A 40776-nucleotide genomic window follows, 5' to 3' on the forward strand; every position below is an offset into this window, starting at 1 on the left:
ACATCGTCCCTTACATCCACAAGCGAAAGGTGCCGCCGCGACAGCGCTTACGGCGCATTTAAATGTGTCAGCGTTTTTAAGACCGGGGCTTGGGGCAAGGAAGCGACGGATGTGGTATCGAGCACGGCGCTTCAACGAAGGTGCTGCTAGAGATGCAATCGCCGTCGCGCAGACGGGTCGGGGCGTAAACGGTCAGCCCCTTTCCTCTCGCGATCGTTGCCGGCTAAAATCGCTGCGACCGGCAACAATCATTAAGAATAGTCCTCACTTCATACGCGTTTGCGCAAGAGCCGTGATCTCCGAAGCGCGAGGTGCAAAGGCATTGAGAAGCGGGGTTACCGTCACGGTCGTCTCTCGCTGCAACCCCAACGCCTGCGCTGAGGGAAGCATACGTTCTTGGATAAAGGACTCGAAGCCGTCCTTGCTGCTCCACAGTTCGATGACGCGAAGGCCTGCTCCGCCGTCGAGAGGGGCTGCAATGTGCAAGTAGATGTCCGGTGCCGGCGTGTGTTCCACACCCATCTTGCGAAGGATGGCGTCGTATTCTTCCGGGGTCAAGGCGGTTATGTCAAGGACGGCGACCCAGGTCTGCGTGTTGATACTCATACGTGTCTCCTTGGCTGAGTGCGGATTGCTGAGTTTAATTTACAGATGATTTAGCGCTTGAGTTGGAGTTGAGTGCAGCACACCGACCATGCCTGCAGGGACCGTTTTGGCCAGTTGATGTCGCTCCGATTAATTCGGCGACCAATCCTCGGGCGCGATGCTGCTACCCAAGAACGCTTCAATAATGTGGTACAGGGCTTCGGGCCGTTCGTCGGGGATGAAGTGACCCGCATTCTCCATCAAAACCGGCGCTACCGAGCGCGCCACTTGTCGCATGCTTTCCGCCACCATAGATCCCAGTCCATACTTGGCTCCAATGGCTAAAACTGGAATAGTTAGCGGCGTTCGCGACAATTCGGTGTTGTCAGCGATATCGCGATCAATCGTCCGATAGAGTTGAAGACTTGTCGCCAGCCGGCCGGGCCGTGCGTAGCTGTTTTCATAATAGGTGATGACTGCTTCTGAGAAGCTGCCAGGAACGATGTGGAATCCTCTATTGCGGTAGAACCATTCTAAGAATTCTTTCTCGTGTCCCACGAGAACCTTTTCAGCAAAGTCGGGGATCTCAAAGAAACCAAAGAACCACAATGGGTTGTGAAGAAGGGGAGCGAACTGTTTCGTGGTCCAGGGGCCGTCGGGCGCACCCTCCACGATTATAAGTTTGTCAACAGCATCGCGGTGGATAGCGGCGTAGGCATAGGCTACGGGACCACCCCAATCATGGCCGACTACAGTTGCTCGTAAATAGTCAAGCCTCGTCATCAACTGGAAAAGATCTTCGGCAAGCGTCTTGCGGTCATATCCCGATGATGCGATTTGTGATTCTCCGAATCCGCGTAAGTCGACGGCAATAACGGTGTGCTTCGTTGCAAGGAGAGGCATCATTTTACGCCACTCGTGCCAATCCTCCGGCCACCCATGGATGAGCAGAATCGGCGATCCTTTCCCGCCGATCACGTAGTGAATGCGCACACCATTAACGTCAGCGAATTGGGATTGAAAGCCGACGGGGATACCGGTCATACTGTCAGCTTGAATTGAGCCTTGGTCCTTGCCTTGGACGCCAGCGTTCGTTGGTCCCGCAAGAAATAGCATCGCGGCTGCAGTTGCCGAGAGAATGAGAGTTTGCATCGCGCGCATCACGTCGCCCTTCCGGAAGTTTTTCGGGGCAACATTCAGTACCGCCCCGCTTGCAAACGGATATGCAGCTCCTACTCATCAGCAAAATCGATTGTCGCTATACGACCTATAGCGGGAATGGATAGACACCCGTACCGGTGAGCGGCTAGTTCAAGAGCGACTGTTCCTCCATAGGACCGTCGACGATATGTGCGCTTTCAATGCGAGCGCCTCAAGCAGGCAGAGCGCCCGTTCAATATCGCGGATGAGAGCGTTTAGCCTCGAGCAATGCCGAGCACCGGAGCCCGACGTCCGCCATCAACGGATTTGACATCGGGGCGCTCGTCAACTCGGGAGCGCGGAGGCGCTGCGCTCGCCACCATGAGCTGCCGTCGCTGGTCGTAGGTTCGAGCCCTGCCGCCGTGCCATCCTTAAGTGGCGGACCGAGGATCAGGGCGTCCCGTCGTTGAAAACCGGCGGGTGGCTTGCCATATTGGGAAAACTGGGGCATAAGGCCCCGCATAGCCGGGACGGAACGACTGGATGGTTCCGAGGCGGCGCTCGAACATAAAGCGGAACACTTGCCACTTGCGTGGACCAAGAATCGGTTTTATGTAGACTGAACAGACACGCGACGCGTGGAGCTGGGAAGCCGGCTTTACGCGTCCGATTTGCATGGGCGAAATGGTGGCGCTGATTCGGCGCCGGCACGGAACCCAGGCGGCACGTCCCGGCCAGCGGGATCATCCAGGAGACCCGGCCAACGGGTCTTGAAGACAGGCGGCACATGGCTTCGAAAACCACAAACCCTTTCACCTTTCTCCAGCAGGTTCGCGCGGAGACGGCCAAGGTGACATGGCCCTCGCGCCGCGAGACCATGATCTCGACGGTGATGGTCCTGGTGTTCGCGGTCATCGCCATGATCTTCTTCTTCGCCGCCGACATAGCCATGGGCTATGCGATCGAGTTCATACTGGGCCTCGGACATTAAGTTCGGCGATTACGGAGAGGTCGTGAAATGACTGCGCGGTGGTACATCGTCCACGCTTATTCGAACTTCGAGAAGAAGGTCGCCGAGGACATCGAGAACAAGGCCAAGCAGAAGGGCCTGTCCGGCGAGATCGAGCAGATCGTGGTGCCGACCGAGAAGGTCGTCGAGATCCGCCGTGGCCGCAAGGTCGATGCCGAGCGCAAGTTCTTCCCGGGCTATGTGCTTCTGAAGGCCAACCTGACGGACGCCGTGTTCTCGCTGGTCAAGAACACGCCGAAGGTCACCGGCTTCCTCGGTGACTCCAAGCCGGTGCCGATCACCGAAACCGAGGCACAGCGCATCCTGAACCAGGTGCAGGAAGGCGTCGAGCGGCCGAAGCCCTCGGTCACCTTCGAGATCGGCGAGGCGATCCGCGTCTCGGACGGCCCGTTCGCGTCGTTCAACGGCTTCGTCCAGGAAGTGGACGAGGAGCGGGCGCGCCTCAAGGTGGAAGTTTCGATCTTCGGGCGCGCGGTGCCCGTCGATCTGGAATTCGGACAGGTCGAAAAGGGCTGATCCGAAGATCCCTTGGCCGACAGGCGAAAGGGGTCGGCGGCGCGAAGAAGTGCGCTGCCATCAACGGGTGGGAGGTGAAAGCGGTTTAGCCGGCCGCTGGGACCGCACCACCAGACTGCAACCGCCGGCGTTTCCCGGCATGAGAAAAGGCAGGAATAGAGATGGCTAAGAAAGTTGCAGGCCAGCTCAAGCTCCAGGTTGCCGCGGGCTCGGCCACGCCGTCGCCCCCGATCGGCCCGGCGCTTGGTCAGCGCGGCATCAACATCATGGAGTTCTGCAAGGCGTTCAACGCGCAGACCCAGGAGCTGGAGAAGGGCTCGCCCATCCCGGTCGTCATCACCTACTACCAGGACAAGTCGTTCACCTTCGTCATGAAGACGCCGCCGGTGAGCTACTTCCTGAAGAAGGCCGCCAACCTGAAGTCGGGCTCGAAGGAGCCGGGCAAGGTCAAGGCCGGCACGATCTCGCGCGACAAGGTGCGCCAGATCGCCGAGCAGAAGATGAAGGACCTGAACGCAAACGACGTCGAGGCGGCCATGCGCATGGTCGAGGGCTCCGCCCGCTCGATGGGCCTGGAAGTGGTGGGCTAAGATCATGGCAAAGATTGCAAAGCGTGTTGCCAAGAGCCGCGAAGGCATCGATCCGAACAAGGCCTATGCGCTCTCCGAGGCGCTGCAGCTGCTCAAGGACCGGTCCACGGTGAAGTTCGACGAGACCGTCGAGGTCGCGATGAATCTCGGCGTCGATCCGCGTCATGCCGACCAGATGGTCCGCGGCGTGGTCAACCTGCCGAACGGCACCGGCCGCTCGGTGCGCGTCGCCGTGTTCGCGCGCGGCGACAAGGCCGAGGAGGCCAAGGCCGCCGGCGCCGATATCGTTGGCGCCGAGGATCTGGTCGAGATCGTCCAGAAGGGCACGATCGACTTCGATCGCTGCATCGCCACCCCGGACATGATGCCGCTGGTCGGCCGTCTGGGTAAGGTGCTCGGCCCGCGCGGCATGATGCCGAACCCGAAGGTCGGCACCGTGACCACCGATGTCGCGGCCGCCGTCAAGGCTTCGAAGGGCGGCGCCGTCGAGTTCCGCGTCGAGAAGGCCGGCATCGTCCAGGCCGGCGTCGGCAAGGTCTCGTTCGACGTCAAGGCGCTGGAAGAGAATGTGCGGGCCTTCGCCGATGCGGTGAACAAGGCAAAGCCCGCCGGCGCCAAGGGCAACTACGTCAAGAAGGTGTCGGTCACCTCGACGATGGGCCCCGGCCTTAAGCTCGACATCGCGACGCTCGCCGCGTCGTAAGTGTCGCCTGACCGGCTTCAGGCCGGTCGCATAAGAATTCCGGACCGCCGATCCGTTGGCGGTCCGGTAACCCGGAGGCCGAAAGGTTTCCGGATATCCTGTCCGAGATTGCAGGCGGCCCAAAGCCTTAATTCGTCTGGGCCTGCATGAGACGGGTGAAGACCCGACAAAGGAGCAAGATGCTCCAATGAAAGGTTCGAACCGTGTTTGCCTTTTGTCAGCGCATCGCCGGCTTGGCCGTAGGTGTGGCGAAAGGGGGCAGGATCCTCGAGCGCCGTTCGGGAGATCCGTTTTTGGATGGCCCGGCCGGCAAAAGGCAACCCGACTTCTGACCTCGTGAATGGGGCAGGGGTCAACTGGAGATAGGCAGTGGACAGAGCGGAAAAACGCGAACTCGTCACGGGCCTGAATGATGCGTTCTCGAACGCGGGTTCAGTCGTCGTGGCCCACTACGCCGGTATCACCGTCGCGCAAATGAACGACCTTCGGTCGAAAATGCGCGCCGCCGGTGGCACCGTCAAAGTCGCGAAGAACCGTCTCGCCAAGATCGCTCTTCAGGGCACGGACTCCGCATCGATCATCGATCTGTTCAAGGGACAGACGCTGGTCGCTTATTCGGAGGATCCGATTGCGGCGCCGAAGGTCGCGTCCGATTTCGCCAAGGGAAATGACAAGCTCGTCATTCTCGGCGGCGCGATGGGCACCACCTCGCTCGACGCCGACGGTGTGAAGGCACTCGCCACACTTCCGTCGCTCGACGAGCTGCGCGCCAAGCTGGTTGGCATGATCGCCACGCCGGCAACCCGGATCGCCCAGATCGTCAATGCGCCCGCGGCTTCGGTCGCGCGCGTCATCGGCGCTTACGCCCGGAAGGACGAGGCGGCATGAGGCCGTTCCTCGCTGTCAACAACACACGTTCGAACCTAGTAAAGGAATACAAAAATGGCTGATCTGGCAAAGATCGTAGACGACCTTTCGAAGCTGACCGTCCTCGAGGCGGCCGAGCTGTCGAAGCTCCTGGAAGAGAAGTGGGGCGTTTCGGCCGCCGCTCCGGTGGCGGTTGCCGCTGCTGGCGGTGGTGCTGGCGCTGCTGCAGCCCCGGCTGAAGAGAAGACGGAATTCGACGTCGTTCTCGCCGACGCCGGCGCCCAGAAGATCAACGTCATCAAGGAAGTCCGCGCCATCACCGGTCTTGGCCTCAAGGAAGCCAAGGACCTGGTCGAAGCGGCTCCGAAGCCGGTCAAGGAAGGCGTTTCCAAGGCAGACGCCGACAAGTTCAAGGCTCAGTTGGAAGCAGCTGGCGCCAAGGTCGAGCTGAAGTAAGCCCTATGGCCGAGGGCGGGCGGCCTCGCGCTGTCCGCCCCCTCCCTTGACGAAGGGAGGCTTCACGACGCGAGACGTTTGAAAACCTCTTTCCTGAGGGCCGGAAGCGGCCTTCAGGAAACGGGTTTTCTCCCGTTTTTGGCCGGCAGCCGCCAAGCAATTGGAAAGGCAGCCGGAAAACAGACAGGGGCAGCCGGCGAGGCGGCCCGTTGGTGCAAGGCGAACCGCGGCGAGGTTCGCCCCGAGTTTTGAGCTAAGGAGCGACGATGGCCCAGACCCAGACTTTCAATGGCCGCAGACGCGTACGCAAGTTCTTCGGAAAGATCCCGGAAGTTGCGGAGATGCCGAACCTGATCGAGGTTCAGAAGGCATCCTATGACCAGTTCCTGATGGTGGACGAGCCCAAGGGCGGGCGTCCGGACGAGGGACTGCAGGCCGTTTTCAAGTCGGTCTTCCCGATCTCCGATTTTTCCGGCTCCTCGATGCTGGAATTCGTGAAGTATGAGTTCGAAGGACCGAAATTCGACGTTGACGAGTGCCGTCAGCGCGACCTGACCTATGCCGCGCCGCTCAAGGTGACGCTGCGCCTCATCGTGTTCGATATCGATGAGGATACCGGCGCGAAGTCGATCAAGGACATCAAGGAACAGGACGTCTACATGGGCGACATGCCGCTCATGACGTCGAACGGCACCTTTATCGTCAACGGCACCGAGCGCGTCATCGTCTCGCAGATGCACCGCTCGCCGGGCGTCTTCTTCGACCATGACAAGGGCAAGTCGCACTCGTCGGGCAAGCTTCTGTTTGCCGCGCGCGTCATCCCCTACCGCGGCTCGTGGCTCGACATTGAGTTCGACTCCAAGGACGTCGTGCACGCCCGTATCGATCGCCGCCGCAAGATTCCGGTGACGTCGCTCCTGATGGCGCTCGGCATGGACGGCGAGGAGATCCTGTCGACCTTCTACAACAAGATCACCTACAAGCGCGCCGGCGACCATTGGCGCATCCCGTTCAACGTCGATCGTTTCCGCGGCCTCAAGGCCGTCGGCGACCTGGTCGACGCGGATACGGGTGAGATCGTCGTCGAGGCCGGCAAGAAGATCACCGCCCGCCAGGCCCGCCAGCTCGGCGAGAAAGGCCTCAAGGCGATCAAGGCGACCGACGAGGATCTGCTCGGCAACTACCTGGCCGAGGACATCGTCAACTACGCCACCGGCGAGATCTTCCTCGAGGCCGGCGACGAGATCGACGACAAGACGCTGAAGGTGCTGCTCGGCACCGGCGAGGACGAGATCCAGATCCTCGACATCGATCACGTCAATGTCGGCGCCTACATCCGCAACACGCTCGCCGTCGACAAGAACGAGAGCCGCCAGGACGCTCTGTTCGACATCTACCGCGTCATGCGTCCGGGCGAGCCGCCGACGCTCGAGACCGCCGAGGCCATGTTCAACTCGCTGTTCTTCGACAGCGAGCGCTATGACCTGTCGGCCGTCGGCCGCGTCAAGATGAACATGCGCCTCGAACTCAAGGCCGAGGACACCGTGCGCGTGCTGCGCAAGGAAGACATCCTGGCCGTGGTCAAGACGCTGGTGGAACTGCGCGACGGCAAGGGCGAGATCGACGACATCGACAATCTCGGCAACCGCCGCGTGCGCTCGGTCGGCGAGCTGATGGAGAACCAGTACCGCGTCGGCCTGCTGCGCATGGAGCGCGCGATCAAGGAGCGCATGTCCTCGATCGAGATCGACACGGTCATGCCGCAGGACCTGATCAACGCCAAGCCGGCGGCTGCCGCCGTGCGCGAGTTCTTCGGCTCCTCGCAGCTGTCGCAGTTCATGGACCAGACCAACCCGCTGTCGGAGATCACCCACAAGCGCCGCCTGTCGGCGCTTGGACCGGGCGGTCTGACCCGCGAGCGCGCCGGCTTCGAGGTGCGCGACGTGCACCCGACGCATTACGGCCGCATCTGCCCGATCGAGACGCCGGAAGGCCCGAATATCGGTCTGATCAACTCGCTCGCCACCTTTGCGCGCGTCAACAAGTACGGCTTCATCGAGAGCCCGTACCGCAAGATCGTCAACGGCAAGCTGACCAATGAAGTCGTCTATCTGTCGGCGATGGAAGAGGCCAAGCACCATGTCGCGCAGGCCAACGCCGAACTCGACAAGAACGGCGGCTTCGTCGACGAGTTCGTCATCTGCCGCAATGCCGGCGAGGTGATGATGGCGCCGCGCGAGAACGTCGACCTGATGGACGTGTCGCCGAAGCAGATGGTGTCGGTGGCGGCGGCGCTCATCCCGTTCCTCGAGAACGACGACGCCAACCGCGCGCTGATGGGCTCGAACATGCAGCGTCAGGCCGTGCCGCTGGTGCGCGCCGAGGCGCCGTTCGTCGGCACCGGCATGGAGCCGGTCGTTGCCCGCGACTCGGGCGCCGCTATCGGCGCCCGCCGTGGCGGCGTGGTCGACCAGGTGGACGCCACCCGTATCGTCATCCGCGCGACGGAAGATCTCGACCCGGGCAAGTCCGGCGTCGACATCTACCGGCTGATGAAGTTCCAGCGTTCGAACCAGAACACCTGCATCAACCAGCGTCCGCTGGTGCGTGTCGGCGATCGGGTCAACAAGGGCGACATCATCGCCGACGGTCCCTCGACCGAGCTCGGCGATCTGGCGCTCGGCCGCAACGTGCTGGTCGCGTTCATGCCGTGGAACGGCTACAACTACGAGGACTCGATCCTGCTCTCCGAGCGCATCGTGGCCGACGACGTCTTCACCTCGATCCACATCGAGGAGTTCGAGGTCATGGCCCGCGACACCAAACTCGGACCGGAGGAAATCACGCGCGACATTCCGAACGTCTCGGAAGAGGCGCTGAAGAACCTCGACGAGGCCGGCATCGTCTATATCGGCGCCGAAGTACAACCGGGCGACATCCTGGTCGGCAAGATCACGCCGAAGGGCGAAAGCCCGATGACGCCGGAAGAAAAGTTGCTGCGCGCCATCTTCGGCGAAAAGGCCTCGGACGTTCGCGACACCTCCATGCGCATGCCTCCGGGCACCTTCGGCACGGTCGTCGAAGTGCGCGTCTTCAACCGCCACGGCGTGGAGAAGGACGAGCGCGCCATGGCGATCGAGCGCGAGGAGATCGAGCGCCTGGCCAAGGACCGCGACGACGAGCAGGCGATCCTCGACCGCAACGTCTACTCGCGCCTGTCCGACATGCTGGTCGGCAAGGATGCGATCGCTGGACCGAAGGGCTTCAAGAAGGGCTCGAAGCTGTCGAAGGACACGCTCGACGAGTATCCGCGCTCGCAGTGGTGGCAGTTCGCCGTGGAGAACGAAAAGCTCCAGAGCGAGCTGGAAGCCCTGCGCGGCCAGTACGACGATTCCAAGAAGGCGCTCGAGCAGCGCTTCATGGACAAGGTCGAGAAGGTGCAGCGCGGCGACGAGATGCCTCCGGGCGTCATGAAGATGGTCAAGGTCTTCGTGGCGGTGAAGCGCAAGATGCAGCCGGGCGACAAGATGGCCGGCCGTCATGGCAACAAGGGTGTCGTGTCGCGCATCGTTCCGGTCGAGGACATGCCTTTCCTCGAGGACGGCACGCATGCCGATATCGTGCTCAACCCGCTGGGTGTGCCGAGCCGCATGAATGTCGGCCAGATCCTGGAAACGCATCTGGGCTGGGCCTGCGCCGGTATGGGCAGGAAGATCGGCGAGCTGATCGACGCGTACAAGGCGGGCGGCGACATCAAGCCGTTGCGCAAGACGCTCGAAAGCTTCATGCCGGCCAACGACCGCAACGAACCGGTCCGCAGCTATGACGACGAGAGCATCATCCGCCTCAGCGAGCAGATGCGTCGCGGCGTCTCCATCGCGACCCCGGTGTTCGACGGCGCGCACGAGGCCGATATCAACACCATGCTGGAGCAGGCTGGCCTGCACACCAGCGGGCAGTCGCAGCTTTATGACGGCCGCACCGGCGAGCCGTTCGATCGCAAGGTGACGATGGGCTACATCTATATGCTCAAGCTTCACCACCTGGTGGACGACAAGATCCACGCGCGCTCGATCGGTCCGTACTCGCTCGTCACCCAGCAGCCGCTGGGCGGCAAGGCGCAGTTCGGCGGCCAGCGCTTCGGCGAAATGGAGGTTTGGGCGCTGGAAGCCTACGGCGCCGCCTACACGCTGCAGGAGATGCTCACGGTGAAGTCGGACGATGTCGCCGGCCGTACCAAGGTCTACGAGGCGATCGTCAGAGGCGACGACACCTTCGAGGCCGGCATTCCCGAGAGCTTCAACGTTCTCGTCAAGGAAATGCGGTCTCTCGGCCTCAATGTCGAACTGGAGAACACCAAGCTCGACGAAGCCCCTGTGCGGCTGCCCGACGCGGCCGAGTAAGGCAACGGCGCGTCGCGATTACACGCGACGCGCCTCTCAAATTCTCGGCCGGTCAGGCCGGCCAGTCTGCGGGCATTCGGCCCGCGCTCGATGCAAGGGGTTTTCGAGGACCCCGAAAAGGAGAACGGCATGAACCAAGAGGTCATGAATCTCTTCAACCCCCAGGCGCCTGCGCAGGTGTTCGATTCCATCCGGATCTCGCTCGCCAGCCCTGAGAAGATTCTGTCCTGGTCGTTCGGCGAGATCAAAAAGCCGGAGACCATCAACTACCGCACCTTCAAGCCGGAGCGTGACGGTCTGTTCTGCGCGCGCATTTTTGGCCCGATCAAGGACTACGAGTGCCTGTGCGGCAAATACAAGCGCATGAAGTACAAGGGCGTCATCTGCGAGAAGTGCGGCGTCGAAGTCACGCTGTCGCGCGTCCGCCGCGAGCGCATGGGCCATATCGAGCTCGCCGCGCCCGTCGCCCACATCTGGTTCCTGAAGTCGCTGCCCTCGCGCATCGGCACGCTGCTCGACATGACGCTGAAGGATATCGAGCGCGTCCTCTACTTCGAGAACTACATCGTCACCGAGCCCGGCCTCACCGCGCTGAAGGAGCACCAGCTGCTCAGCGAGGAAGAGTACATGCTGGCCGTCGACGAGTATGGCGAGGACTCGTTCACCGCCATGATCGGCGCCGAGGCCATCCATGACCTTCTGGCCGGCATGGACCTGGAGAAGATCGCCGGCGATCTGCGCTCGGAGCTGGCTTCGACCACGTCCGAGCTCAAGCAGAAGAAGTTGCTTAAGCGGCTCAAGGTCGTCGAGAACTTCATGGAATCCGGCAACCGTCCGGAATGGATGATCATGAAGGTGGTTCCGGTGATTCCGCCGGATCTGCGTCCGCTGGTTCCGCTTGACGGCGGACGCTTCGCTACGTCCGACCTCAACGATCTCTATCGTCGCGTCATCAACCGCAACAACCGCTTGAAGCGGCTGATCGAGCTGCGCGCGCCGGGCATTATCGTGCGCAACGAAAAGCGCATGCTGCAGGAGGCCGTCGACGCGCTGTTCGACAACGGCCGCCGCGGCCGCGTCATCACCGGCGCCAACAAGCGCCCGCTGAAGTCGCTGTCCGACATGCTGAAGGGCAAGCAGGGCCGGTTCCGCCAGAACCTGCTCGGCAAACGCGTCGACTATTCCGGCCGCTCGGTCATCGTGACCGGTCCGGAGCTCAAGCTGCATCAGTGCGGCCTGCCGAAGAAGATGGCGCTCGAACTGTTCAAGCCCTTCATCTACGCCCGCCTCGACGCCAAGGGCTTCTCCTCGACCGTCAAGCAGGCGAAGAAGCTGGTCGAGAAGGAGCGTCCGGAGGTTTGGGATATCCTCGACGAGGTCATCCGCGAGCATCCCGTGCTCTTGAACCGCGCGCCGACGCTGCACCGCCTCGGCATCCAGGCGTTCGAGCCGATCCTGATCGAAGGCAAGGCGATCCAGCTGCATCCGCTGGTCTGCACGGCCTTCAACGCCGACTTCGACGGCGACCAGATGGCGGTCCACGTGCCGCTGTCCTTGGAAGCGCAGCTCGAAGCCCGCGTGCTGATGATGTCGACCAACAACATCCTGCACCCGGCTTCCGGCGCGCCGATCATCGTGCCGTCGCAGGACATGGTTCTCGGTCTCTACTATCTGTCGATCGTCAACCAGAACGAGCCGGGCGAGGGCATGGTGTTCGCCGACATGGGCGAGCTTCAGCACGCGCTGGAGACCAAGGCAGTGACCCTGCACGCCAAGATCAAGGGCCGCTTCCGCACCGTCGATGCCGAAGGCAAGGTGGTGTCGAAGATCTACGACACCACGCCTGGCCGCATGATCATCGGCGAGCTGCTGCCGAAGAACGTCAACGTGCCGTATGAGACCGCCAACCAGGAGATGACCAAGAAGAACATCTCCAAGATGATCGACACCGTCTACCGCCACTGCGGTCAGAAGGAGACGGTCATCTTCTGCGATCGAATCATGGCGCTCGGCTTCGCGCATGCCTGCCGCGCCGGCATTTCGTTCGGCAAGGACGACATGCTGATCCCGGATACGAAGGTGAAGCTGGTGTCCGAGACCGAGGCTTTGGCCAAGGAATACGAGCAACAGTACAATGACGGCCTGATCACCCAGGGCGAGAAGTACAACAAGGTCGTCGACGCCTGGGCCAAGTGCTCGGAAAAGGTCGCCGACGAGATGATGGCCCGCATCAAGGCCGTCGAGTTCGAGGACAACGGCCGTCAGAAGCCGATGAACTCGATCTACATGATGTCGCATTCGGGTGCGCGCGGTTCGCCCACCCAGATGCGCCAGCTCGCCGGCATGCGCGGCCTGATGGCCAAGCCTTCGGGCGAAATCATCGAGACGCCTATCATCTCGAACTTCAAGGAAGGCCTCACCGTGCTCGAGTACTTCAACTCGACCCACGGCGCCCGCAAGGGTCTGGCCGACACCGCGCTGAAGACGGCGAACTCGGGTTACCTGACCCGCCGTCTGGTCGACGTGGCGCAGGACTGCATCGTCAACTCGCTGGATTGCGGCACCGACAAGGGCCTCACCATGCAGCCGATCGTCGATGCTGGTCAGATCGTCGCCTCGGTCGGTCAGCGCGTGCTTGGCCGCACGGCGCTCGACGACATCAACCACCCGGTCACCGGCGAATTGCTGGTCAAGGCCGGCAAGCTGATGGACGAGCGCGACGTGGAGCAGATCGAGAAGGCCGGCGTGCAGTCGGTCCGCATCCGCTCGGCGCTGACCTGCGAAATCAGGACCGGCGTCTGCGCGGTCTGCTACGGTCGCGATCTTGCCCGCGGCACGCCCGTCAACCAGGGCGAGGCCGTCGGCGTCATCGCGGCGCAGTCGATCGGCGAGCCGGGCACCCAGCTCACCATGCGCACCTTCCACATGGGTGGCACCGCGCAGGTGGTGGATTCTTCGTTCCTCGAAGCCTCCTATGAGGGCAAGGTCGAGATCCGCAACCGCAACGTGGTGCGCAACTCCGAAGGCCAGCAGATGGTCATGGGCCGCAACATGGCGGTGCTGATCCTCGACGAGGCCGGCAAGGAGCGGGCCACGCACCGTGTCGCCTACGGTTCGCGCATCTTCGTGGACGACGGCGACAAGGTGAAGCGCGGCCAGCGCATCGCCGAGTGGGATCCTTATACCCGCCCGATCCTCACCGAAATCGAGGGCAAGGTGGCGTTCGAGGATCTCGTCGACGGCATCTCCGTTCAGGAGACCGCCGACGAGTCGACCGGCATCACCAAGCGCGAGGTCATCGACTGGCGTTCGACGCCGCGCGGCAGCGACCTGAAGCCGGCGATTGTCGTGCAGGACGCCAAGGGCAAGGTGGGCAAGCTGTCGAAGGGCGGCGATGCACGCTTCCTGCTCTCGGTCGAGGCCATCCTCTCGGTCGAGCCGGGCGCGCATGTCCGTCCGGGCGACGTGCTGGCGCGTATCCCGATGGAAAGCGCCAAGACCAAGGACATCACCGGTGGTCTGCCACGCGTTGCCGAACTGTTCGAGGCTCGCCGTCCGAAGGATCACGCCATCATCGCCGAGATCGACGGCACGGTCCGCTTCGGCCGCGACTACAAGAACAAGCGCCGCATCATCATCGAGCCGCATGACTCGACGCTGGAGCCGGTCGAGTACCTGATCCCGAAGGGCAAGCCGTTCCATCTGCAGGACGGCGACGTCATCGAGAAGGGCGACTACATCCTCGACGGCAACCCGGCGCCGCACGACATCCTGGCGATCAAGGGCGTGGAGGCGCTTGCGTCCTACCTCGTCAACGAGATCCAGGAGGTCTACCGCCTGCAGGGCGTGTCGATCAACGACAAGCACATCGAGGTGATCGTTCGCCAGATGCTGCAGAAGGTCGAGATCACCACGCAGGGCGACTCGACCTACATTCCGGGCGACCACGTCGACGTGATCGAGCTGGAAGAGGTCAACGAGCGGCTGATCGAGGATGGCAAGAAGCCGGCCGAAGGCCAGCCGGTGCTGCTCGGCATCACCAAGGCCTCGCTGCAGACGCCGTCCTTCATCTCCGCCGCCTCCTTCCAGGAGACGACCAGGGTGCTGACGGAAGCCGCGGTTGCCGGCAAGACCGACATGCTGCAGGGCCTGAAGGAGAACGTCATCGTCGGCCGTCTGATCCCGGCGGGCACCGGCGGCACGATGAGCCAGATCCGGCGCATCGCCACCTCGCGCGACGAGCTGATCATCGACGAGCGCCGCAAGGCCTCCGGTGTCGAGGTCGCCGAGCCGATGCTGACCAACATGGTCAACGCCGCGCAGTAAGCGCGGGACGAGAAGAAAAGAAGGAAAGGGGCCCGCGTGGCCCCTTTTCGCATTTTGGCTCAGCGAGGAAGAGAACCATGAGCGCCAGGACCTGGGCGGCCGTCGACGACTATATCGTTTCCTCTCTTTTCGATGCGGATCCTGCACTTGACGCCGTGCTTGCGGCCAACCGCGAGCAGGGCCTGCCGGCGATCGATGTCTCCGCGGCGCAGGGCAAATTGCTTTCGCTGCTGGTGCGGATTGGCAGTGCGAAAAAAGTGCTCGAGATCGGCACGCTCGGCGGCTACTCGACCATCTGGATGGCAAGGGGCCTGCCTGCCGACGGCAAGGTCGTGACCCTGGAGCTCGACCCGCACCACGCCAAGGTCGCGCGCTCGAACTTCGAGCGGGCAGGGGTTTCGGATAAGGTCGATTTGCGGGTCGGTCCGGCGCTTCATTCGCTGGCTGGGTTGGAGAGCGAAAATGCCGGTCCGTTCGACCTGATCTTCATCGACGCCGATAAGCCGAACAACCCGAATTATCTCACCTGGGCGATGCGGCTGTCGCGCTCGGGAACCGTGATCGTCTGCGACAACGTCATCCGCGATGGTGCCGTCGTGAAAAGGGACAGCGGCGATACCAATGTCGAAGGCGCACGCGCGGCGTTTTCCTTCATCGGCGCCGAGAAGCGGCTGGATGGCACCGCCATCCAGACCGTCGGCGCCAAGGGCTATGACGGCTTCGCGATTGCGGTTGTCGATTGACGCGAGCGCCGCGCCAGTCCCGCCATTCAGTCGAAGAACGCTTCGACCACGTTACGCTTGCCGAGCATAAAGGCGTCGGCGACGTGCTGGAGCGGCGCCAGGTCGACATCGGAGACGCCGGCGCGAACGATCTCGGCGAAGCGCTTGTAGAGCATCGGATATTCGGCTTCCGGCTCGTCATGGATGATCTTGCCGTCGACGGCGAGTTTTGCGCCGCCGCCTGAAAGCACCATCTTGCCCTTGTCGGTCTCGGCCAGGATGTCCCAGCTCTGCGGGCCGGTCTGCAGCCAGTCGAGTTCCATCGTCACCGGCAGCCCGTTCGAGGTGCGGAAGATGACATGAGCCGCGACCGGCGAAGCGCGGTTCTCGGGGAAGTCGAGCACGGCCGAGGTGATGAACATCGGCGGCAGGATGTGGGTGGCGATAGACAGCGCGTTGATCCCGGGGTCGAACACGCCGAAACCGCCCGGCGCCCAGATCCATTCCTGGTTCGGGTGCCAGCGGCGCACGTCCTCTTTCCAGTTGATGGCGGCCGAGCCGATTTTCGCCGACGCCAGGAAGGCCCGCGCGGCCTCGACCGCCGGCGCATAGCGCGAATGCCAGCTGGCGAAGAGCGAGACGCTGTTCTTCGCGGCAAGCGCCTTCAGGTTTTCGACCTCGCTGACGGTGGCGCCCGGCGGCTTCTCCAGGAAGACGTGCTTCCCGGCTTCGAGCGCCGTGCGCGCCGCGTCGTAGCGGAACTGCGGCGGCATGCAGAGCGAGACGGCTTCCAGGCCGGGCTCGGCGTCGAGCATCGCCTCGATCGTCGGATAGTTCGGGATGCCGTCCACCTTGCCGTGTCGGCTGGCCGCGGCCGCAAGTTGATAGTTGGCGTCCTTGGCGAGCGCCGGGAGGTGCTGATCGCGGACGATCTTACCCACGCCGACTATACCGAGTTTGATGGGGCCGAGCCTGGTGGGATTGCTGGTCATGGGAACTCCGGGGGATAGGAAGAGATAGGTGTTTCTAGGCAGGACAAAGCTGCCCGGCAAGCCGGGAGGACATCATGCCGCCGGGTCGGCGTCTTGAATCAGACCGGTTCGTCGAAGGTGACGATCGAGACCTCGCCTTCGAGCGCGCCCTGATAGGCCGACAGATGCGGCTCCTCGTCGGGTACGCCGTCCATGTCGCCGATCTGGTCGAGCTCCGCCTCGGCGTAGCCCTCGGCGGCGAGCGATTCGAGCGCGCGGCGCACGGCCGAATCGTCATCCGGCGCCACCAGCATCACATGGACGCCCTCCGGCTTGCCGCCTTTCTTCTTCCAGACCCGTCCGGTGATGATGGTGACCGGGCGTTCCTCATTGTCGTTCACGGGCTGATTCCTCCGCGCGTGGCCGTTTGCGCTATTCATGCCGCCTTTTGACATGAAGCCGGCGCATAGGACAGGCGAAAGCCGGTCACTTTCTTCCTCGCGCTTGAAAAAAGACGCAAGAAAATTACATGCGATTTCCGCATGGCTGCCAAGCCTCGGAATGGGCGCAATATTTGCCGCTTCGGGGTTGACGGACATCAGGCTTGCGAGTAGAAGCCGCCACGTCAGAACCGATGTGAGACTTGCCTGTCCGAAGCGACACGCTTTGGAGTTTGCCTCAAACAGGGTTCGTTTTACGAGCGAAAAGACATCTCCGGCGCGCATGAAGCGGCTTCCGCTTCCTCTGCAATTTGTTCGGGCAGGACCGCGAGGCGCGGTGTGTTGCCCGAATTTGCGTATGGAAATGACGCTTTGAGCGGCCCTGACAGGGCAAGACACGGAATTGAGAGACAAGAGGGTTTAATGCCTACCGTCAACCAGCTGATCCGCAAGCCGCGCCTGGCGCCGGTGAAGCGCAACAAGGTCCCGGCCATGCAGCAGAACCCGCAGAAGCGGGGCGTCTGCACGCGCGTCTATACCACGACGCCGAAGAAGCCGAACTCGGCGCTGCGCAAGGTGGCCAAGATCCGCCTGACCAATGGTTTCGAAGTGATCGGCTACATCCCGGGCGAAGGCCATAACCTTCAGGAGCACTCGGTGGTCATGATCCGCGGCGGCCGCGTCAAGGATCTGCCGGGCGTCCGCTATCACATCATCCGCGGCGTGCTCGACACGCAGGGTGTGAAGAACCGCAAGCAGCGCCGTTCGAAATACGGTGCCAAGCGTCCGAAGTAAGGGTTTCCGGCTTCGGCGCTTTTTTTGACTGCGCCGTGCCACGAGATTGAGAGACAAAAGCCATGTCCCGTCGTCACAGTGCAGAAAAGCGTGAGATCAATCCGGACCCCAAGTTCGGCGACCTGATCGTCACCAAGTTCATGAACGCCGTCATGTATGACGGCAAGAAGTCGGTAGCCGAGACGATCGTCTACGGCGCGCTGGACCAGGTCCAGGCCAAGACCAAGCAGGAGCCGGTCACCGTCTTCCATCAGGCGCTCGACAATGTCGCGCCGCATGTGGAAGTGCGTTCGCGTCGCGTTGGCGGCGCCACCTACCAGGTTCCGGTCGACGTGCGCCCCGAGCGCCGTCAGGCGTTGGCCATCCGCTGGCTGATCGCCGCCGCGCGCAACCGCAATGAGACCACTATGGTCGACCGCCTCTCGGGCGAACTGATGGACGCGGCCAACAACCGCGGTACGGCCGTCAAGAAGCGTGAAGACACCCACAAGATGGCAGAAGCCAACCGCGCCTTCGCGCACTACCGCTGGTAAAGCGCGAACGAGACTGAGAGGCACCTCCCATGGCCCGCGAATATAAAATCGAAGACTACCGCAATTTCGGTATCATGGCGCATATCGACGCCGGCAAGACGACGACGACCGAGCGCGTCCTGTACTACACGGGCAAGTCGCACAAGATCGGCGAAGTCCATGACGGTGCTGCCACCATGGACTGGATGGAGCAGGAGCAGGAGCGCGGCATCACCATCACGTCCGCTGCCACCACGACCTTCTGGAAGGGTCGTGACGGTAAGATGCGCCGCTTCAACATCATCGACACCCCCGGACACGTCGACTTCACCATCGAGGTCGAGCGTTCGCTGCGCGTGCTCGACGGCGCGATCGCGCTGCTCGATGCCAACGCCGGCGTCGAGCCGCAGACCGAGACCGTGTGGCGCCAGGCCGACAAGTACCACGTGCCGCGCATGATCTTCTGCAACAAGATGGACAAGATCGGCGCCGACTTCTACCGCTCGGTGGAGATGATTGGCTCGCGCCTCGGCGCGCAGGCCGTCGTCATGCAGCTTCCGATCGGCGCCGAGACCGAGTTCAAGGGCATCGTCGATCTCGTCGAGATGAACGCGCTTGTCTGGCGCGACGAGACGCTGGGCGCAGCCTGGGACGTCGTCGAAATTCCGGCCGACCTCAAGGACAAGGCCGTGCAGTATCGCGAGAAGATGATCGAAGCCGCCGTCGAAATGGACGAGACCGCGCTCGAAAACTACCTCGAAGGCAACATGCCCTCGAACGACGAGATCCGCGCGCTGATCCGCAAGGGCACCATCGCGGTCAAGTTCTTCCCGATGTTCTGCGGCTCGGCCTTCAAGAACAAGGGCGTGCAGCCGCTGCTCGACGCCGTCGTCGAATACCTGCCGTCGCCGATCGACGTGCCGGCCATCAAGGGCGTCGACGCCAAGACCGACGCCGAGATCGAGCGTCATGCCGATGACAATGAACCGTTGTCGATGCTGGCGTTCAAGATCATGAACGACCCGTTCGTCGGCTCGCTGACCTTCGCCCGCATCTATTCGGGCAAGCTCACCAAGGGCACCTCGCTCGACAACACCGTCAAGGGCAAGAAGGAGCGCATCGGCCGCATGCTGCAGATGCATGCGAACTCGCGCGCCGACATCGAGGAAGCTTATGCCGGCGACATCGTGGCGCTGGCCGGCCTCAAGGACACGACCACCGGCGACACGCTCTGTGATCCGCTGCACCCGGTCATCCTCGAGCGCATGGAATTCCCCGATCCGGTCATCCAGATCGCCATCGAGCCGAAGACCAAGAACGACCAGGAAAAGATGGGCCTCGCGTTGCATCGCCTGGCGGCCGAGGATCCGTCCTTCCGCGTCAAGACCGACGAGGAAAGCGGCCAGACCATCATCGCCGGCATGGGCGAACTGCATCTCGACATCATCGTCGACCGCATGCGCCGCGAGTTCAAGGTGGAGGCCAATGTCGGCGCTCCGCAGGTGGCCTATCGCGAGACGATCACCCGCACCCACGAGCAGGACTACACGCACAAGAAGCAGACCGGCGGTACCGGCCAGTTCGCCCGCGTCAAGATCCTGTTCGAGCCGAACACCGAGAGCGAAGAGTTCGTGTTCGAGTCCAAGATCGTCGGCGGCGCGGTGCCGAAGGAATACATCCCCGGCGTCGAGAAGGGCATTCAGAGCGTCATGGGCTCCGGCCCGTTCGCGGGGTTCCCGATGATCGGCGTCAAGGCCACCCTGATCGACGGTGCCTTCCACGACGTCGACTCCTCGGTCCTGGCGTTCGAAATCGCCTCCCGCGCCTGCAGTCAATAGCCGACATTCGCTCAAGCGGATCTAAATCGCTGCGGCGTCCTGTGTTCGAGTCCAAGATCGTCGGCGGCGCGGTGCCGAAGGAATACATCCCCGGCGTCGAGAAGGGCATTCAGAGCGTCACGGGCTCCGGCCCGTTCGCGGGGTTCCCGATGATCGGCGTCAAGGCCACCCTGATCGACGGTGCCTCCACGACGTCGACTCCTCGGTCCTGGCGTTCGAAATCGCCTCCCGCGCCTGCTTCAAGGAAGCAGCGCCCCGGCTTGGCGTGCAACTCTTGGAGCCGATCATGAAGGTCGAGGTCGTTACGCCGGAAGACTATGTCGGCGGCGTCATCGGCGACCTCAACGGCCGCCGTGGCCAGATCCAGGGCCAGGAGGCGCGTGGCGTGGCGGTTGTCATCAACGCCATGGTGCCGCTCGCCAACATGTTCAAGTACGTCGACAATCTGCGTTCGATGTCGCAGGGCCGCGCCCAGTACACGATGCAGTTTGATCACTACGAACCGGTCCCTACGGCGGTGGCCCAGGAAGTCCAGAAGAAATACGCGTGAGAATGCCTGTGCCACCGGAACCGCGTTTCTTGCGCGCTTCCGGTTCGGCTGGAGCGAATATCAATTTCCCCGAGCGGGATGAGTAAAGACGGAGAAATACAGTGGCAAAAGGTAAATTCGAGCGCACCAAGCCGCATGTGAACATTGGCACGATCGGGCACGTCGATCATGGCAAGACGTCGCTGACGGCGGCGATCACGAAGTATTTTGGCGAATACAAGCGCTATGACCAGATCGACGCGGCGCCTGAAGAGAAGGCGCGCGGCATCACGATCTCGACGGCGCATGTCGAGTATGAGACGGCCAACCGTCACTATGCCCACGTCGACTGCCCCGGCCACGCCGACTATGTGAAGAACATGATCACCGGTGCCGCGCAGATGGACGGCGCGATCCTGGTGGTTTCGGCCGCCGACGGCCCGATGCCGCAGACCCGCGAGCACATCCTTTTGGCCCGCCAGGTCGGCGTGCCCTCGATCGTGGTGTTTTTGAACAAGGTCGACCAGGTCGACGACGCCGAGCTTCTGGAGCTGGTCGAGCTCGAGGTTCGCGAGCTGTTGACCAAGAACGAGTTCCCCGGCGACGACATTCCGATCGTCAAGGGCTCGGCGCTGGCAGCGCTTGCGGCACGCTGGTCCTTTCGAAGGCCGCCGTCGAGGCTCTCGAGGAGCGATTCAAATGACCGACCTTCGTCACTACGACGTGATCGTCTCGCCGGCGAGCCAAGAGTGATAGGTGCTCTCGCCAAACCGGCTGTGAGCATGCGCCGCGAATATGGACATGCCCTTTCCATAGGACTAGAACCTACCTTTTGGTAAGTGTCAGGAATTTAATGATGGAGAATGGTTTTTCCTGCGGCCTTGATGTCGCGCTGGCGGTTGTTGGGGGAAAATGGAAGCCCCTTATCCTATTCCACCTTGGCGGCCGAGCCCGCCGTTTTGGTGAATTGCGGCGGCTTGTTGTGGGCATTAGCGAAAAAATGCTTATCCAGCACCTGAAAGAGCTGGAGGCCGATGGGGTTGTTAGCCGAACAGACCATCGGGAACTGCCGCCGCGGGTGGACTACGCCCTGACGCTCTTCGGCCGAACACTGGCTGCAGCACTTGTGCCGCTATGTGCGTGGGGTGATGCTCATCGTGTCCAAGTGGCCCAGATAAAGCGAATGCAAGCCAAGCAAGAGACAGAGGTCGTCTAGACGCCCTTGGCAGGGCGCCCCCAAAGTCGTGCCGATATTTCCGGCGCCGATGATTCCGATCTTCACGGGATGTCCTTTGTGTAGGAAGCCTGCTCGTCAAAGGCGGGTTCACATCGAAGTGGTCAGCTTTCGGGAAACCGCAAAGCTGATCTCTATCGCCGACATGAAGGCGCGCACCGGCCGAAATCCCCTGCATTGACAGCCGGCGGGAGCGACGCGCTCTAACGAATGACCAGCCACTTGACGCGACTGCAAACGGGGGCATGCTCGGCGGGCGCGGCCTGCTTCCCGACCCGGACGGAGTCACATCATGCAGTGGTCCTACCCGATCCTCCGTGTCGGCGACACCGAGATCCGCATCCACCTGACCTTCCTGCTGCTGCTCGCCTGGATCGGCATCGCCTATTTCCAGGAGGGTGGAACGTCGGCTGCAATCGAGGGCGTCGGCTTCATCGGCGCGGTGTTCGCCTGCGTGGTATTGCATGAGCTCGGCCATGCCGCTGCCGCTAGTCGCTACGGCATCCGAACGCCAAAGATCACGCTCTTGCCGATCGGCGGCGTCGCGCAGCTGGAGCGCTTGCCCGAGAAGCCGTCGCAAGAGATCGCCGTGGCGCTCGCCGGCCCGCTGGTCAATGTCGTCATCGCCTCTTTCCTCGTCGTCGCGCTCGGGACCACCGTCGGCATCGACGCGCTGACGTCGATGGATAACCCGCGTGTCGCGTTCGTGGCTCGCCTGGCCGCCGTCAACATCTGGCTGGTCCTGTTCAACCTCATTCCGGCCTTTCCGATGGATGGCGGGCGTGTGCTGCGGGCCTTGCTCGCCACGCGCTACAACCGCGTGCGCGCGACGGAGATTGCGGGGACCGTTGGTCAGTTCGCCGCCTTCGCTTTCGGCTTCATCGGTCTCGTCGTTGGCAACGTGCTGCTCATATTCGTCGCGATCTTCGTCTACCTCGCTGCCACTGCCGAAACCCAGGCGATGGGGCTCGAGGCAGCGGCGCGCGCCGTTAACGTCCGCGACGTCATGATCAGCCGGTTCGAAAGCCTGGCGGCGACCGCGGCCCTCGACGAGGCGGCACAGGCGCTGTTGCGCACGACGCAGCACGAGTTCCCGATCGTCGACGGTGGCGGCAGGCTGCGCGGCGTGCTGACGCGTGAAGGGCTCGTCGCCGGCCTGCAGCAGCGCGGCGGTCAGGCTCCTGTGATCGAGGCAATGGTCGCAAATATCCCGGTGGTGCGCGACCATGAGAAGCTCATCAAGGCGCTCGAGCCACTGAAGAATGGAGCTGCACCTGCCGTCGCCGTGGTGGATGCCAGGGGCCGGTTGATCGGCTACGTCACCATCGAAAACATCGGCGAGTTCATGCTGCTGCGCAGTGCCGTCGCAAGCTGACGGATCTGGGTCATGCTCGGACGCCCAGCTACGCTACGCCTCCAGCGCGTCGGCAGGCGGGACTTGCGGCAAGTCGCTTGGCATGAGGCGCCCGAGCATGAGCGTTTGAGGCGGAGCGCTAAAAAAAGCCGCCGACCTGCCTGCAAGAGACGGCACAAGGAAGTTAGGACCGGATTGCGATTTCCAACGGTAGTGGTGAGCGCTGATTTTGGAGCGAAGCTGACGCCCGATCTGCAGCGTGCCGGAAAGCGCGACGATAGCGGCCGCCTTGATCCTGCATCGCCGCGGATGCGCGACTTTGGTTCCGTTGACGTCCAGCAAGCGTTGTCAGGTTAGGCGTGTGCGGTCGCGTCTTGGGTGTCATCGTACTAGCTCAACACCAGTCCTGCCACTAACACGGCGATCGCCAGTGAGAACGGGACCGCCAGAAGCCAGCCTGCTTCCAGAACGCTGTCTTCATAACGATTCATGATGAGCCTCCTTCCAGGTCCCCACAGGATGGAAAGGTTCAAGGTCCGGGTCGGTTCCCTTTTTAAGTGGAGCGAATTTTTTCGTTTGAAGCGGCGGGTATGAACATTTGGCGATCGCCAAGCGAAAAGTAATGGCTCGCCACCCTGCTATATGGGCTTTCCAATCCGGTATGACGGGCGAGGCAGACTTGCTTGCCAAGGTGCTGGGGATGCGAAGGTATAGGCTCGAACATATAGGTGGGATCGATCTTCGCCAGACGAGTTCTGCCCTCGATAACGGCTTCAGCGCGTCTGAGATGCCGGGAGCCCGAGTCGTGCCTTCTCGCTTATGGCGAAGGAGGTTGCATCCGTCTCCGATTCGAATGCCTTAACAGACACAACACCGTCTTCGATGACGCGCACGTAATGCCGATTCTCGAGGTTTTCGATCTCGAAGTTTTCGATTTCGACGGAATTCCTCACGATTGACTTACTCATAGCCAGTTCATTCCTAAGAAGCCAGCCGGCTCGCGGCCTAACGTTTCCGTATTTTCGAATAGTATGATAACAAGAGCGGTGATTGCAAGGACCGCCTCGACAACAATTCAACCACTTCCTAAGTTACGAACGTAGGCCCGTCAGCCACGACTTCGTCTCCTTCTCGGAGTTCCATGACCAGTTCTACAAGCTGGCCACGGTCCCAAAATTCATCGGACTGAAGTCTAGTAGGAAGAGACTTTTAACACGGCCTAGTTTGCCCCCGCATCTGATCTGCAATCGCCTGGACGGCGGCGGTGAGCGTGGCCACAGCATTAGGCAATGCCTGTCGCTGCGAGACGTACCAGCGCATTCGCGTCGCCATCAAGCGTGCAAGCGCACCAAGATCGTCCGATCTGCCACTATGCAAGAAAGTGCCACCGCTGGCGATCGGACGTTCGCCCTGCGCATGCGCGTCGCCATGCCGCCAGCCTCTTCGGGCGCCTCCCAGGCGTCCTGCCGAACAGGTGGGAACTGTGAGCCTCGTTCCAAGTTCTATATTGCCGGGAGGCGAAACAGAAATGACATCGGAAATGCGGTGGCCCACAATCAAACCATACGGTGGACCAGTGGGAGGTTGGGGCTCTGCGAAGTCGGTAGCCGAAATCACGGTTAGGGAACGTGTCCCAATCAAACAGCCCAAACTGCTTGCGACCCAGAACAAGCCCGAAGGCTACATGTGTGTCAGTTGCGCATGGGCGAAGCCAGCTAAGCCGCACCCTCTCGAATTCTGCGAAAACGGGGCGAAGGCAACTGCCTGGGAGACTACATCGCGACGTGCCGACGCCGCGTTTTTCGCCAGGCATACCCTGAGGGAGCTAGAACACTGGCCAGATCACGACCTGGAGGAACAAGGCCGTTTAACCCAACCTATGCGCTGGGATGCGGCCGCAGACAAATATCGACCTGTGGAGTGGGCGCAAGCATTCGCCGAGATCGGCAAGGAATTGCGCTTGCTCGATCCTCACCAGGTCGATCTCTACACATCAGGTCGCGCGTCGCTTGAGAGCAGCTACATGTATCAGTTGTTCGCGCGTATGTATGGCAGCAACAACCTGCCTGACAGCTCGAATATGTGCCACGAGAGTTCCTCGGTGGCGCTACCAGAATGTATCGGGACCTCAGTCGGCACGGCTATCCTTTCAGATTTCGAAAACACTGATTGTATCTTCTATATCGGTCAGAATGTGGGGACGTCCTCACCCCGCTTGCTCCACGACCTCCAGGACGCTGTCGACCGTGGGGTGAAGATCGTCACCTTCAACTTGCTGCGCGAACGCGGCCTTGAGCGCTTTGTCAATCCGCAGTCGCCGGTGCAAATGCTGACCGGCAAGCAGACGAAGATCTCGTCGGAATATTATCAGGTCAACAATGGCGGCGACATTGCCGCCCTCTTCGGTGTCTGCAAGGCACTGATCGAGGCTGACGATGTTCTCAAAGCGTCCGGTCACAGTCGCGTCGTGGGCGAGGATGGCAAGCCGAAAGATCCTGACAATGCGGCAATGGTCGCGTTCGCAGCCTCAATGGCTTCAGCCGATAAGAAGCACGTGCTCGATCATGATTTCATCAACGAGCATACCACCGGATTTGAGGAATTTGCCCAGGCCGCCCGCAATCATCAATGGCCCGAACTGGAGCGCGTATCCGGACTAAGCCGTGAACAGATGGTGCAGGCCGCGACCATCTATGCCAAATCCGATGCGGTGATGATGGTCTATGGCATGGGCCTCACCCAACACCTCATGGGCGTCCAGAACGTCCACATGATCTGCAATCTTGCGCTGCTGCGGGGCAATATCGGCAAGCCCGGGGCAAATATCTGTGCCGTTCGCGGCCACTCCAACGTCCAGGGGCAACGGACGGTCGGGATCACCGAAAAGCCGGGGTTGGTGCCGCTAGACAAGCTATCTGAACTCTATGGTTTTATTCCCCCGCGATGGACAGGCCGGTCGACCGTCGAGACGTGCGAAGCCATAATGAACGGTCAATCCCGCGCATTTCTCGGCCTCGGCGGCAACTTCTTGAAGGCGGTGCCCGACACCGCGGTCATGGAAGATGGATGGCGCAAATTGCGTCTGAGCGTGCAGATCGCGACCAAGCTCAACCGCAGCCATGTCTTGCATGGCGAGATCGCTTACCTCCTGCCCTGTCTGGGCCGGATCGAAGTCGACCAGCAGGCGACGGGTCCGCAGGCCGTGTCCATAGAAAGTTCCATTGCCCATTTTCACGGATCGCGCGGCAAGGCCAAACCCGCCAGCACCGAATTACTGTCTGAGCCCGCCATTGTCGCCGGCATCGCCAAGGCCACGCTCGGCGAAACCAAGGTTCCATGGGACGCCTGGGTCGGCAACTACGCGGAGATACGAAACGCCATTGAGCGGACATACCCGGAGACCTTTAAGGACTTCAACGAGCGGATGTTCAAGCCGGGTGGCATTGCGAGACCGCTGCCGGCACGCGAACGCAAGTGGGTGACCAAAAGCGGAAAGGCCAATTTTATCACGCCGGGCAAACTCTTCCCTGAGTTTGCGACCGCTGGCAGGACCGACGTTCTGCACCTTGCGACGCTGCGATCGAACGATCAATTCAACACCACGATCTACGGCTACAGCGACCGCTTTCGTGGCGTTGAAGGCACGCGGCGTATTGTGTTTATGAACGAGGAAGACGTGGGCCGGTTGGGCTTCGTCGACGGCGACACCGTCGATGTAACCACCGCCATCGACGACCATATCCTCCGCATGGTTTCCGGTCTGAAGATCGTTTCCTACAGCATCCCGAAGAGCTGCTGCGCGGCGTATTTTCCCGAAACCAACCCGCTCTTCCCATTGGGCCATCACGACCCGAAGTCGAAGACGCCGTCATACAAACTTTTGCCAGTCCGTCTTAGCCGATCACACTTAACTCCAGCTGGTTGACCTCAGGGGCGGAGGATAGCTTGGCAGAGAAGGCTGTGATTAATCCGAAGTCAGCCTTGGCGATTGCAGGTTTTCTGTTCCTCGCCAGCGTAGGCGGTCTGTTTGGTTATCTGCGGCAGCCGCGAGAGCTGCGGCTCGACCCGCCCGCTGCGGCTGATCTTGATCGGTTCAGCCTCATGTCCAACGGTATCAGCGGAACACCACCCGAGAGCTATTTTGCCCTCGGCAAGCCTTATGAGACGGACGCTTACAATCTAAGCCAGGGCAAGCGCCTCTATGCCTGGTTCGGCTGCGGAACATGCCATGGCGATGGCCAGGGCGGGATCGGGCCGTCCTTCCTCGATGGCTGGTGGCTCTATGGGCCGCAGATGGTTTCGATCGTCGCGTCGATCCGTGACGGCCGCCCGCACGGTATGCCGGCCTTTCGCGACCGCATGACGATTGAGCAAATCTGGCAGCTTGCGGGATATGTCCAAACCATCGGTTCCTATGCGCCGAAGGTGGCGGCGCCCAGTCGCAACGACGACAAACAAACCCGCCCTGCCGAGAATCGGGGTCCGGCAATAATCCTCTTTGATGCGGGACCTGTAGGCATGCACCCAGACCAGGGGCCGTCGCCTTGATATACCGACGCCCTCTCCTGCTGTCGATCATCGCGGTCCTTTCGGGCTGCAGCGGCAACCAGTCCGCGCTTGATCCAAATGGCGCTTCAGCCATTCATCTGGAGCACCTGATCATCGGCACAATCGTCCTTTGCACGCTAATCTGGATCCTGGTGATGGTGGTGCTTTGCGCGGCGCTGCTGCCGGGCCGCCGCGCCGGGGCCGAAACCGTGACATCCGAGGCAAGGTTGACGACGACGGTGGCTGCCGCGGTCGCAGCGACCGTGATCATCATCGCCGGCCTCACGATCGCAAGCTTCTACACCACCCGAAGCATCGGCTTTCCCAAGAGCGATGCCCTTACAATCACAGTACGGGGACAGCAATGGTGGTGGCAGGTCTTCTACGCCAGTTCCGGCGCAACGCCCGGCTTTCAGACTGCCAACGAAATCCATATACCCATCGGGACGGATGTTCAGCTCCGGCTTGAAAGCGCCGATGTGATCCATTCGTTCTGGGTGCCAAGCCTGGCCGGAAAGCAGGACCTCGTTCCGGGTCGGTCCAACAGTTTGCTTTTGAGGGCCGAAAAGCCGGGCATCTACCGCGGCCAATGCGCCGAGTTCTGCGGCCTGCAGCACAGCCACATGGCCGTGATGGTCATCGCCGAGCCACCGGGTGACTACCAACGCTGGGCGGCGGCGCAATTTGGCAACGCGATCATGCCGACCGATCCTGAGGCGCTCGCAGGACAGGAGGCTTTTCAGGCAAAGGCTTGCGCTGCCTGCCATACGGTCCGAGGCACACAAGCGAATGGCACGACCGGCCCCGATCTGACGCACATAGGAGGACGACAGACCATCGCGGCCGGCCTGCTGGAAACCACGCGCGGCTCGCTGGCGGCATGGATTGCCGATCCGCAGACGCTCAAGCCCGGAAACAACATGCCGATGGTCCCGCTGACCAGCGTCGAGCTCCAGAATATCTCCGCCTACATGGAGAGCCTGAAATGACGCGCACCGATGGCAACCATCCGAGAGATACGGCATTGGGCGCCACGGAGCTGGAGCGCCGTCTTGGATCGGTCTGGGCAACACAGCCGGGCTGGTGGGGTGCCCTCTCGACGGTCGATCACAAGATCATCGGCCGGCGCTACATCACCACGGCCTTTGTCTTTCTGGTGCTTGGCGGGGTGCTATCCATTCTGATGCGTCTGCAACTGGCACAACCCGAAGCCCGCTTCATCGGCCCCGATCGTTATAACCAGATTTTCAGCGTGCACGGCACGAACATGATGTTCCTGTTTGCCGTTCCCGTCATGCAAGCGATGGCGATCTACCTTGTCCCTTTGATGGTGGGGACCCGCAACATCGCCTTCCCTCGCCTCAACGCTTTCTCCTACTGGATGTATCTCGCCGGCGGGCTGCTGCTGTGGATCGCCTTTGTCGTCGATACTGGACCGGACATCGGGTGGTTCGCCTATGTGCCGCTCTCCGGACCCCAATATGCGGCTGGGAAGCGGGCCGATATCTGGGCGCAGATGATCACATTCACTGAAGTCTCCGCGCTCGCCGTCGCCGTCGAGATCGTCGTGACCGTTTTCAAGCAACGCGCGCCGGGGATGTCGCTCGACCGGATTCCATTGTTCGTCTGGTCAATGCTGGTCACGTCGTTCCTTGTCATCCTGGCGATGCCGGCGATCATGATCGCGAGCACGGCGCTTATCCTCGATCGGCTGGTCGGCACCCACTTCTTCAACCCTGCCGCGGGCGGCGATGTGCTGCTATGGCAGCATCTGTTCTGGTTTTTCGGCCATCCGGAAGTCTACATCATCTTCCTGCCGGCAGTGGGCATGGTATCGACCATCGTCGCGACATTCACGCGGCGGCCCGTGTTCGGCTATCTGGGCATGGTAATGGCGTTGATCGCCACGGGCGTTCTGGCGTTCGGCCTGTGGGTCCATCATATGTTTGTCGCCGGCCTGCCGCGGCTTGGCGAAAGCTTCTTCACCGCCTCGAGCATGGCGATCGCGGTGCCGGCGGGCCTGCAAATCTTCTGCTGGCTGGCGACGATGTGGGCCGGGCGGCCAATCTTCAAGACGCCGTTTCTGTTTGTCATCGGATTCATGGTCATCTTCGTCATCGGCGGCCTGACGGGGGTGATGGTCGCGTCAGTGCCGTTCGATACACAGGTCCACGACACCTATTTCGTCGTCGCGCACTTTCACTATGTGCTGGTCGGCGGCGCGGTTTTTCCACTGTTGGGCGCGATCTACTACTGGTTTCCCAAGCTGACGGGCCGCATGATGAGCGAGCCGCTCGGTCGCTGGGTATTCGGCCTGATCTTCGCAGGGTTCAATCTGACCTTTTTCCCGATGCATGTTCTGGGCCTCCGGGGCATGCCACGCCGTGTCTACACCTACCAGCCCGAGATGCCCTGGTCGGGCCTGAACATGTTCATCAGCCTAAGCGCGATTATCCTCGCTGCCGGTTTCCTGCTCTTCTTCATCGATGCTTTGCGCAGCGCCAGGTCAGGGCCCATCGCATCCGGCAATCCATGGGGAGCCACGACGCTCGAATGGGCAACCACCTCGCCGCCGCCATCCTACAATTTCGCCCGGCTGCCCGCGGTTAGCAGCCTCGAACCCGTGTCCGACCAGTCAGACGCGCTTGCTGTTGCTTCGGGCCTGCGCGTCGACCGTCGTGAACTGTTGGTCAGCAGCGTGGTCGAAGCGCTTCCACAAGCGCGTGAATCATCCTCCGGGGATTCGATCTGGCCGTTATGGGCAGCACTTGCCACCACCGTGACGCTGATATGGTCGATATTCACGCCCTGGGCGGTGGTCTGGGGCTCGATACCGATCGCGATCGCACTCGTCGGCTGGTTCTGGCCAAAGGGCGTGCCGGAGGATGAGTCGTGAAGAAAAGCGCTGCACCCGATCTGACGGGACTTCCGTCGCATGGCCTCGGCACCGCGAGCTTGTCCTGGTGGGGCACGCTCGCCTTCATGCTCATTGAAGGCACAGGTTTTGCGCTTTCGATCTTTGTCTATCTCTATCTGATGGTTATGGCACCGCGCTGGCCCCTGGATGCAGCGCTGCCTGACCTGCTTGCCGGGACGATCCTGACAGTCTTCCTCCTGGCAAGCCTTGTTCCCAACATCTTGCTCGCCCGATGGGCGCGAAACCAGGACTTGCTGAAAGTCCGTGTCGGGCTGATCGCAATGTCCCTGCTCGGCATCGTGCCGCTGATCTTGCGCGCCTTCGAGTTCCCGGCAATGCATATCAAGTGGGATCAGAACGCCTACGGCTCGATTGTGTGGGTCATGCTCGGCCTGCACACGACGCACATTCTGACCGATCTGGTTGAGACGCTGGTGTTGACCTGGCTCATGTTTTCACAACATGGCGACAATCGGCGGCGCTATGGAGATGTCAGCGATAACGCGATGTACTGGAACTTCGTGGTCGCGACATGGTTGCCGATGTATGCCTGCCTCTATTGGGTCCCGCGGCTTTGACCAAAGATTGGCTCCGACACACTGGACTGCTTGCGCCGCCTGTGGCCTGGGCGCTCAGCACCCAGCTTGGACAGATCATGCCTTACATCGATTGCCGACAGACGATCCCTTGGACCGCTGCCTCGTGCGGCATCCTTCTCGTCGTGTCGATCGCCAGCATCGCGGCCTCACGGGCCACGTCACCGCGATTGGTCAAATCAGGGCGCTTTATCATCGATACGGGCTTCCTGATCGCACTGGCATTTGTTTTTGCATTGTTATTGCAGGAGGCGGCTACGGTACTGCTCGACCCATGCCAGCGCTGATCTGCACACTGATCTTCTGCATGAGCGCCACCGCAGCTACCGCGCATGGCCACGAAGGCCATGGCTCTGACCTTCCTTGGACGTTTGACCCCTGGATCGACACGCCGCTTGCAATGCTTGCTGTTCTCTATGGCGCGGGCATCCTAAGGCTCGCGTTGCGGACCAGGCGGCCCGGCGTCTTGTTCGTGCATGCCTTGCTGTATTGTTGCGGTATGCTCACCCTGGCCGGAGCTCTGCTTTCACCGCTTCACTGGCTGGGCGAGCACCTTTTTACTTTCCACATGATCGAGCACGAGATCGTCATGGCTATCTCGGCACCCTTGATCGTGTTGGCGCGTCCGGTTGGTATCTTGTTGTGGGGGTTGCCAGAAAATGCACGCCGCGTGGCCGGGTCAGTTTTGTGTTCGCCCCTAATTCGAAAACCGTGGGACTGGTGTGCGGGCGCCACGAACTCGACCATCTTGCACGGCGCAACCATCTGGGCCTGGCACGCGCCGATATTCTTCGACGCGGCCCTGACCAACCCCGCCCTACATCGCCTCCAGCATCTCAGCTTCTTAGCGACAGCGATATTGTTCTGGTGGGCGATTGTCTGGCGGAGCGATTACGGCGCCTCGGCCTGGCATTTGTTCGCCACCATGATCCACACCAGCGTCTTGGGTGCCTTGATGGCGCTCGCTCCACGCGTGCTTTACGTCGCCCAGACCCAAACGGCGATGGTCTGGGGGTTCACGCCCCTGGAGGACCAACAATTGGCGGGGATGATCATGTGGATACCCGCCGGCACGATCTATGCGGCGGCGGCCATGTCGATGCTGGCGCTTTGGATCCGCGGCTCGAGCGAAAGAGGGCCGCAAAATGCCTGACCTGCTCGCGTCTCCATATTACCGGGCCGCATTCATGGGCGTTGCTCTGGTCGCAGCATCGGCAGCTTTTGTCGCAGTCAACTTTGTGCGCGACACCCGCACCCGGACGGCGGTAGCCAAAACGATCACGAGCGGCGATCCCGGACGCGCGCCGCAAGTCTTTCGCCGCTACGGGTGCTCCGGTTGCCACACCATTCCGGGCATACCGGGAGCGGACGGCCAGACCGGTGCGCCGCTCACCGGGTTGTCAAAGCGCGTGTACATAGCGGGCGTGCTGGAAAACAATTCCGACAACTTGGTCGCATGGATCGTCTCACCGCAGAACTTCTCGCCGCAGACGGCGATGCCGGCGACTGGCATTTCGCAAAAGGAAGCCAGAGACCTTGCAGCGTATCTCTACGCGCAATGAGGCTTGGATGTTTTTGGCGCAGTCCCGGACTCAAGGGTGCGGCGTGGCTGTCGCTGGGAGACCTCTTATGTAACGTGCAATTGCCTGGCGGTCGCTGTCAGGCAGCATTGCCGTATTCGTCACGACGTCGGCCATTGAGGATCCGACCCGACCGTGGCTGGGCGTCTCGCCCGTTTTGAGCATCGTCGCAATGTCACCCTCAGTCCATCCGAGCAACCTCTCTCCGGTGATGTTTGGCACGAAGCCTATGCCTTCAGGGTCGATCCCCCCGGCAAAGCGAGTGTCCGGCTCGATTGCGCCGAACGCATTGCGACTCGAGTGGCACTCGGCGCAATGCGAGACGGACTCAACGAGATAAGCGCCGCGATCATGGACCGCGTCGCCATTGAGCTTAGCAGACATCGAACCTTCGCGAAAAAACATCATTTTCCAAATCCCGACGGCTCGCCGGACGCTAAACAAGATCGCGGGATCGTGCGGCGGCGCATGCCCGGATACTTTGGGAAGCGTTCTTAGATAGGCATAGAGATCCCTGATGTCCTTCCCCTTCATGCCCGTGAAACTCGTGAAGGGAAAGGCGGGATAGTAGTGTTCACCCCTCGGAGACACGCCTCCGACGAGAGCATTTGCGAGGTCGATCACGGTCCATGCTCCAATGCCATCGACGGGATCGGGGGAAATGTTGGGAGGCCGGAAGGTCCCGAACGGTGAAGCAAGCGCCATGCCGCCGCCAAGCCTCAGGCGGTCGGGCTGTCCGGGCGTTGCGTGACAGGAAGAGCAATCGCCTGCGGCGAAGACGAGCTGACCTTGTGCAACGTCGCCTCGGCCTTGAAATTGCGGATCCTGGTCCGAAAAGGGGGGTTGGGCCGCGGTCATGTACCATAAGGCCGCGCCGGCTCCACACAGGAAAGCGATGAGAGCAGGTATCCACACCGATCTCACCATGACGCTCCACCGGAAAGCGATGAGAGCAGGTATCCACACCGATCTCACCATGACGCTCCACAAGCTCTTGGACGCGCTCCTGCCTTCAGTTCCGGTTTTCATGCGGGAGAGTTGTTCAAGCGTGCATCGCAGCCGAGGCCGGATTGGGTCGGAGATATCGACCTTGTCCCAGGGAATTCGGTAGAGGCAATCGCGGTGGCGAAGGCGAAAGAAATCCAAAATCGCGATGCCGATTGCCGAGGCAGAGAGTCGCTCGAAAGCAGCGAAAATGCCGACGTGGAATTCGGTGACGACGATATCATCACCGTCACGCTCTGCGCGTATCTCCTCGATGTGACCGACGCTTTTGCCGCGCAGCGATAGCACCCGTCGACCGGCAAGACGTTCGAGGTTGACGGTGGCCATCGTCAAGCTCCCGGAATGCGGCCGATAACGCGGTCGCGCAGCCAGTCCTGCCAATCGAAGATCGCCGTCTTATCCACGTCAATGTCGACTTCGATGTCGATGCCGATATCGCGCACCTTGTTCCAGGCTATGCGGTGGGGTTCGGCGTGGCGCTTGCCGCCAAGCCGAACCGCCAGCCAGGCGATCCAGCGCCCCGGCCGCGTACCAAGGCGGCGCGCCAGCGTGATCGACCCGAGTTCGATCGCAGTGATCCTAGGCGGCATGCCCGGCCTCAACTCGGCCACCAATCCGTCCACTTTGCCGATCTTGATTTGCTTGCGGTCAACGACCTGTTTGTCCAGTAGATCGCGCAGCAGATCCATCACGAGCCTCCGAATATCTGCAACGGAATGGCCACCAAGGCCAAGACGAAACCGAGCGCGATGATGAAGATCACCGCCGCATTTGAGATCAAACCATTGCGGTGTTCGCCGATATAGCGCTCATCGTTGAGCAGGATGAGAAACGGGACAACAGTCAGCGGCAGGCTGGCAGCCGTCACGGCCATGGAAAAGATGGTGAGCTTCAGCGGGTCGAGGCCAAGTGTGATCGGAATGGCGGCAAGCAACAACGCTAGCGTATAGACACCGCAGAAGGCAGGATCTTCGTGGGGTTTTCGATCCTCCCCCCACGTCCAGCCGAAGCCCTGCGCGACGAGATATGCTTGCTGCAGCGCGATTTCGAGGGTCGCGCCAATGCATGCTACGCCAAGCGAGGCAACGAACAGAACAAATCCCCAGAAACCGAATATCGAGGTCAGCATCAGCGGCAATTGGAGGTAATCATTGACCTGGTTTATGCCGTGCGCGCCGAAGACGAGCGCGGCCACAATCAGCACGCCTGCCGAAATCGTACCACCAAAACTCATACCAAGCCCTGCGATGGCGCGATTGGTGCCGAGATAGGTTTTATCCCATTGATCTTCGACGGCGCCGGAGGAATAGAACATGAAAAGATAGGGCGATATCGACGCGCCCAAAATGCTCACCGCCATGAACCAGTAGTTCGCCGCGTCATGCCCGGGCAGACTGGGTATCGCGCCGCCAGCAACCTGTCTCCAGTCCGGTTTCAACATCACAGCCGCGACCACGAAGCAAAGCGTGACAAGACCAAGAACCGACACTCCCTTCTCGATAAGCCCGAAGGTACCTTTCCATAGGAGCAGCCACGCAATAAACGCCACTGGCAGCGCCCACCATTGTAAGGGGATACCTGTCGCAAGATTCGCCGCAACGGCTACGCCCCCGATCTCTGCCGACATCACCATGAAGTTGACCAGCAAGGTGGCCAACAACGGCCAGAGAAAGGCGTTGAAGCCGAACCTCTCGCGGATCCCGTCGGCGATTGTGTGGCCGCTGACGGCAGCGAACCGACCTGCCATCTCGACCAGAAAAATAATGCAGATGGTGCCAAGCAGGATTGCCCAAATCAGTTGGAATCCGAAGGTCGCGCCGGCTTGCGCGGCTGTCGCCATCGATCCGACCTCGAGGAAGCCGCCAACGCTGGTGACGATGCCGAGAGATATCTCAAGCAGCTTCTTCATGATTTGGGCGCGGAATATCTGTCGTAGGCGGCGGCGAATTCTGTTGCGGCGGTGCGAAGTTCCTGCACCGCCTGACTCACTTGTGGTGGGCTGCCAGCCTTAATGCGCGCTTGGGCGCGCCTAGCCGCAGCCGAGAGCCGGCCGATCGCCGTTATGACCCCGCGTCGCTCCGGGGTTTCAGAAGAATAGCCAGACTCTATCTGCCGCTCGGCGTCGGCAAGCGTGTCGGCCGCTGACTGCAATGTGGCCGATGCATAGTTCGACGGGACGGCGCCCGCGATCCAAGCGTCCACGACCATCGCAGCGGTTTGCGCTGCCGACCGCGCGATTTTTGATTGCTGTTCAATTCGTGAGGAAGACGAGCAGGCGGTAAGCGCGACCATGGTCAACACGAGACATAAGCGGCAACCCCGAAAGCCGCCTTTCTCGAGAATGCTTAGGAGCAGCGGCTTGGCAGGCATGCACTTATCCTCCGACCAGCCTTGCATGGTGTCCGCGTAAGGTATGGTCCTGACGGTTCCATCTGCCTGGCGTGGATTTGAAAATGGTGACCGGGGCATTCAGTAATTCCGGACTATGGATTTCGCTTTGCAGCAAGGCGTGGCTTCACAGGAAATCGTATAACAACACCTGGCCGCCTCTGTTTTGGTATCTCGGAAGGATTGGGGCCGGCTTGCTCGCCACTACCTGGCCGACGCGGTTGCAACGTCATACAACCTTGCGTCGTCAAAGCGGCCCGTTGTCTGAAAAGATGCACAAGTTCGGGGTGGAGTCCCTCACCTCGTCGCGAGGCCACCTCGTGCAGAAATACGAAGAACCGCATTGCACGCCTTTCCCCGCTAACGTCATTCATTGGTCATCCCCGTGCTTGCATTATCGCCTTCCAGGTCTATTCACCTGCGAGGTCTGTGTTGGCCTCGCCTGCTCATCATTTGAAAGGAAAGCTGCCCGGCCCGGAAGGTTCCGCTCAGCTTCACAAATTCGGCTAGCAGCCTTCCGGAGTTAACCGGAAGCAGGCGATCGACGAAGTTATGCCTTGCTGGATACCGGCGATTTACCCGGAAAGCCTGGGAGTGCCAGTTCTGCGCAATTGCCGACGGTGCGTTCCAAGATAGGGCGGTCAGGAAACAACCCAGGCCTTGAGCAATGCAAAGAGCGCCGTCTGGCCATAAAGGGGGACCCGAAGGAGCGGCTTGTCAGCGAAGTCATCCAGGGATTCGAGATCGGCTTGACCGAATGCCTGCAGCGTAAATAGAAAAACCCGCCACGCGGGGGAACGGGGTGGCGGGCTTTCAATCGGAGCGGCCGCATCGCTTGGGGAATTTGACCGCTCGCATCCGTAATGCGCGATTTCAGCCTCGGTTCCATACAATTTTAAGGAACGCAGTCCGCAACCCGAGCCGACTGCATTGCTTATCTAATGTTATTCGGTTGATCCGTGTTGCCTGTTAGGGTGGCGGGTGCGGGTAGAAGCCGTCCGACCACCTCGGCTTTTACTTATTTCGGCTCGCTCTTTCGAGAGCGAGCCTTTTTGTTCATAGGCCACCCGCCGGGAGCGGCAGGGAGGGAGACTACTTCCCACAAACGCTTGCGATCTCTGGACCTGAGGCCGGGCCCCCATGGAAAACCATCGCGGCTCGGAGGTCGTCTCCAAGATCCACTCCCTGGCCCAAATCAGCAGCCATGGAAGATCGGCAAGTTGCTATCGTCGATGACAATCTGAGACGGCGGTAGCCCTCAAACCACGCCTCATGATCCAGGCGTCGCGTTCAGGCCGCTTGTCCGCCCGCGTCGGCATAAGAGGAGGAATGAGCGGCAGCCGGCCATCCGGTCGAACGCCTTACGAGGCAGCATGCGCATGGTGCAAAACAGGCCGCTGGGCAGGCTTTTGGTTTTGCTAGATACTTCGCCGCGTTCCTAGTTTTCATGGCTGCGATCAGCGATTACTTCGGTCGCTGCGAAGAAGGCGATGATCCACCAATGGAGACACCATGATTAAACCCATCGAAAACTGGAAAGATGCTTACGACCCGCTTTCATTTGCGTTGAAGCACGGCCTCACGCTCGAGCAAGCCAAGGTAGTCATCAGCACAAACGGACCCTCGCGCCATAGCTGCGACATCGGTGCCTTGGCCTTCCGCCGGACCCTCGATATCAGGAAACGAAAGCGACACGCCAAGTCTGCAGACGGCTAGCGCTTTCGGGGCCAACGGCCCTGACACGCCGCTTGGAAAGACGAGGCAATGGCGCTGAGCCCTATCGGTAGCTACCGTCCTAGGACTGCTCGCCATATCGAAGGTCGATGCAGACGACGGCCAGATAGCCGCGTTCCACGGCGGTGACGCTTCCGGTGTCAAGAGCTTGATTTTGGAGGTGTTGGTCGCTGCCTCGCTGAGTGACGTGGCGCGCAGCGAGCGAGCTTTGCCGAATCCCGCCATCCGATCACTAAATATTTCCACCGGAACAGAGCCCCGGGGGCGGTTGAATATGGGTAGGAGAAACTTCCCAACAATGCAGGAGCAGAACATGCCCGATCATGTGAAGGCTGGACAGCAGAACCACAAAAACACCGACGGTCGAGATCAGCGTCGGGGCAGCGGCGTACAGCAGCGGGACGACCACGATAAGCGGGGCCAACAGCAGGCTGACGACGAGAAGCGTGTTGGTCAGCAGCGAGGCGGCAGCGGCAACTTTGCCAACGACCGCGAGAAGGCATCAGAAGCGGGCCGCAAAGGCGGCCAATCCTAAACGAGAAGCGGCGCTCTCGGGCGCCGCTTTTTCTTAGGCCAATTTCAGAAGGAGAGACGCAATGCCGAAGAAATCAGAAAACGGATTGGAAACGCTGTTCGTGGATGCCCTGAAAGACCTCTACTATGCGGAGAAGAAGATCCTGAAGACATTGCCGAAGCTGGCCAAGGCCGCGCAGTCCGAACAGCTGAGTGCTGCCTTCGAAAAACATCGCATGGAAACCGAAGGCCAGGTCGAGCGGCTCGAACAGATTTTCGAGCAATTGGGAGAACCGGCCAGAGGCAAGACCTGCCCCGCCATCGACGGCATTCTCGAAGAGGGCGCGGAGATTCTCGAGGAGTACAAGGATGCGCCCGCGCTTGACGCCGGCCTTGTCGGAGCCGCTCAGGCGGTCGAGCACTATGAGATTGCCCGCTATGGGACACTCATCGCCTGGGCGGGGCAACTTGGCATGAAGGACGCTCTTCCGCTGTTGAGCGAGACCCTCAACGAAGAGTCGGCGACCGACGAGGCGCTAAGCGCTTTGGGCGAGAGCGACGCCAACGAGCGCGCCCTACAAGCGGCCTGACCAACTCGAAAGCGGCTCCGGGATCGTCCGGAGCCGCATGGTGCGACGATGAACATCCGGATGATGCCCCCCGACCAGCAGCTTGAACAGCCGGCCAGCGAGACACGACAGGCCCCACCAGCGCAAGGAAATAGCGGCCCCTCCATGGAAAATCCGACTGTGTTTGAAAGAAAAATCGGCCGTTGGATCGACATTCTCAAATATGTCGCAGTTGCGATTGCCGCGAGTTGATCACGATGGTCGTGATTAACCTGATGCCCGATCCCCGAACTATCCGCGTAATCGTCCCGCACCGTCTCGACGCGGCCGACTCCGCAATTCGCAAGGAGCACGAGCAGCTATTCTCAAGGACAGACCTTCGATGCCAACGCGGTGCAGACTCTTTCCAGCGATGCTGCGAGCCATTATGCTGCGGGGTCGACCATCAACAACCTACATCTACCGTCGGGGGGGTCGGTCGGCTATGAATTCGCCACATCGTTGGCCGAGAAGGCCAAGGGAAGGCGTCGAGGCTCGCGTGCCCGTCGATTGGGTCGGCAGTCTTCCCTTCGACGAAAACCGCTTTCGGGGGCACCGGCGCTATGTGTGCTCAACGAAACGAGGCCCGCTATAACAGCGGGCCTCTTTGAATTCGGGGATCGAGTGGCAGGCTTCACTGGCGGGTCAGGAAGATCGCCTCCTCTTCGTCCCGCTGTCTGCCGCCTAGTGCAGCTGCTACACTAGCGATGAAGGCGCCTACGACCAATGACAATGCACCCAGCAAAGCAAAGGTCGCGCTGGCCTTCCTGGCGGTGTCGGCAGCCTGCTGAGCCTTGATCTTTGCGTCCTTAACTTTGGCGATCATGGTATCGACCCGCGCCTTGGCATCGGCTTGCGGAAGCCCGGTGCGAGCGGCGACAAGTTGCGCGAGATAGGCGCTGTCCTCAGCGGTGACTTCGCCGCCGTTCGCGGCACTGGCAAGCAGGACGCGCGAAGCCTGCGCGGTCGCCGCCGAATCGCTCTCGGAATTGGCGGCGGCGAGTTTGGTCGGGTCAGCGGGCCGGAACAGCGCATCCACGTAGTAGGATGTGGTGTCGAATGCTCCGCCGCCCTTTGTGGCGGCGCCAGCCGAAGTCCCGGTTGCGGCGCCTGCCGCTACCGTCGAAACTGCCTGGACTCCAGAATTCAAGGCAGCGGAGAGTGCCGAACCAAGAACGCCCGCGACAAGTAGCGTGGCGAGCGCCCAGGCCAAGAAGCCGTGCGCTGTGTCGCGAAAAAAGACTTCATCGGTGTGAATGCCTACCCATTTGGTCCGAAGGCGCCCCGTGAGATATCCTCCTGCCCCGGATGAGAGCCATTGCACGACCACCAGCCAGACGGCGGTAGACACCGCAAATGTCGTGGGCGATGCGCCGGCGCCGGACCATGGCGAGACCATACTGAGACCCAGCCCAGAGCCCAGCAGCATGAGAATCAATGTCAGAGTTGACGCGGCGAACGCGCCAGCAATGATTGGCCCCCAGCTCACCGCTGAAGAGGAGGATTCCGTTTGCGCAGAGTCCCCGGCAGCCACAAGTGTTGCCTGCATGTCAGCCTCCTACCGCGCAAACAGCATGATGAGAATGATGATTGGAATTGGAATACCCAGCAGCCAGAGCAAGATACCGCGACCCATGGAAATCTCCTGTGTGTTAGTAGTGACTAACTAACAATGTGGCTGGAGGTGTTCTGTTCCGATGGGCTCCGAACCTGCGCCTCCAAGTCCGACCCGTCAGCTTTGTGCCGTGGCGAACCGGGCGGCTCAGATTCTGTGAGGGCCGCTGCAACCAGATTTCAAACCGTGCATTTCAATGGATGCCACTAGTCTTACTGAGTCAGAAAGTCGCAGCTGCGGGGGGATTCGCGCTGATTGCGG

Annotated in this window: 36 protein-coding genes and 3 pseudogenes; 29 read left to right on the forward strand and 10 right to left on the reverse strand. The window is 61.2% G+C overall.

Features of this window, described 5'->3' with window-relative positions; translation table 11 throughout:
* Positions 1 to 264: 264 nt before the first annotated feature.
* Positions 265 to 606, reverse strand: coding sequence for a hypothetical protein (locus AU465_RS00735; protein WP_192243046.1), 342 nt, complete (start codon positions 604 to 606; stop codon positions 265 to 267).
* A 129-nt stretch (positions 607 to 735) separates the two neighbouring features.
* Positions 736 to 1746 (reverse strand): alpha/beta fold hydrolase, encoded by a 1011-nt coding sequence (locus AU465_RS00740; protein WP_246505799.1) that lies wholly within the window; start codon positions 1744 to 1746, stop codon positions 736 to 738.
* Between the two features lie 766 nt (positions 1747 to 2512).
* Here AU465_RS00740 and secE point away from each other — a divergent pair.
* From secE to AU465_RS00785, 9 genes are all read left to right on the forward strand, one after another.
* On the forward strand, positions 2513 to 2716 hold the full coding sequence (gene secE, locus AU465_RS00745) for a preprotein translocase subunit SecE (protein ID WP_095805841.1): 204 nt from the start codon (positions 2513 to 2515) through the stop codon (positions 2714 to 2716).
* Positions 2717 to 2743: 27 nt separating this feature from the next.
* Positions 2744 to 3271 (forward strand): transcription termination/antitermination protein NusG, encoded by a 528-nt coding sequence (gene nusG, locus AU465_RS00750; RefSeq protein ID WP_059189556.1) that lies wholly within the window; start codon positions 2744 to 2746, stop codon positions 3269 to 3271.
* Between the two features lie 161 nt (positions 3272 to 3432).
* Positions 3433 to 3861 carry a 50S ribosomal protein L11 gene (gene rplK, locus AU465_RS00755; RefSeq protein WP_059189557.1) on the forward strand — a complete coding sequence of 143 codons (429 nt, stop codon included), beginning with the start codon at positions 3433 to 3435 and terminating at the stop codon, positions 3859 to 3861.
* A gap of 4 nt (positions 3862 to 3865) precedes the next feature.
* Complete coding sequence (gene rplA, locus AU465_RS00760) at positions 3866 to 4564, forward strand: 50S ribosomal protein L1 (protein ID WP_192243050.1); 699 nt, start codon at positions 3866 to 3868, stop codon at positions 4562 to 4564.
* A gap of 369 nt (positions 4565 to 4933) precedes the next feature.
* On the forward strand, positions 4934 to 5452 hold the full coding sequence (gene rplJ, locus AU465_RS00765; protein ID WP_192243052.1) for a 50S ribosomal protein L10: 519 nt from the start codon (positions 4934 to 4936) through the stop codon (positions 5450 to 5452).
* 54 nt (positions 5453 to 5506) lie between these two features.
* Positions 5507 to 5887 carry a 50S ribosomal protein L7/L12 gene (rplL, locus tag AU465_RS00770; protein ID WP_192243054.1) on the forward strand — a complete coding sequence of 127 codons (381 nt, stop codon included), beginning with the start codon at positions 5507 to 5509 and terminating at the stop codon, positions 5885 to 5887.
* 266 nt (positions 5888 to 6153) lie between these two features.
* Positions 6154 to 10290, forward strand: coding sequence for a DNA-directed RNA polymerase subunit beta (gene rpoB, locus AU465_RS00775; protein ID WP_192243056.1), 4137 nt, complete (start codon positions 6154 to 6156; stop codon positions 10288 to 10290).
* Positions 10291 to 10419: 129 nt separating this feature from the next.
* Positions 10420 to 14616 carry a DNA-directed RNA polymerase subunit beta' gene (gene rpoC, locus AU465_RS00780; protein WP_192243058.1) on the forward strand — a complete coding sequence of 1399 codons (4197 nt, stop codon included), beginning with the start codon at positions 10420 to 10422 and terminating at the stop codon, positions 14614 to 14616.
* 77 nt (positions 14617 to 14693) lie between these two features.
* On the forward strand, positions 14694 to 15359 hold the full coding sequence (locus AU465_RS00785) for an O-methyltransferase (protein ID WP_192243060.1): 666 nt from the start codon (positions 14694 to 14696) through the stop codon (positions 15357 to 15359).
* A gap of 26 nt (positions 15360 to 15385) precedes the next feature.
* Here the strand turns inward: AU465_RS00785 and AU465_RS00790 are convergent, their stop codons facing one another.
* The gene (locus tag AU465_RS00790; protein WP_192243062.1) at positions 15386 to 16330 is read right to left on the reverse strand and encodes a Gfo/Idh/MocA family protein; all 945 of its coding nucleotides are present in this window, start codon (positions 16328 to 16330) and stop codon (positions 15386 to 15388) included.
* A 98-nt stretch (positions 16331 to 16428) separates the two neighbouring features.
* Complete coding sequence (locus AU465_RS00795) at positions 16429 to 16710, reverse strand: transcriptional regulator (protein WP_192243064.1); 282 nt, start codon at positions 16708 to 16710, stop codon at positions 16429 to 16431.
* 462 nt (positions 16711 to 17172) lie between these two features.
* Here AU465_RS00795 and rpsL point away from each other — a divergent pair, with 462 nt between their 5' ends.
* The 7 genes and pseudogenes from rpsL (at position 17173) to AU465_RS00830 (ending at position 23032) form a co-directional block, all read left to right on the forward strand.
* Complete coding sequence (rpsL, locus tag AU465_RS00800) at positions 17173 to 17544, forward strand: 30S ribosomal protein S12 (protein WP_006202128.1); 372 nt, start codon at positions 17173 to 17175, stop codon at positions 17542 to 17544.
* A 62-nt stretch (positions 17545 to 17606) separates the two neighbouring features.
* Positions 17607 to 18077, forward strand: a complete 471-nt coding sequence (rpsG, locus tag AU465_RS00805; protein WP_027170372.1) for a 30S ribosomal protein S7 — start codon at positions 17607 to 17609, stop codon at positions 18075 to 18077.
* A gap of 29 nt (positions 18078 to 18106) precedes the next feature.
* Positions 18107 to 19882: pseudogene (gene fusA, locus AU465_RS00810) on the forward strand (elongation factor G); the annotation flags it as partial.
* 53 nt (positions 19883 to 19935) lie between these two features.
* Positions 19936 to 20444 (forward strand): annotated as a pseudogene (fusA, locus tag AU465_RS00815) (elongation factor G); the annotation flags it as partial.
* Between the two features lie 101 nt (positions 20445 to 20545).
* A pseudogene (locus AU465_RS00820) lies at positions 20546 to 21067 on the forward strand (GTP-binding protein); the annotation flags it as partial.
* Between the two features lie 209 nt (positions 21068 to 21276).
* Entirely contained in the window at positions 21277 to 21639 is a 363-nt protein-coding gene (locus AU465_RS00825; protein ID WP_192243066.1) for a winged helix-turn-helix transcriptional regulator, read from the forward strand.
* A gap of 310 nt (positions 21640 to 21949) precedes the next feature.
* Complete coding sequence (locus AU465_RS00830) at positions 21950 to 23032, forward strand: site-2 protease family protein (RefSeq protein ID WP_192243068.1); 1083 nt, start codon at positions 21950 to 21952, stop codon at positions 23030 to 23032.
* Positions 23033 to 23065: 33 nt separating this feature from the next.
* Here the strand turns inward: AU465_RS00830 and AU465_RS00835 are convergent, their stop codons facing one another.
* Entirely contained in the window at positions 23066 to 23353 is a 288-nt protein-coding gene (locus AU465_RS00835; RefSeq protein ID WP_192243071.1) for a hypothetical protein, read from the reverse strand.
* A gap of 1186 nt (positions 23354 to 24539) precedes the next feature.
* Here AU465_RS00835 and AU465_RS00840 point away from each other — a divergent pair.
* The 8 genes from AU465_RS00840 to AU465_RS00875 all read left to right on the forward strand — a co-directional run bounded on the left by AU465_RS00840 (position 24540) and on the right by AU465_RS00875 (position 32634).
* Entirely contained in the window at positions 24540 to 26936 is a 2397-nt protein-coding gene (locus AU465_RS00840) for an FdhF/YdeP family oxidoreductase (RefSeq protein WP_192243073.1), read from the forward strand.
* 62 nt (positions 26937 to 26998) lie between these two features.
* A complete protein-coding gene (locus AU465_RS00845; protein ID WP_312891170.1) occupies positions 26999 to 27559 on the forward strand; it encodes a c-type cytochrome in 561 nt (186 codons plus the stop codon).
* On the forward strand, positions 27559 to 28548 hold the full coding sequence (gene coxB, locus AU465_RS00850) for a cytochrome c oxidase subunit II (protein WP_192243104.1): 990 nt from the start codon (positions 27559 to 27561) through the stop codon (positions 28546 to 28548). Before AU465_RS00845 ends, coxB begins: the two co-directional genes overlap by 1 nt.
* Positions 28545 to 30455: a cytochrome c oxidase subunit I gene (gene ctaD, locus AU465_RS00855; RefSeq protein WP_192243075.1), complete on the forward strand. Its 1911-nt coding sequence runs from the start codon at positions 28545 to 28547 to the stop codon at positions 30453 to 30455. Before coxB ends, ctaD begins: the two co-directional genes overlap by 4 nt.
* On the forward strand, positions 30452 to 31054 hold the full coding sequence (locus tag AU465_RS00860; RefSeq protein WP_192243077.1) for a cytochrome c oxidase subunit 3: 603 nt from the start codon (positions 30452 to 30454) through the stop codon (positions 31052 to 31054). Before ctaD ends, AU465_RS00860 begins: the two co-directional genes overlap by 4 nt.
* A gap of 77 nt (positions 31055 to 31131) precedes the next feature.
* Positions 31132 to 31359: a hypothetical protein gene (locus AU465_RS00865; protein WP_192243079.1), complete on the forward strand. Its 228-nt coding sequence runs from the start codon at positions 31132 to 31134 to the stop codon at positions 31357 to 31359.
* Positions 31360 to 31379: 20 nt separating this feature from the next.
* Positions 31380 to 32225 (forward strand): cytochrome c oxidase assembly protein, encoded by an 846-nt coding sequence (locus AU465_RS00870; RefSeq protein WP_246505797.1) that lies wholly within the window; start codon positions 31380 to 31382, stop codon positions 32223 to 32225.
* Positions 32218 to 32634, forward strand: coding sequence for a c-type cytochrome (locus AU465_RS00875; protein WP_246505798.1), 417 nt, complete (start codon positions 32218 to 32220; stop codon positions 32632 to 32634). The genes AU465_RS00870 and AU465_RS00875 overlap by 8 nt, the downstream gene beginning before the upstream one ends.
* A 30-nt stretch (positions 32635 to 32664) precedes the next feature.
* Here AU465_RS00875 and AU465_RS00880 read toward each other — a convergent pair whose 3' ends face one another.
* The 4 genes from AU465_RS00880 to AU465_RS00895 form a co-directional block, all read right to left on the reverse strand.
* Positions 32665 to 33579, reverse strand: coding sequence for a c-type cytochrome (locus tag AU465_RS00880; RefSeq protein ID WP_192243109.1), 915 nt, complete (start codon positions 33577 to 33579; stop codon positions 32665 to 32667).
* 407 nt (positions 33580 to 33986) lie between these two features.
* A complete protein-coding gene (locus tag AU465_RS00885; protein WP_192243083.1) occupies positions 33987 to 34346 on the reverse strand; it encodes a hypothetical protein in 360 nt (119 codons plus the stop codon).
* Positions 34346 to 35566 carry an Nramp family divalent metal transporter gene (locus AU465_RS00890; RefSeq protein WP_192243085.1) on the reverse strand — a complete coding sequence of 407 codons (1221 nt, stop codon included), beginning with the start codon at positions 35564 to 35566 and terminating at the stop codon, positions 34346 to 34348. The genes AU465_RS00885 and AU465_RS00890 overlap by 1 nt, the downstream gene beginning before the upstream one ends.
* Positions 35563 to 36027 (reverse strand): hypothetical protein, encoded by a 465-nt coding sequence (locus AU465_RS00895; RefSeq protein ID WP_192243087.1) that lies wholly within the window; start codon positions 36025 to 36027, stop codon positions 35563 to 35565. Before AU465_RS00895 ends, AU465_RS00890 begins: the two co-directional genes overlap by 4 nt.
* Positions 36028 to 36602: 575 nt before the next feature.
* Here AU465_RS00895 and AU465_RS00900 point away from each other — a divergent pair.
* The 5 genes from AU465_RS00900 (at position 36603) to AU465_RS00920 (ending at position 39113) form a co-directional block, all read left to right on the forward strand.
* Positions 36603 to 36821, forward strand: coding sequence for a hypothetical protein (locus tag AU465_RS00900; protein ID WP_192243089.1), 219 nt, complete (start codon positions 36603 to 36605; stop codon positions 36819 to 36821).
* A gap of 736 nt (positions 36822 to 37557) precedes the next feature.
* Positions 37558 to 37761, forward strand: coding sequence for a hypothetical protein (locus AU465_RS00905; protein ID WP_192243092.1), 204 nt, complete (start codon positions 37558 to 37560; stop codon positions 37759 to 37761).
* Between the two features lie 316 nt (positions 37762 to 38077).
* Complete coding sequence (locus tag AU465_RS37610; protein WP_376774799.1) at positions 38078 to 38314, forward strand: KGG domain-containing protein; 237 nt, start codon at positions 38078 to 38080, stop codon at positions 38312 to 38314.
* A gap of 61 nt (positions 38315 to 38375) precedes the next feature.
* A complete protein-coding gene (locus tag AU465_RS00915) occupies positions 38376 to 38882 on the forward strand; it encodes a YciE/YciF ferroxidase family protein (protein ID WP_192243094.1) in 507 nt (168 codons plus the stop codon).
* Positions 38883 to 38930: 48 nt separating this feature from the next.
* Positions 38931 to 39113: a hypothetical protein gene (locus tag AU465_RS00920; protein WP_192243096.1), complete on the forward strand. Its 183-nt coding sequence runs from the start codon at positions 38931 to 38933 to the stop codon at positions 39111 to 39113.
* Positions 39114 to 39534: 421 nt separating this feature from the next.
* Here AU465_RS00920 and AU465_RS00925 read toward each other — a convergent pair whose 3' ends face one another.
* Positions 39535 to 40449, reverse strand: a complete 915-nt coding sequence (locus AU465_RS00925) for a hypothetical protein (protein ID WP_192243098.1) — start codon at positions 40447 to 40449, stop codon at positions 39535 to 39537.
* Positions 40450 to 40776 lie beyond the last annotated feature (327 nt).

The sequence above is a fragment of the Mesorhizobium silamurunense genome (assembly GCF_014843905.1).
Lineage (GTDB): Bacteria > Pseudomonadota > Alphaproteobacteria > Rhizobiales > Rhizobiaceae > Mesorhizobium > Mesorhizobium silamurunense.

Excerpts from the sequence above, each read along its gene's own strand:
- AU465_RS00735 (WP_192243046.1), bottom strand. The coding sequence starts at position 606 with ATGAGTATCAACACGCAGACCTGGGTCGCCGTCCTTGACATAACCGCC.
- AU465_RS00740 (WP_246505799.1), bottom strand. The coding sequence starts at position 1,746 with ATGCGCGCGATGCAAACTCTCATTCTCTCGGCAACTGCAGCCGCGATG.
- secE (WP_095805841.1), top strand. The coding sequence starts at position 2,513 with ATGGCTTCGAAAACCACAAACCCTTTCACCTTTCTCCAGCAGGTTCGC.
- nusG (WP_059189556.1), top strand. The coding sequence starts at position 2,744 with ATGACTGCGCGGTGGTACATCGTCCACGCTTATTCGAACTTCGAGAAG.
- rplK (WP_059189557.1), top strand. The coding sequence starts at position 3,433 with ATGGCTAAGAAAGTTGCAGGCCAGCTCAAGCTCCAGGTTGCCGCGGGC.
- rplA (WP_192243050.1), top strand. The coding sequence starts at position 3,866 with ATGGCAAAGATTGCAAAGCGTGTTGCCAAGAGCCGCGAAGGCATCGAT.
- rplL (WP_192243054.1), top strand. The coding sequence starts at position 5,507 with ATGGCTGATCTGGCAAAGATCGTAGACGACCTTTCGAAGCTGACCGTC.
- rpoB (WP_192243056.1), top strand. The coding sequence starts at position 6,154 with ATGGCCCAGACCCAGACTTTCAATGGCCGCAGACGCGTACGCAAGTTC.
- rpoC (WP_192243058.1), top strand. The coding sequence starts at position 10,420 with ATGAACCAAGAGGTCATGAATCTCTTCAACCCCCAGGCGCCTGCGCAG.
- AU465_RS00785 (WP_192243060.1), top strand. The coding sequence starts at position 14,694 with ATGAGCGCCAGGACCTGGGCGGCCGTCGACGACTATATCGTTTCCTCT.
- AU465_RS00790 (WP_192243062.1), bottom strand. The coding sequence starts at position 16,330 with ATGACCAGCAATCCCACCAGGCTCGGCCCCATCAAACTCGGTATAGTC.
- rpsL (WP_006202128.1), top strand. The coding sequence starts at position 17,173 with ATGCCTACCGTCAACCAGCTGATCCGCAAGCCGCGCCTGGCGCCGGTG.
- rpsG (WP_027170372.1), top strand. The coding sequence starts at position 17,607 with ATGTCCCGTCGTCACAGTGCAGAAAAGCGTGAGATCAATCCGGACCCC.
- AU465_RS00825 (WP_192243066.1), top strand. The coding sequence starts at position 21,277 with ATGATGGAGAATGGTTTTTCCTGCGGCCTTGATGTCGCGCTGGCGGTT.
- AU465_RS00830 (WP_192243068.1), top strand. The coding sequence starts at position 21,950 with ATGCAGTGGTCCTACCCGATCCTCCGTGTCGGCGACACCGAGATCCGC.
- AU465_RS00840 (WP_192243073.1), top strand. The coding sequence starts at position 24,540 with ATGACATCGGAAATGCGGTGGCCCACAATCAAACCATACGGTGGACCA.
- ctaD (WP_192243075.1), top strand. The coding sequence starts at position 28,545 with ATGACGCGCACCGATGGCAACCATCCGAGAGATACGGCATTGGGCGCC.
- AU465_RS00865 (WP_192243079.1), top strand. The coding sequence starts at position 31,132 with ATGCCTTACATCGATTGCCGACAGACGATCCCTTGGACCGCTGCCTCG.
- AU465_RS00870 (WP_246505797.1), top strand. The coding sequence starts at position 31,380 with ATGAGCGCCACCGCAGCTACCGCGCATGGCCACGAAGGCCATGGCTCT.
- AU465_RS00875 (WP_246505798.1), top strand. The coding sequence starts at position 32,218 with ATGCCTGACCTGCTCGCGTCTCCATATTACCGGGCCGCATTCATGGGC.
- AU465_RS00880 (WP_192243109.1), bottom strand. The coding sequence starts at position 33,579 with ATGGTGAGATCGGTGTGGATACCTGCTCTCATCGCTTTCCTGTGTGGA.
- AU465_RS00885 (WP_192243083.1), bottom strand. The coding sequence starts at position 34,346 with ATGGATCTGCTGCGCGATCTACTGGACAAACAGGTCGTTGACCGCAAG.
- AU465_RS00890 (WP_192243085.1), bottom strand. The coding sequence starts at position 35,566 with ATGAAGAAGCTGCTTGAGATATCTCTCGGCATCGTCACCAGCGTTGGC.
- AU465_RS00895 (WP_192243087.1), bottom strand. The coding sequence starts at position 36,027 with ATGCCTGCCAAGCCGCTGCTCCTAAGCATTCTCGAGAAAGGCGGCTTT.
- AU465_RS00905 (WP_192243092.1), top strand. The coding sequence starts at position 37,558 with ATGATTAAACCCATCGAAAACTGGAAAGATGCTTACGACCCGCTTTCA.
- AU465_RS37610 (WP_376774799.1), top strand. The coding sequence starts at position 38,078 with ATGCAGGAGCAGAACATGCCCGATCATGTGAAGGCTGGACAGCAGAAC.
- AU465_RS00915 (WP_192243094.1), top strand. The coding sequence starts at position 38,376 with ATGCCGAAGAAATCAGAAAACGGATTGGAAACGCTGTTCGTGGATGCC.
- AU465_RS00920 (WP_192243096.1), top strand. The coding sequence starts at position 38,931 with ATGAACATCCGGATGATGCCCCCCGACCAGCAGCTTGAACAGCCGGCC.
- AU465_RS00925 (WP_192243098.1), bottom strand. The coding sequence starts at position 40,449 with ATGCAGGCAACACTTGTGGCTGCCGGGGACTCTGCGCAAACGGAATCC.